This is a genomic window from Sulfurimonas crateris (assembly GCF_005217605.1).
In the GTDB taxonomy this organism is placed as follows: Bacteria; Campylobacterota; Campylobacteria; order Campylobacterales; family Sulfurimonadaceae; genus Sulfurimonas; species Sulfurimonas crateris.
The window spans coordinates 228,690-285,800 of sequence record NZ_SZPX01000001.1 but is presented as its reverse complement, the minus strand read 5'-3'; the positions used below and the strand labels follow the sequence as shown (position 1 = coordinate 285,800).

64 protein-coding genes, 5 tRNA genes and 1 other RNA gene (2 of these 70 running past the window's edge) are annotated in these 57,111 nt (G+C 37.7%); 34 read left to right on the top strand and 36 right to left on the bottom strand.

Translation table 11 applies throughout. The features are described from left to right. Both FCU45_RS01485 and FCU45_RS01480 read left to right on the top strand, forming a co-directional pair. Positions 1 to 325, top strand: the end of a protein-coding gene (locus FCU45_RS01485) for an ATP-binding protein (RefSeq protein ID WP_137011556.1). 740 nt of this gene lie to the left of the window's left edge; 325 of the gene's 1,065 nt are visible here — the last part of the coding sequence; the start codon falls outside the window, past its left edge; its stop codon occupies positions 323 to 325. 40 nt (positions 326 to 365) lie between these two features. Next, positions 366 to 914 carry a ribonuclease HII gene (locus tag FCU45_RS01480; protein WP_137011554.1) on the top strand — a complete coding sequence of 183 codons (549 nt, stop codon included), beginning with the start codon at positions 366 to 368 and terminating at the stop codon, positions 912 to 914. 4 nt (positions 915 to 918) lie between these two features. Here FCU45_RS01480 and FCU45_RS11785 read toward each other — a convergent pair whose 3' ends face one another. The 17 genes from FCU45_RS11785 to FCU45_RS01395 form a co-directional block, all read right to left on the bottom strand. Next, the gene (locus FCU45_RS11785; RefSeq protein WP_137011552.1) at positions 919 to 2,910 is read right to left on the bottom strand and encodes a methyl-accepting chemotaxis protein; all 1,992 of its coding nucleotides are present in this window, start codon (positions 2,908 to 2,910) and stop codon (positions 919 to 921) included. A 57-nt stretch (positions 2,911 to 2,967) separates the two neighbouring features. After that, positions 2,968 to 3,870 carry a DUF302 domain-containing protein gene (locus FCU45_RS01470; RefSeq protein ID WP_137011550.1) on the bottom strand — a complete coding sequence of 301 codons (903 nt, stop codon included), beginning with the start codon at positions 3,868 to 3,870 and terminating at the stop codon, positions 2,968 to 2,970. A 23-nt stretch (positions 3,871 to 3,893) separates the two neighbouring features. Continuing rightward, positions 3,894 to 4,328 (bottom strand): DsrE family protein, encoded by a 435-nt coding sequence (locus FCU45_RS01465; RefSeq protein WP_137011548.1) that lies wholly within the window; start codon positions 4,326 to 4,328, stop codon positions 3,894 to 3,896. Positions 4,329 to 4,416: 88 nt separating this feature from the next. Next, positions 4,417 to 4,800 carry a thioredoxin family protein gene (locus FCU45_RS01460; protein ID WP_137011546.1) on the bottom strand — a complete coding sequence of 128 codons (384 nt, stop codon included), beginning with the start codon at positions 4,798 to 4,800 and terminating at the stop codon, positions 4,417 to 4,419. 90 nt (positions 4,801 to 4,890) lie between these two features. After that, entirely contained in the window at positions 4,891 to 6,375 is a 1,485-nt protein-coding gene (locus FCU45_RS01455; protein ID WP_137012010.1) for an OprD family outer membrane porin, read from the bottom strand. A 42-nt stretch (positions 6,376 to 6,417) separates the two neighbouring features. Then, entirely contained in the window at positions 6,418 to 8,181 is a 1,764-nt protein-coding gene (gene soxB, locus FCU45_RS01450; RefSeq protein WP_137011544.1) for a thiosulfohydrolase SoxB, read from the bottom strand. Between the two features lie 9 nt (positions 8,182 to 8,190). After that, positions 8,191 to 8,961 (bottom strand): sulfur oxidation c-type cytochrome SoxA, encoded by a 771-nt coding sequence (gene soxA, locus FCU45_RS01445; RefSeq protein ID WP_137011543.1) that lies wholly within the window; start codon positions 8,959 to 8,961, stop codon positions 8,191 to 8,193. A gap of 3 nt (positions 8,962 to 8,964) precedes the next feature. After that, positions 8,965 to 9,300 carry a thiosulfate oxidation carrier complex protein SoxZ gene (gene soxZ / locus FCU45_RS01440; RefSeq protein ID WP_137011542.1) on the bottom strand — a complete coding sequence of 112 codons (336 nt, stop codon included), beginning with the start codon at positions 9,298 to 9,300 and terminating at the stop codon, positions 8,965 to 8,967. Between the two features lie 118 nt (positions 9,301 to 9,418). After that, entirely contained in the window at positions 9,419 to 9,889 is a 471-nt protein-coding gene (gene soxY / locus FCU45_RS01435) for a thiosulfate oxidation carrier protein SoxY (protein WP_137011540.1), read from the bottom strand. Between the two features lie 17 nt (positions 9,890 to 9,906). Beyond that, on the bottom strand, positions 9,907 to 10,431 hold the full coding sequence (soxX, locus tag FCU45_RS01430; RefSeq protein WP_137011538.1) for a sulfur oxidation c-type cytochrome SoxX: 525 nt from the start codon (positions 10,429 to 10,431) through the stop codon (positions 9,907 to 9,909). Positions 10,432 to 10,503: 72 nt separating this feature from the next. Further along, a complete protein-coding gene (locus FCU45_RS01425) occupies positions 10,504 to 11,688 on the bottom strand; it encodes a sensor histidine kinase (protein ID WP_137011536.1) in 1,185 nt (394 codons plus the stop codon). Further along, positions 11,678 to 12,331, bottom strand: a complete 654-nt coding sequence (locus FCU45_RS01420) for a response regulator transcription factor (RefSeq protein WP_137011535.1) — start codon at positions 12,329 to 12,331, stop codon at positions 11,678 to 11,680. The genes FCU45_RS01425 and FCU45_RS01420 overlap by 11 nt, the downstream gene beginning before the upstream one ends. Beyond that, positions 12,328 to 13,422 carry a cache domain-containing protein gene (locus FCU45_RS01415; protein ID WP_137011533.1) on the bottom strand — a complete coding sequence of 365 codons (1,095 nt, stop codon included), beginning with the start codon at positions 13,420 to 13,422 and terminating at the stop codon, positions 12,328 to 12,330. Before FCU45_RS01415 ends, FCU45_RS01420 begins: the two co-directional genes overlap by 4 nt. A 19-nt stretch (positions 13,423 to 13,441) precedes the next feature. Beyond that, complete coding sequence (locus FCU45_RS01410) at positions 13,442 to 13,906, bottom strand: DsrE family protein (RefSeq protein WP_137011531.1); 465 nt, start codon at positions 13,904 to 13,906, stop codon at positions 13,442 to 13,444. 78 nt (positions 13,907 to 13,984) lie between these two features. Then, positions 13,985 to 15,196: a molybdopterin molybdotransferase MoeA gene (locus FCU45_RS01405; protein WP_137011529.1), complete on the bottom strand. Its 1,212-nt coding sequence runs from the start codon at positions 15,194 to 15,196 to the stop codon at positions 13,985 to 13,987. Then, entirely contained in the window at positions 15,193 to 15,630 is a 438-nt protein-coding gene (locus tag FCU45_RS01400) for a molybdopterin synthase catalytic subunit (RefSeq protein ID WP_137011527.1), read from the bottom strand. The genes FCU45_RS01405 and FCU45_RS01400 overlap by 4 nt, the downstream gene beginning before the upstream one ends. A 3-nt stretch (positions 15,631 to 15,633) precedes the next feature. Further along, complete coding sequence (locus tag FCU45_RS01395; protein WP_137011525.1) at positions 15,634 to 15,855, bottom strand: MoaD/ThiS family protein; 222 nt, start codon at positions 15,853 to 15,855, stop codon at positions 15,634 to 15,636. Between the two features lie 105 nt (positions 15,856 to 15,960). Between FCU45_RS01395 and FCU45_RS01390 the strand changes: the two genes are divergently transcribed. Then, positions 15,961 to 16,629 carry an MqnA/MqnD/SBP family protein gene (locus FCU45_RS01390; RefSeq protein WP_137011523.1) on the top strand — a complete coding sequence of 223 codons (669 nt, stop codon included), beginning with the start codon at positions 15,961 to 15,963 and terminating at the stop codon, positions 16,627 to 16,629. Positions 16,630 to 16,698: 69 nt separating this feature from the next. Here the strand turns inward: FCU45_RS01390 and FCU45_RS01385 are convergent, their stop codons facing one another. Continuing rightward, positions 16,699 to 17,217, bottom strand: coding sequence for a GNAT family N-acetyltransferase (locus FCU45_RS01385; protein ID WP_137011521.1), 519 nt, complete (start codon positions 17,215 to 17,217; stop codon positions 16,699 to 16,701). A gap of 393 nt (positions 17,218 to 17,610) precedes the next feature. Here FCU45_RS01385 and FCU45_RS01380 point away from each other — a divergent pair, with 393 nt between their 5' ends. The 4 genes from FCU45_RS01380 (at position 17,611) to FCU45_RS01365 (ending at position 19,856) form a co-directional block, all read left to right on the top strand. Further along, positions 17,611 to 17,871 (top strand): hypothetical protein, encoded by a 261-nt coding sequence (locus FCU45_RS01380; RefSeq protein WP_137011519.1) that lies wholly within the window; start codon positions 17,611 to 17,613, stop codon positions 17,869 to 17,871. After that, positions 17,872 to 18,159 (top strand): type II toxin-antitoxin system RelE/ParE family toxin, encoded by a 288-nt coding sequence (locus FCU45_RS01375; RefSeq protein WP_246032208.1) that lies wholly within the window; start codon positions 17,872 to 17,874, stop codon positions 18,157 to 18,159. Between the two features lie 3 nt (positions 18,160 to 18,162). Beyond that, entirely contained in the window at positions 18,163 to 19,347 is a 1,185-nt protein-coding gene (locus FCU45_RS01370; RefSeq protein ID WP_137011517.1) for a tyrosine-type recombinase/integrase, read from the top strand. 299 nt (positions 19,348 to 19,646) lie between these two features. After that, positions 19,647 to 19,856: an SHOCT domain-containing protein gene (locus FCU45_RS01365; RefSeq protein WP_137011515.1), complete on the top strand. Its 210-nt coding sequence runs from the start codon at positions 19,647 to 19,649 to the stop codon at positions 19,854 to 19,856. An 81-nt stretch (positions 19,857 to 19,937) separates the two neighbouring features. Here FCU45_RS01365 and FCU45_RS01360 read toward each other — a convergent pair whose 3' ends face one another. From FCU45_RS01360 to FCU45_RS01335, 7 genes are all read right to left on the bottom strand, one after another. Beyond that, complete coding sequence (locus FCU45_RS01360) at positions 19,938 to 20,387, bottom strand: hypothetical protein (protein WP_137011513.1); 450 nt, start codon at positions 20,385 to 20,387, stop codon at positions 19,938 to 19,940. 375 nt (positions 20,388 to 20,762) lie between these two features. Beyond that, positions 20,763 to 20,933 (bottom strand): hypothetical protein, encoded by a 171-nt coding sequence (locus FCU45_RS11550; protein WP_170175810.1) that lies wholly within the window; start codon positions 20,931 to 20,933, stop codon positions 20,763 to 20,765. A 462-nt stretch (positions 20,934 to 21,395) separates the two neighbouring features. Next, positions 21,396 to 21,480 (bottom strand) — tRNA-Leu (locus FCU45_RS01355). Positions 21,481 to 21,511: 31 nt separating this feature from the next. Then, a tRNA-Arg gene (locus FCU45_RS01350) sits at positions 21,512 to 21,588 on the bottom strand. Between the two features lie 15 nt (positions 21,589 to 21,603). Next, positions 21,604 to 21,680, bottom strand: a tRNA-Arg gene (locus tag FCU45_RS01345). 42 nt (positions 21,681 to 21,722) lie between these two features. Continuing rightward, a tRNA-His gene (locus FCU45_RS01340) sits at positions 21,723 to 21,799 on the bottom strand. Between the two features lie 25 nt (positions 21,800 to 21,824). Next, positions 21,825 to 21,902 (bottom strand) — tRNA-Pro (locus FCU45_RS01335). A 173-nt stretch (positions 21,903 to 22,075) separates the two neighbouring features. Here FCU45_RS01335 and FCU45_RS01330 point away from each other — a divergent pair. Together FCU45_RS01330 and FCU45_RS01325 are read left to right on the top strand one after the other, a co-directional pair. Continuing rightward, positions 22,076 to 23,521 (top strand): alanine/glycine:cation symporter family protein, encoded by a 1,446-nt coding sequence (locus FCU45_RS01330; RefSeq protein ID WP_137011511.1) that lies wholly within the window; start codon positions 22,076 to 22,078, stop codon positions 23,519 to 23,521. Further along, positions 23,518 to 23,796, top strand: a complete 279-nt coding sequence (locus FCU45_RS01325; RefSeq protein ID WP_137011510.1) for a hypothetical protein — start codon at positions 23,518 to 23,520, stop codon at positions 23,794 to 23,796. The genes FCU45_RS01330 and FCU45_RS01325 overlap by 4 nt, the downstream gene beginning before the upstream one ends. Here the strand turns inward: FCU45_RS01325 and FCU45_RS01320 are convergent. Genes FCU45_RS01320 through FCU45_RS01310 form a run of 3 tightly spaced genes read right to left on the bottom strand, consistent with a single transcriptional unit; the run spans position 23,793 to position 26,722 of the window. Further along, on the bottom strand, positions 23,793 to 24,572 hold the full coding sequence (locus FCU45_RS01320) for a thiazole synthase (protein ID WP_137011508.1): 780 nt from the start codon (positions 24,570 to 24,572) through the stop codon (positions 23,793 to 23,795). The genes FCU45_RS01325 and FCU45_RS01320 overlap by 4 nt on opposite strands. 48 nt (positions 24,573 to 24,620) lie before the next feature. Continuing rightward, positions 24,621 to 25,985 carry an NAD(P)H-hydrate dehydratase gene (locus FCU45_RS01315; protein WP_137011506.1) on the bottom strand — a complete coding sequence of 455 codons (1,365 nt, stop codon included), beginning with the start codon at positions 25,983 to 25,985 and terminating at the stop codon, positions 24,621 to 24,623. Positions 25,986 to 25,987: 2 nt separating this feature from the next. Continuing rightward, positions 25,988 to 26,722, bottom strand: a complete 735-nt coding sequence (locus FCU45_RS01310; RefSeq protein WP_137011505.1) for an ATP-binding protein — start codon at positions 26,720 to 26,722, stop codon at positions 25,988 to 25,990. Positions 26,723 to 26,900: 178 nt separating this feature from the next. Between FCU45_RS01310 and FCU45_RS01305 the strand changes: the two genes are divergently transcribed. Genes FCU45_RS01305 through FCU45_RS01275 form a run of 7 tightly spaced genes read left to right on the top strand, consistent with a single transcriptional unit; the run spans position 26,901 to position 34,994 of the window. Further along, positions 26,901 to 27,920, top strand: coding sequence for a cytochrome-c peroxidase (locus FCU45_RS01305; protein WP_137011504.1), 1,020 nt, complete (start codon positions 26,901 to 26,903; stop codon positions 27,918 to 27,920). Positions 27,921 to 27,962: 42 nt separating this feature from the next. Next, the gene (locus FCU45_RS01300) at positions 27,963 to 28,925 is read left to right on the top strand and encodes a KpsF/GutQ family sugar-phosphate isomerase (RefSeq protein ID WP_137011503.1); all 963 of its coding nucleotides are present in this window, start codon (positions 27,963 to 27,965) and stop codon (positions 28,923 to 28,925) included. Continuing rightward, positions 28,919 to 29,803 (top strand): pseudouridine synthase, encoded by an 885-nt coding sequence (locus FCU45_RS01295; RefSeq protein ID WP_137011501.1) that lies wholly within the window; start codon positions 28,919 to 28,921, stop codon positions 29,801 to 29,803. The genes FCU45_RS01300 and FCU45_RS01295 overlap by 7 nt, the downstream gene beginning before the upstream one ends. A gap of 5 nt (positions 29,804 to 29,808) precedes the next feature. Further along, entirely contained in the window at positions 29,809 to 30,990 is a 1,182-nt protein-coding gene (locus FCU45_RS01290) for a replication-associated recombination protein A (RefSeq protein ID WP_137011499.1), read from the top strand. A 59-nt stretch (positions 30,991 to 31,049) separates the two neighbouring features. After that, positions 31,050 to 31,337 (top strand): hypothetical protein, encoded by a 288-nt coding sequence (locus FCU45_RS01285; protein WP_137011497.1) that lies wholly within the window; start codon positions 31,050 to 31,052, stop codon positions 31,335 to 31,337. Position 31,338: 1 nt separating this feature from the next. Beyond that, complete coding sequence (locus FCU45_RS01280; protein ID WP_137011495.1) at positions 31,339 to 33,315, top strand: methyl-accepting chemotaxis protein; 1,977 nt, start codon at positions 31,339 to 31,341, stop codon at positions 33,313 to 33,315. Continuing rightward, complete coding sequence (locus FCU45_RS01275) at positions 33,315 to 34,994, top strand: response regulator (protein ID WP_137011493.1); 1,680 nt, start codon at positions 33,315 to 33,317, stop codon at positions 34,992 to 34,994. Before FCU45_RS01280 ends, FCU45_RS01275 begins: the two co-directional genes overlap by 1 nt. A gap of 31 nt (positions 34,995 to 35,025) precedes the next feature. On the opposite strand, the gene rplT is transcribed toward FCU45_RS01275, so the two are convergent. Then, positions 35,026 to 35,385, bottom strand: coding sequence for a 50S ribosomal protein L20 (rplT, locus tag FCU45_RS01270; RefSeq protein ID WP_137011491.1), 360 nt, complete (start codon positions 35,383 to 35,385; stop codon positions 35,026 to 35,028). 107 nt (positions 35,386 to 35,492) lie between these two features. Beyond that, positions 35,493 to 35,684: a 50S ribosomal protein L35 gene (rpmI, locus tag FCU45_RS01265; protein WP_137011489.1), complete on the bottom strand. Its 192-nt coding sequence runs from the start codon at positions 35,682 to 35,684 to the stop codon at positions 35,493 to 35,495. Positions 35,685 to 35,751: 67 nt separating this feature from the next. Between rpmI and FCU45_RS01260 the strand changes: the two genes are divergently transcribed. Further along, entirely contained in the window at positions 35,752 to 35,982 is a 231-nt protein-coding gene (locus tag FCU45_RS01260) for a hypothetical protein (protein WP_137011487.1), read from the top strand. Positions 35,983 to 36,098: 116 nt separating this feature from the next. On the opposite strand, the gene ffs is transcribed toward FCU45_RS01260, so the two are convergent. Further along, positions 36,099 to 36,196: signal recognition particle sRNA small type (gene ffs, locus FCU45_RS01255), an RNA gene on the bottom strand. 44 nt (positions 36,197 to 36,240) lie between these two features. Further along, positions 36,241 to 36,579, bottom strand: coding sequence for an Hpt domain-containing protein (locus FCU45_RS01250; RefSeq protein WP_137011484.1), 339 nt, complete (start codon positions 36,577 to 36,579; stop codon positions 36,241 to 36,243). Positions 36,580 to 36,647: 68 nt separating this feature from the next. Between FCU45_RS01250 and FCU45_RS01245 the strand changes: the two genes are divergently transcribed. After that, a complete protein-coding gene (locus tag FCU45_RS01245) occupies positions 36,648 to 37,196 on the top strand; it encodes a nucleoside phosphorylase-I family protein (RefSeq protein WP_137011482.1) in 549 nt (182 codons plus the stop codon). Next, on the top strand, positions 37,193 to 37,888 hold the full coding sequence (locus FCU45_RS01240; RefSeq protein WP_137011480.1) for an SDR family NAD(P)-dependent oxidoreductase: 696 nt from the start codon (positions 37,193 to 37,195) through the stop codon (positions 37,886 to 37,888). The genes FCU45_RS01245 and FCU45_RS01240 overlap by 4 nt, the downstream gene beginning before the upstream one ends. On the opposite strand, the gene FCU45_RS01235 is transcribed toward FCU45_RS01240, so the two are convergent. From FCU45_RS01235 to fliD, 3 genes are all read right to left on the bottom strand, one after another. Further along, positions 37,883 to 38,137 (bottom strand): hypothetical protein, encoded by a 255-nt coding sequence (locus FCU45_RS01235; RefSeq protein ID WP_137011478.1) that lies wholly within the window; start codon positions 38,135 to 38,137, stop codon positions 37,883 to 37,885. The genes FCU45_RS01240 and FCU45_RS01235 overlap by 6 nt on opposite strands. Beyond that, positions 38,124 to 38,498 (bottom strand): flagellar export chaperone FliS, encoded by a 375-nt coding sequence (gene fliS / locus FCU45_RS01230; RefSeq protein WP_137012006.1) that lies wholly within the window; start codon positions 38,496 to 38,498, stop codon positions 38,124 to 38,126. The genes FCU45_RS01235 and fliS overlap by 14 nt, the downstream gene beginning before the upstream one ends. Positions 38,499 to 38,595: 97 nt before the next feature. Continuing rightward, on the bottom strand, positions 38,596 to 39,960 hold the full coding sequence (fliD, locus tag FCU45_RS01225) for a flagellar filament capping protein FliD (RefSeq protein WP_137011476.1): 1,365 nt from the start codon (positions 39,958 to 39,960) through the stop codon (positions 38,596 to 38,598). Between the two features lie 138 nt (positions 39,961 to 40,098). Here fliD and pseB point away from each other — a divergent pair, with 138 nt between their 5' ends. The 11 genes from pseB to FCU45_RS01170 are packed head-to-tail and all read left to right on the top strand — an operon-like array spanning position 40,099 to position 51,616. Next, a complete protein-coding gene (pseB, locus tag FCU45_RS01220; protein WP_137011474.1) occupies positions 40,099 to 41,091 on the top strand; it encodes a UDP-N-acetylglucosamine 4,6-dehydratase (inverting) in 993 nt (330 codons plus the stop codon). 3 nt (positions 41,092 to 41,094) lie between these two features. Next, positions 41,095 to 42,222 (top strand): UDP-4-amino-4,6-dideoxy-N-acetyl-beta-L-altrosamine transaminase, encoded by a 1,128-nt coding sequence (gene pseC / locus FCU45_RS01215; RefSeq protein WP_137011472.1) that lies wholly within the window; start codon positions 41,095 to 41,097, stop codon positions 42,220 to 42,222. Beyond that, positions 42,215 to 42,913 (top strand): pseudaminic acid cytidylyltransferase, encoded by a 699-nt coding sequence (pseF, locus tag FCU45_RS01210; RefSeq protein WP_137011470.1) that lies wholly within the window; start codon positions 42,215 to 42,217, stop codon positions 42,911 to 42,913. Before pseC ends, pseF begins: the two co-directional genes overlap by 8 nt. A 3-nt stretch (positions 42,914 to 42,916) precedes the next feature. Next, positions 42,917 to 43,801, top strand: a complete 885-nt coding sequence (locus tag FCU45_RS01205) for an LbetaH domain-containing protein (protein ID WP_137011468.1) — start codon at positions 42,917 to 42,919, stop codon at positions 43,799 to 43,801. Between the two features lie 4 nt (positions 43,802 to 43,805). Continuing rightward, on the top strand, positions 43,806 to 44,744 hold the full coding sequence (locus FCU45_RS01200) for a hypothetical protein (protein WP_137011466.1): 939 nt from the start codon (positions 43,806 to 43,808) through the stop codon (positions 44,742 to 44,744). Further along, entirely contained in the window at positions 44,741 to 45,346 is a 606-nt protein-coding gene (locus FCU45_RS01195) for a hypothetical protein (RefSeq protein ID WP_137011464.1), read from the top strand. Before FCU45_RS01200 ends, FCU45_RS01195 begins: the two co-directional genes overlap by 4 nt. Positions 45,347 to 45,355: 9 nt before the next feature. Next, on the top strand, positions 45,356 to 46,273 hold the full coding sequence (locus FCU45_RS01190; protein ID WP_137011462.1) for a ketoacyl-ACP synthase III: 918 nt from the start codon (positions 45,356 to 45,358) through the stop codon (positions 46,271 to 46,273). A 20-nt stretch (positions 46,274 to 46,293) separates the two neighbouring features. Continuing rightward, positions 46,294 to 46,530 (top strand): acyl carrier protein, encoded by a 237-nt coding sequence (locus FCU45_RS01185; protein ID WP_137011460.1) that lies wholly within the window; start codon positions 46,294 to 46,296, stop codon positions 46,528 to 46,530. Between the two features lie 6 nt (positions 46,531 to 46,536). Next, positions 46,537 to 47,559: a pseudaminic acid synthase gene (gene pseI, locus FCU45_RS01180; protein ID WP_137011458.1), complete on the top strand. Its 1,023-nt coding sequence runs from the start codon at positions 46,537 to 46,539 to the stop codon at positions 47,557 to 47,559. A 22-nt stretch (positions 47,560 to 47,581) separates the two neighbouring features. Then, entirely contained in the window at positions 47,582 to 49,564 is a 1,983-nt protein-coding gene (locus FCU45_RS01175; protein ID WP_137011456.1) for a motility associated factor glycosyltransferase family protein, read from the top strand. 45 nt (positions 49,565 to 49,609) lie between these two features. Continuing rightward, entirely contained in the window at positions 49,610 to 51,616 is a 2,007-nt protein-coding gene (locus FCU45_RS01170) for a motility associated factor glycosyltransferase family protein (RefSeq protein WP_137011454.1), read from the top strand. A 75-nt stretch (positions 51,617 to 51,691) separates the two neighbouring features. On the opposite strand, the gene FCU45_RS01165 is transcribed toward FCU45_RS01170, so the two are convergent. Beyond that, positions 51,692 to 52,510: a flagellin N-terminal helical domain-containing protein gene (locus tag FCU45_RS01165; protein ID WP_137011452.1), complete on the bottom strand. Its 819-nt coding sequence runs from the start codon at positions 52,508 to 52,510 to the stop codon at positions 51,692 to 51,694. A gap of 210 nt (positions 52,511 to 52,720) precedes the next feature. On the opposite strand from FCU45_RS01165, the gene topA reads away from it, so the two are divergent. The 4 genes in view from topA to FCU45_RS01145 are tightly spaced (at most 8 nt apart) and all read left to right on the top strand, a layout consistent with a single transcriptional unit that may run on beyond the window. Continuing rightward, positions 52,721 to 54,943 (top strand): type I DNA topoisomerase, encoded by a 2,223-nt coding sequence (gene topA / locus FCU45_RS01160; protein ID WP_137011450.1) that lies wholly within the window; start codon positions 52,721 to 52,723, stop codon positions 54,941 to 54,943. An 8-nt stretch (positions 54,944 to 54,951) separates the two neighbouring features. Continuing rightward, positions 54,952 to 55,473, top strand: a complete 522-nt coding sequence (locus FCU45_RS01155; RefSeq protein ID WP_137011448.1) for a metallophosphoesterase family protein — start codon at positions 54,952 to 54,954, stop codon at positions 55,471 to 55,473. Then, entirely contained in the window at positions 55,470 to 56,315 is an 846-nt protein-coding gene (locus tag FCU45_RS01150) for a biotin synthase (protein ID WP_137011446.1), read from the top strand. The genes FCU45_RS01155 and FCU45_RS01150 overlap by 4 nt, the downstream gene beginning before the upstream one ends. A gap of 4 nt (positions 56,316 to 56,319) precedes the next feature. Next, positions 56,320 to 57,111, top strand: partial view of a cation:proton antiporter gene (locus FCU45_RS01145; protein WP_137011444.1) — the 5' portion only. Its footprint extends 372 nt past the window's final position; only the first 792 of its 1,164 coding nucleotides appear in the window; the start codon lies at positions 56,320 to 56,322; the stop codon falls past the right edge of the window.

Below are 57,111 nucleotides of genomic sequence, written 5' to 3'. Positions count from 1 at the left end.
TTTAAAGTCTGCGCTCACAATAGACAAACATTTCGGCAGACTTTTTGAAAATATGATATATTTAGAGTTACTAAAATCACAAAGAGAGTGCTTCTACGATGACGGTATAGATTTTTATATTCCAAGCGAAGGTGAGGTCATCTTGGCGACACCGTTTACGGATGAGAGAGCTCTTTTTAAAAAAATAGAGGCTATTGAGTCATTTATTATAAGATATCAAGTTAAAAAGATAACCGCCGTTACAATGAGCAAAGAGGGAAGTGTCAATCACCCATTCTCTCGGATAGAGATGGTTCCGTTTGATATATGGGCATTGGGTGATTAGGTTGCAGTGGTTTGAAAAAAGTATGAATAAGGAAGGTTATATGTTGTGCGGAATAGATGAGGCGGGTCGCGGTCCTATCGCGGGAGATCTGGTTGTTGCGGGGTGTGTCCTAAAATCACCGATAGAGGGGCTGCACGACTCAAAAAAACTGAGTGAGAAAAAGAGAGAGTCTCTTTATGAGACCATAACCCAAAACTCACTCTATCATATAGTTCTATTTTCTGCCAAAGAGATTGACGATCACGGCATCTCAGTATGCATGAAAAGAGCTCTTTTAGAAATTATGAATAGTATTAAATGCAGCGAGTATCTTTTTGACGGAAACTCCACTTTTGGTGTAGGCGGACTTCAAACCATGGTAAAAGCGGATGGAAAAGTGCCCGAAGTTAGTGCCGCTTCAATTCTGGCAAAAGTGACGCATGACAGAAATATAATTCAAGATGCAAAAAAATACCCGCAATATGAGTTTGAAAAACATAAAGGGTATGGAACCGCAAGGCACGTAGAGCTGATAAAAAAATATGGCTACTGCGAGATTCACAGAAGAAGCTACAGACTAAAAGCGCTTGAAAAAACGCTTTTTGACTAAAGACTTAAAACTTTTTAGAGTTGACCTCTTTGAGTGTTTTTTGCGACATCTCATCAAGTTCTATAGCAATCGCCTCTATCTCATTTACATAACGCGCATTGCTTGAGGTGGTCTTATCTATCTCGACAATTGCATCAGTTGCATCATTAATATCACTCACTCTTGCTTGCATATCTTCACCAATCTCAAGAACTGATTGAGAGAGCGTCTCTATGCTGACATTGATCTCATGAAGACTTTTTTGAGTGTTTTCAGCAAGTTTTCTCACCTCGTCGGCAACAACGGCAAAACCTCTTCCATGCTCACCTGCGCGCGCCGCTTCTATGGCAGCATTAAGAGCAAGGAGATTAGTCTGATCTGCGATATCGGATATGACGCTTACAACGTGCTTAATATCAGAAGATTGCGCTGCAACCTGCTTTGTCTTCTCTGAGACCACAATAATGGCACCGTTTGTTGTCTCCATCACATTTGTTAACTCTTGAAGTCTTTTTGCCTGTTTTTCAGATTCACTGTTTAAAAACTGCATTTTATCTTTAAGCACCAATGACTTCTCAGAGAGTTCGTTTGCATTTGCGCTTGATTCACGCAGCATATGCGTAATGGTATCGCCAACGCTATTGAGCGCTTGTGCCACTTTTCCACTATCACCTAGTAATCTTGCGGTAAAATCGGATTTCTCATACATGCTCATAGTAGCAACAAGCTCATTTAAATCTCTACAAATATTTTGCTGAAGTGAGAGAAGCATTCTGTTTATGTTTGCCTTTAGCTCTTCAAGCGCTTCATTATTTGTATTGCACGCAACATTTTGGTTCAGCTCCCCTTTGTCTATGGCGACGACAACTCGCTTAACTCCATTGATCATTATCTTATCACTCTCAATATTCTGCTGGGTTTTAAGAATATTTTCATCGACAACTTTTGCCATTTTTGCAATCTCATCGTCACCTGTGATATCAATAGGTTTCGCATGAGAACTCTCTTTGTTGAGATATTTGAAAAATTCTAAAAGTCCCTTTTCAAACTGCTCAAGAGGAGAGAGGATCACTTTTTTAATTGCCGTTAAAATAGCGACATTAAGAACGACTATCAAAAGGACTATAAGAGCCAGCGCGGTATTGATCATACTGCTTGCTTGATTAATGGTTGCATCCACATTGCTTCTGTTGGCACCCAAAAGGTAGAGTCCTATCGAATTGCCTTGGAAATCCTCTATTTTGTTAAATGTATAAAAATAGTTCTCATCTAACGCATACCCTTTTCTTAAAAACGCTTGCATATCTATCTTTTTTGCGCCTTCAAAGAATTGTTCATCTACGGTTTTTTGGCTTAAAATATAATCAGCAACACTCTTACTCGTATTTGCCAATTTTGCAAGATGCACCAGTTTTTTATCCATCAACACCAAAAGATTTTGACTCTCTTTGTGAAACTGTTTTACAACTGATTCAAATCCCTGCATAAACTCCAGTGAACCCACGTATTCGCCATCTTTTAGTACAGGCGCAACGCCTCTGATGGTAAGCCCAGCTTGCCCTACTTCTATCGCATAGAGCGCCTTTTTATCCGCTTTTACTTTACTGATAGTATGACGAAAACTCTTAAGATCATCTCCATATTTCTCTGGTTTCCAGGCACGAAGAAATGATTTTATATCTCTATCATGAATGTGAATTTTGATATTTTTAAAATTAGTCTCATTTTTATATTTCTGAGCAATGGCATTTACCGAGACAATCGCACTTTGCCTGTCGTTTTTTATAAGTGCATCTGCCACATTTAAGTCATTTGCGATAGCAAGTGCATTTGTAACGCCAACATCAAACTTTGCCCCCATTCTATCTTCTATCTTTGAAGCAAGGCTCTTTTGTATTGTTACATAAGTTTCATCCACAATCTGCGATTTAAAGTAGTTTAAAACAAAAAAACCGCCCAAAAGAAGAATCAAAGATAGCGCGACGATAAGAATCGTTATTTTTTTTCCAACTGTCATTTCCCACCCCTTCTTCTTATTTCGTGCTATGATATTATTTTTTTTCTTAAAAAAAAGCTACTCCACCGTCTCTTCAAGTATGGCTTCAAACTGCTCTTGCGCCTTAAGAAGCACATCTACGCCCTCGTTATTGCTGATGAGCGCACTGCTTATCCAGTTATACACAGAAGGGAACTCTAAAACAATTTTATCTTCATCTTTTTTCTTATATATTGCCAATGTACATGGTGCAAAAGCTGCAGCTTCTGGGTTTGTTAATGCAACAGTATAAATAACCGGCAGTTTGCAGATGGAGTAGCCTTCATAAAAATCATACGGTGAATTATCCATATGTTCATTTAGATCCAACTTGCCTGCTACAACAAAACCATAAAGACTCAGCCCATTATCAAGAGTTAAGAAAAGATTCTCTTTAGCAGTCACCACATCCTCATCAGTCTCCAGCTCATACTTTGTTATAAGCTCTCTATCCTCTTGCAGCGCATTTGGACTAAGTTTATGTTTTGCATTTGGCAAAATCTTTTTAAGCGTTGAGAGAACTTCACCCTCAAGTTTTTTTATGAGCTCATCATCAAATCCCATTATTTTTTTCAGCGAATCCGATGTTAGGACACTTACATGTAAAGTATCCTCTTCTTTGTCTTGATATATTCCGACGCCTAGTGGAGTAAAGATTCCTGCAGCAGGATACTTTTTTACAAGATCAAAAGATATCTTCTCATGGTAGATAGTCATAAGCGTAAATATCTTGAATTTCGTCTCTTTGAACTGAATCGTAAACGGTTTTATCATATCACTGTTTACTGCTATGCCAAACCCGTTTTCAACAAAGCCTTGCTCAATTTTTTGCGGTGTTATTGCACCATCTTTATTTTCAACTTCAAAAAGGTGCAAATCACCATTTGCACTGAGTGCCGTTACCATTAAAACACTCATTATAAAAACATATATTTTCTTCATCTATTATCCTTTATTTTCTTTACTTAGGGAGCTATGTATATCCAGCCCTCTTTTATACGCTCTGTCATCTCAACGATTCCAGCCGTTACAATCTCTACATCATCAACCAGTGCTTCTTCTTTTATATTTTTTGTCCGCATTGTATTGCCGCATGCGACAAACTCCACATCAAGCTGCATAAGCGCACTGATACGCTTTGAAGTCTTTACCTCACTCTTAAGAAGAGATTTAATACCGTGGTAATAAGCGACAATACGCATTTTTACGTTTTCAGGACCATAAAATTTAAGCACATTATTCGCAGCACTCAGCACATGGTTTATCTCTTCATCATCCGCACTTTTAATAGAAAAAACTATCTTTCTAGGCTCTAAAATATTTGGTTTGGGCTCAGCAAAAACAGTCTCTGCATACAAAACATTAGCTATAAGCAAAAACATTACAATAAATTTTGCCATTAGGGCTCCTACAAATAAATCTCATATAATCTGAACAAAGTCCAGATTATATTCAGTCACTAAAGACTTGCCTTCCGGCAAGAAGGAGTCATCTTGACTCCTTAATATTTTTTATCAATGATTTAAAATCATCGATATTCCAAGATCCTGGTATCATTTTGATAATCTTTTGATTTTTGTCAACAAAATAGAAAGAGGGAGTCATTGAAACGCTTATACCTAAGGGTATATCATCCATGTCCAAATTTAATTTTACAGGGATAAAACGCTCCTCAATCCATTGTGACATCTCTTTGTCATCAAAAACATCTCTATGCATATTAACACAGTATCGGCAATCTGTTCTCTCAATGTATATCATGATGATTTTTGAACTTTTTTGCTGTGTTTTTTTTGCCTCTTCGTAACCCTGCCAGTCCACTCCAAAAAGAGAGACAAAGCAGAGCAGCAAAGAGAAGATAATTTTATTCATAAAATATCCGCCTACTCAATCATGGTTGTTTTGGCGCTTATAAAAATAGGAGAGAAAAATAAGCGGCTCAAAACAACTCTTTTTTTTATTTTAGAAGAGGTAATTTAACTCAAAACGGTATTCGTTATAAGAGTCTTTGTCAATACCATCAGCTACTCTCTCATCTGCATCAACAAATGCCATACGAATCTTTGCGTCAAACGTCGGTGTAAACTGTTGACGAAAGTCTATATGCAGGATATTGCTATCTGCTTGAACGCCGCCTGCTTGCTTATCTTCATCAAAATCTTGAATCGCGTAACGTGCAAGTGCGCTAAATCCGTCTAAAATTTTTGCCTTGCCAAAATCGTAGTAAACCTCTGCAGAAGTCGTTTTTGTATCTGCTCTCCAGTTGTACTGCGCCATAGCACGAGTATATCCGCCTGTAGGAAAACCTCTCCATGGTGCGACTATATCCGCCTCATCAGCAACAGCCGAATAACCGACTTGCGCTTTAAAGATCCCATCTGTCAAAACTAAACGTGCCATGGTAAGCGATGTGTCAAGAGTAGATGCATCTTTATATCCACTTTTAGCTCCTGTCAAACCTGCGAGGCTACCGTCTAAACTTGCTCCACCGATTTCACCTGCACCATTATCAAACTGTTGCATATGGCGAACACCCGGAGTTAAAGAGAGTTTGTCACCCAATTTGATTTTGTAGTTAAATTCTCCCGTGAGTGAAGAGAGAAGACCCGGAACTGAGCCGTATGTTACATCTACTACAAGATTGTCGATTGACTTGTTTTTCAAATCTACAACTACAAGTTCGTTCTCCTCCTTACCATGTGCACTGAGGTTTGTATAATTGAGTCCTTTATGAACCGCAGCATCGTCATTGTTGTTCCAGCTCTCACCTGAAGAGTCTTTAAAAGTTAAAACATCATGGAAAGTAGTATGGTCTCTTAGTTTTTGAGAGTTAAAATAGGCTCCGCGGATTCTTGTTTTTGGAATCTCGTTTATTGTAACGGTGTAACCTTCAAAAGTATTTGGAATCATTTTTGTATCATTTGATTTAGTTAAAAATGACTCAAATATCTGACGACCTACTTTAAATGATGTTTTAGAAAGATCATATTGAAGATATGCCTGTGCCAAAACTGCCATCGACCAGTCACCGCTTGTTTTTACATTGTAACGGCTAAATGTATCTTTACCCGCTTTTACGTCACCCACATCTGCATCATCTTCACGAAGAGAAGAGAATGGGTTATTTGCGTAGTAAAGACCTGCTGTTGCGCTTACGCCATGAAGCGGAGCCGTTTTGTAAATCATACTCCCGCCGATACCGAATGCTTTATTGTCATCATTTACTTGGTCATTTTTCCAATCCCAGTTAAACGCGTTCATACGCAGGCGTCCATAAAAGGTACCTTCTGTAAAAGCATCACTAAGATTATCAACACTGCTTGGAAGCGTTTTATACACTTCCATCATGTTATTTTTTAAAACTCTTTTTGGCTCTGTATCATCTGCAAAAGCACTACTTACCAAAAGTGAAACTACTGCAGCAGCTGCTACACTTATCTTTATCATCTTCATGTTAAATCCCTTATGATTTTAAGTTTTAGTTGCAGGCTAATTGCAGCTTGTCTGACCCTTTGGAGGACATCCGCATGCATAATCAACAACTCTTACGTTACCCTCATTACTTACATCTACTACTTTTTTACGCTTGATATAATCTCTTGTAACATCATATACCGCTCTGATCTTATCTTTTTGAAGATTTTCTCCTGCATTTTGCAAGTTCCCACCCCATGAAGAGACAATGTAAGTTTTCTTCAAATCTATCGGCTTGCCGCCAATTTTAAGATTTGATATACGCTTGCCCGTAGAATTGCCCACTGCAATATCATACGTCGCTCCACCAAGCCGACTCATATCTCCGCCTTGCTGATAGAGCGGATTTTCATTAAATACGTTATCGGCAATGTCCTCTAAGAGTTTTGCTATCCTCTCGCCTTTTAACTCAAAAGTGTAGACGTTCGGATAGGTTATACCGCACATTTCATAAACATTATCCATTAAAATCTCTTCTCCCGCCAAAACGGTTGTTCCCCATCTATAACCAGGGGTAAAGGAGATATCACACTTCATCTCATCTATGATAGCATCATTGATAAGCTGATCAAATGTTGAGAAGAATGTATCTCTTTTGTAAAGAATATTTTTTGTTCTCCCAAGCACTTCATTCATCTCAGAAGCATATGGCGCATAAAGCTCATCAACAAGCTTCTCACATTCAGTATCTGCCGGAATTATGTTAGATGCAATAGGAATAAGCTTGTACTCATAGTTATTTACCTTGCCATCTTTCGCATCGATATCTAAACGTCCTATGTATTTTCCATGACTTCCCGCAATGGCTATAACCGTTCCGTTAATGACGATAGGCTTTGGAGATGGATCATGCGTGTGCCCGCTTAAAATAAAGTCTATGCCATGTACTTTACGTGCCACTTCCTGATCTACGCTAAAGCCGTCATGCGAGAGTACAACGACACAATCAACATTATGCTCATCTCTTAACTCATTAACATACTCTTGAAGTGTCTCTAAGCGAAGACCGAAACTCCACCCTTGTGTAAACTCTTTAGGGTTCGCAGTCGACGTAAAAGGAAACGACTGCCCGATGATGCCTATCTTTGCGCCGCCTCTCTCTTCTATAGTATAGGGTTCAAAAATCAACTCTTCAAAATCATCAGCGAAAGAGTCGTTTCCTACAACATTTTGAGAGATAAACTTTCCATCAAGCATCTCAATAAGCTCTCTAACGCGCTCTTTACCGTATGTAAACTCCCAGTGTCCGACCATAACATCTACGCCTATATTGTTTTGTGCCTTGACAATAGCTTCGCCCCTAGTCTTTAGTGCCACACCGGTACCTTGCCATGTATCACCTGAATCCAAAAAGAGAACATTATCGGCTCCTCTTGTTTTTCTTATATGGTCTACTAATGTTTTGATATGTGCCACACCACCCATTTTCCCAAACTTTTTAGCTAGTGTTTCAAAATCAACATGGGTATCAAAGTAAGCATCTAGTGAGCTTGGCTCTAAGCCGTAGTGTTTTGCAAACGACTCGCCGCATAAAAAACCGGGTGTTCCGGTAAGATTTGGCGCAGAGATGAGCGTGGAAGGCTCTCTCCAGTAAAGCGGCTTTAAGTGTGCATGTAAATCGCACATGTGAAGCAGCGTAAAGTTTCCCGTATTTTTAAAAGCGTAAATATCTTTAAGCGATATTTGTGACGCCATTCTTGGTGCGGCAGTTGCAGAAGTTGCAGCGCCGATTCCAAAAATCGCACATATATGCATAAAATCTCTTCTTGAAATCTCCATCTTCTCTCCCTATCTCTTCAAACCGGGCAGAGCGATAGTAGCACCCTTTGCCTCATGAGTAAAATATACTTCAAGCGCCGTCATCTCAGGTGAACCCAGAGGAATAACCGCAAGAAGTGCATTTTGCATACAGCCCTGAAATCTCTTTTGCAACGTTGCAAGATTTGACTTTGTCATTCTATACGCTGGCCATGTTGCCGCTGAAGCATTACCTTTTGCAGAGATATCCGGTAGCGGCTGTGTTCTTAGAATGCCACCTATAACACTTGGATTGTGACAGCTGTGACATGAAAGTCCTCTCCCGCCCCTTCTTGTATTAAAAACTTCTTTGCCAAGAGCATAAGTCTTTTTCATCTGCTCATTTGCATTAATATCAATACTAATAGGCTGCTCATTCGCAATTGACTTCACATAAGAGGACATGTCAAACATATCAGAACTCTTAAGTGTATACGGCTTTTTGCCGCTATCATGCATAAATGCCTGAAGCATCTGATCAATACTTACAACCATTTTAAATTTCTCAATATATCTCGGGAAACCTGCTAAATAAACAGGCAACGCATCTTCAGATAGCCCTAGATATTTAGCCAAAGCAGCCTCTGAGCCCATAGCATCTAAAAGTTCCGAACCATTAGCAAGCATCATATCCGCAGGATTGTTCTCTAAAAGCTCTTCATACATTGCACGATCTGCATCGCTCATGGCAAACTGCTCGCTTGCAAAACTTAAAGATACAGCTAGAGCAGCACAAAGCAATATTTGTAATATTTTTCTCATGGCTTATCCTTTTGGTTTAATTTTTTGACTGCTCTCTTCAACAGTGCCTTCATTGTCGGTAAATGTAACTTTTATAGTTCCCTCACCATCAACCTTCATGTAAGTAGTAAGTACAGGATTTACAGAAAGTGTCTCCCAAACATTCATATTTGTAAACACTTTGCCGTTATATTCAAATTTTACATTTTTAATATATTCAGCAGGTATATATTTACCGGTTTTCTTGTCTTTTCTAAGCCCTGTTTCCATCGGGTGCATAACCATAAAACTAACTTTTACGATATCACCGTTTTTGAACTTATTTGGTTTTACCTTGATTAATGTTTTTCTCTTTGACATTTTATTTCCTTTTTATTTATTTTTCACGCTAAGCACTATGGCACTTTGGTCTTACCCGCACAATGCGGTAAAAAACCTCTTGTTATTTTTCATACAATCTAACAGATTTAAAAAATAATCAACCACATCCACCGATAGTTACTTTAACACTTTGAGAAGCTATCAGAAAAGTTCCGTTGCTTAACTCTACAAGTGCAGCTACCTCTTGTGTTTCACCAAGTTTTACACGTGTAGAGAGCATTGCTTTTCCATTTGCTGGAGACAAGTGTGCATCAACACAGCGTGAGTTACCATTTTTTGTAGCAAATATATGTATTGATTTTACATAATCATCTTCATTCATCGGATGATCAACCTCAACAGTTACGGGAACAACCGCACCGTTTTCTGCAATTTCCGGTACTTTTAATGCTACTTTTTTAGAAACCTCGGGAGTTTTCCCACCTGTTACAGCCGCTAAAGCCTCTTTATATGAAAGCGCATTTGAACCTTGTGGTTTTTCATCTGCTGCAAAACTCACTGAAGGTGACACAACAATAGCACTCGCTGCTGCTGCACTTAATCCTCTTAAAAAATCTCTTCTTTGCATCTCTATATCCTTTTTTTCTATTTTGTTGATAAAATATATGAAGTTATCTCACATATCTCTTTTTCATTAAAGAGTTTTGTTGTTAGATTTACGGTCATATTTGTATGTGGATTGTCAATCCTTGGATCTGCAATCTTCTGATACACATACTCGGTATCTCTAACACCTGTTTTTACGAATATTTCAGTATAGTTCGTTAGGTCAGGTCCTATATTTCCACCACCTATCGCACCTTCTATATTGTGACATGCAACACAGTTTCCGTACTGTTTATCTTTCCCATTAGGCAGCTTTTTACTTAAACCCTCAGGCGCACTCCCTTTTGCATTTCCCCCGTTAAGGTTATGAAACATGTATGAACCTCTAGCAATAGCTTTTAGATCATTCGTCACACATTCTTTAGGCATTTTATTAACACCCAGAGGTGGTAATAAATCTTTTTGAATTATCTTCGATGCATCAGGAACCTCAATCACACTGCTATAATCAGCAGCAAAAATTGTTATTCCCAAAAGCAGCGACAAAGTCAAACTCCTCTTCATTTAAGCTCCTTTTTTTAATTTCGAAGACAAGTTTAACAGTGAAGTATAAAATTTATGTAAAATTTAGTTTTATTATTGAAATGTGGATGAGTTATTCATAAAAACGAGGTTTTTTGGGAACTTGTAGTTAAATGTCGTTCCTTTTTTAAGCTCTGAGTCTACACTTACAGTGATATTTTCTTTTTTGATGATAGAACCGACTATGTTGAGTCCTATTCCAAAACCACCAGCTTGTCTGCTCTCTCTGTAGTACCTTTGAAATATTTTTTCAACATCTTCTATACCTATGCCGTAGTCTTTAAATGAGAGCAGACATTCGCCCTCTTCATTTAGATTCATATTTACTTCTATAATATTTTGTTCATATGAGTACTTTATAGCATTTGATATATTGTTATCAACTACTCTTTGAAACTGTTTTGGGTTCATACTTATCTTTACACCCTCTTGAAGCTCACTTTGTATTGTTATATTTTTCATGCATGCAACTTCACTAAAATACTCTATGCGCTCATCTAAAAACTTCTTTACATCAATATTTTCTCTCTCATACTCTATTTTGTCATATTTGATAAGATACTCCATGTCATTGTAGATGTTTGAGAGCACTTTTGTAGAAGCTTTAATCCTCTGCATGTACTTGTTTGTCCCATGTTTTCTGCTAAAGAGATCGATATTGACATTAATGATAGCAAGGGGTGTATTTATCTCATGAATAGAGTCTTTAATAAACTCATCAAGCTTCTTGTTTACATCTTTGAATGGTTTTGCGAATCTATCCAAAAAGAGTATGCTCAGTAAAAATATAAGCGTTACGATGGAGAGGAGTATTACCAAAGCTTTCTCATAAACTTCATAATAAGAGAGCTCATTCTCCACGACAAGATACTTTGCGCCAAAATATCTATCTTGAGGAAGTGCCATAACATAATAAGCTCTATTATCTTCTACTTGATAACCTTCTATAAAGTATTTAATAGGCTCTTTTATAAGCGAGAAAATCTCTTTTTGTCTGATATCATAAAGACCTGATTTGAATGTTTTAAATCTTGGGTACTCAAAATACTCCTCATCCGAATTATGCTCTTGCATAAGTTTAATGATTAACAGTGCCCTGTTTTTAAGTTCAAACTCATTTTTTATATCATGTACTTTCTTCATGTATGAAGTATAGATAAACAGCGGTGCAAGCAGTATTACAGCGACAAGGGCAGTGTATATGTATGCGTAAATTATCGCATAACTTTTATCTCTCAATGATATATCCTAAACCTCTTCTGTTTTGTATGATTGCGTCTGGAAGTTTTTGTTTTAGGTTGTTTATCTGAACTCGGATTGCTGATGGCTCTACATAGTCGCCCCACACCTCATCTTGAAACATCTGCATGGAGACAACACTGTTTTTGTTCTTAATAAGCACTTCAAGAATATCTTTTTCAATCTTTCTAAGAATAATCTCTTCGCTCCCATGGCTTAGCTTGCCTTTTAACATGTCGTAAAATACATCCTCGCCAAGTGCGATAAGTTCATCGTTTTGAAGATAAAAGCTCTTCACCGCCTGCTTGATTCTAAGCTCCAACTCTAAGAGATCAAAAGGTTTGCGAATATAATCACAGCATCCCTTTTTATACCCCTCATTTAGGTTTTGCACATCGGTCATGGATGTTAAAAAAATGGCAGGGATTTTAATCCCATCTTTGCGTATGCTTTGCAAAAGCTCAAACCCGTCCATTGAAGGAACATTGACATCCAAGAGGAGTAAATCATAAGATTTTGAGTAGATTGCATCATGTGCATCCATTCCATCGGCATAATCATCCACCTCGTACTCCATATCTTCCAAAAACTCTTTTATACTGATTCTGAGTGAAAATTCATCTTCGAGTAACAAAATCTTCATTTTATTTTTCCATCCACTTTTTTTATGATTTTTTGCTCTAAAACAAGCTCTATAAGCTCCTCTTTCGTATATTCGTTTAACTTCTCATACCCAAGTTTTATATATTCGTTTTGCATATTCACGGGTATCTCGTCTTTTATTGTCATAAGTGATTTTATATCCTCAAACTCTTTAACCCTAACATCATTTTGCTCATCTCTTACAACATCATAAAGAGCCTTTTTTGTAAAGTTGATAAAAAATGAGGTTTCATCATTCTCCTCTTTGAAATACTCAAGATACCTCTTTGTTAACACAAACACAAATAGTCCTATTGATTCGGAATTGCCGTTTTTTATATTTTCGCAAAATACATAATCATCATCAAGAGTGATTGCTCTGTTTACTTTAAGTTCTTTAAAATCGATTTTTCTAAGAAGGTCTATGTTGTTATGATTATAGTTTCTATTTGCCATGATATACCTATCAACAGTCTCATTGTTTTGCATAAAAACGGCTATATCGTAATACTTATCATCCATCAATACATAAAGATCAACACCTATTTTTTTAAAAAAGCTTGTTATAGAGTCAAAAAAACTTATAATCTCAACAAAACCCAAAAGAGTCTTGTCTCTATAAACAGGCACTGTAGTCTTAATGCTTAACATTCGTCCTGTCTCAATGGATGTGCGTGGAGTATTGTGAGAGCTAAAATATTGAAGGTCGCTTCTAAAATCTTCAAGCGGCATACCAGTATAGATATCGTCCCAGCTTCTTGCAAAGATATGGTAGTCATGTGTGAGTATCTGAGTTTTAATATCTTTATCAGTGAAGTTTTTTATCTCTTGTGTGATTTCCGAGAGAATCTTATATCCAAGATCCTCATCCTCATTTTCCAAAGTATCAACTAAAGCGCTGTTTTTTGAGAGTGCTATTGCCATCTTGAGCGCATCCATCTTCTCACTTTTTATCTCAGATTCTAACGCTAGGACAAATTTATCTAATATGTAACTGACGTTTTGCTGATCTATCGCATGCCTGAACGAGAAAAGTATATAGACTATTATGGCTATTATTACCAAAAATATAGGGAGGGTTTTTTTTAGCATAATATATTTTAGTATGGCATTAATCTATTGGAATAAAAGCATATCCGTCATTTTGAGCATCAATAAGACCTACCATAGCGCTTGGTATGACCTCTACAAACTCTAAAACATTCTCTTTTTCTATATTTTTGGCTTTCATGCCAACGCCGCACATTAAAAATTTTACGCTGTACGTTTTTACAAGCGATGCAAGTCTCTCATGTATCTCTTTTGCTTTTGCCTGAAGTTTTTTATCCTCTTTGCATTTTGTTTTTGAGATGTCTTTTACAAAAAACTTATATGCGCCTCCATGAACTATAACAATGATATCCAACTCTTTAAAAGTAGTTTGGTAGTGTGAATTGTTAAACGCAACTGCCTTTATCATTCTGTTTTCAAATGTTCTCAAATCAGATGTTGTTAAATCAAAAACTGCTTTTTTAACATCCCCATCAGCCTTTAAGAGTCCTAAAAAAAGGACAAGTACTAGCAATAACTTTTTCATTTTAACCTCATTTTAAAAAATTTCTCAAAACAAAATAACATATCAATGTAAAATAAAAATAAAATCAGCACCGCAAATTTAAAAATTATCTAACAAGATGACATTTACATACGTACCCTGCTCCAGATCTCCATCATCCTCGCCTGTTATCATCAATGCACTTGAGTCTAGCATATTTGTAAGTATTGCCGAGCTTCCGACCTTCTTATCTTTGAAGTTTACAAAATACTCACCATCTTCTACGGCGACATTACATGCAGTAAACTCCGTTAGTCTGCTTCTTTTTCTAAATTTTTCGCCGAGTTTTGCCGCTACCGTTTTATACGCACTTTTGCGTCCGAGCATTTTTGAGATCAGAGGAAGAACATAAAGTATGGCAGTGACAGTTGATGAGTATGCAAAGCCAGGGAGCGCTAAGATAAACTTATCTTCCCTTTGCGCAACCATTATATGTTTGCCCGGCTTTATTGCCACGCCTTTGTATACCACTTCGGCACCTATGCGAGGTACTATATCTTTTACAAAGTCGTAATCCCCTACGCTCACACCGCCTGTACTGACAAGAATATCCGCACTCAATAGAGCATTTTGGAAAGTCTCCATTATCATATCTCTCTCATCACCGATGGTTCCAAGCTGAACGACATCAGCTCCTGCTTGTTCAAAAAGAGCCGCCAGCGTATAGTTGTTCGAACTTCTTATCTGCGAAGGATTTGTGCTGTTTACGCCAAGATCCAAGATCTCGCTTCCAGTTGAGATGACAGCAACACGCGGTCTAATTGCGACTTTTACCATTACACGGTTGAGTGCTGCCATCACACCTATCTCGGCAAAACCGATCTTTGTCCCTTTTTTGATAAGCACGTCTCCTGCTCTATACCCCTCTCCCACCGGACGGACCGCATTTCCTCGCGGGACTGTTTCGTCTACGGTTATTTTGCCGTTATTTACGCTTACATTCTCTATCTGGATGAGCGTATCGGCTCCATGGGGCATCTTTGAACCTGTAAATGTCTTTATACACTCTCCGCTATTTATGGTTCTCTTCTCATCACTTCCTGCGGGATTATCTCCTAAGATAGTGATCTCTTTACTCTCTAGATCACTATGAATAACCGCATAGCCATCCATTGAAGCGGTAGGAAACTGTGGGTCGTTATACTCTGCAACGATATCTTGCGCCAAAACTCTTCCAAGTGATGCGCTAAGTGCCACATTCTCGGTTCGCCCAGAATTAACATGTAGTAAATCGAGCATATTTTGGCTTGTTTCATACGATAGTAAACTCATTTTAAAATTCCGCTCCCTTTAATTGCTGTTGAACGATCAAGTGCATAGACTCTTTTGCCGCCCTTTAGATCATATTTCCAGATGGGAGCAGATGCTTTGAAATCCTCTACGAACTCATCTATAAACTCTAGTGCCACACGTCTTTTTGGAGAGAAAACTGCCGCTATGTATGAAGATTCGTGAAGCATCACGTCACCTCTTGAGTGCGCCATTTTTATAACCGCACCCTTAGCCTCAGCCCTCTTCTGCCACGCCTCGAACCAAGAGTTTAGTATCGGCTCATAGATGTCAAAACTAAGCCCTTCTATGTTATCTTCGCTTCTAACCGTTCCGACAAAAGGGATATAGGCGCCGTAGTTACTATTTGCTTCCTGCTCATACCACTCTTTTAATATCTTAGGAACATCAAGAGCTCCATCATAAAGGTAAAGCATGCCTCATCCTCCGCAAACAGGCGGAAGAAGAACGACTCTGTCACCATCTTTAAGCTCTACATCCCTGCTGTTTACAAGGGTATCGTTCACGGCAACTGCAGAATTCTCAAGCCACTCTTTCATAGAATGATCCTTCTGCAGTATCTTTGCCAACTCGTTTAGGTTTGTTATCTCTAACTCCAGAGGCTCTTTTTGTATTGGGCCCAAAAATTCTACTCGTACCAAAATACTACTCCCAAAACTATTTTTCATTGCTGTGATTATATCTAACTCATCTTTTTTATAAGTTAATAGCTGTATAATTTTGACCATACTATCTTGGAGCAAGTTTTGATTTTTGGAAAAATTGAGTATCTAAATCTTCTGCCTTTTCATGTCTTTATGAAACGTTTTACAAAGAGCTCCCAGCAGAGCATGAGCATGCACTACTACAGAGATGTTCCTGCCAAGACGAACAAAAAATTTATCTCAAAAAAGGTTGACGCGGCATTTATCTCAAGCATACGGGCAAAAAGACAAAAGCACGTAAACCTCGGAATAATTGCAAGAGGCGAGGTACTTAGCGTTTTGGTGATCCCCAGTAAAGAGGATGTGACAGACAAAGAGTCCGAGACATCAAACGTGCTCGCAAAAATTTTAAACGTCCAAGGCGAAGTTCTTATTGGCGACAAAGCTCTAAGATACTACCTGCAAGAGAAGCCTCATACCGATCTTGCAAAAACATGGAATCAAAAACATAATCTCCCTTTCGTTTTTGCACTTCTTTGCTATCACAAAGACAAGACGCTCTATAAAAAAATTGAGAAGAACTTTTTAAAAAGAAGAGTGAAAATTCCAAGATATATTTTGAATGAAGCCTCTAAAAGAACCGATGTTGCTCACGACGATATTTTGAACTACCTAAAACATATCTCATACAATGTAGACAAAAAAGCAAAAAAAGGGCTTGATAAATTTTACAAAGAGGCAAAAAAGGTTAGTGTGAATAACAAAAGATAAGTTTTGCCTAAACAGCTCAGTGATCAAAAATTGCTGCTAGACTTGGAAAACTTCTCTCAATGCTCTCTTTTAACAAAGCTCTTTTTGCATCAACAGAAGTTTTATCTCACCTACTTTGCTCGTCCATAAGGAAGAGTTTGGAAGAGTTGTATATTTTTTTGTATCAACAAACCCTCTTCTTTTATAATACTCTTTGAGCTCGTTACGAATAGAGATAACCTCCACTTCAGCAGAGATGACACTCCACTCTCGCTTTGCATACTCTTGCGCATACTCTATAATCTTTTTGCCAATTCCCATACCCTGCATAGATGCCTTCACAACAATAAGACCAAGTTTGACCTTCTCCTCTTCTTTAGTTAAGCAAATGGATGCAACGATCTCATAACCCTTACAAAGAGTTAGAAGGCAAACATCTCGATTTTTTAAAAGATTCTCTAACATTGCTCTATCAACACGAGCTCCATCCAAAATGTCTGCCTCTGTCGTCCATCCAGCCCTAGAGCTCTCTCCTCTATAACAGCTATTAATAAGCGCCTCCAGCTCTTCTTTATCTTCAAGAGTAGCTATTTTGAATATGTATGACAAGTCGATTCCTTTTTTTACTCTGTTATAATATTTAAAGACGCCAATTCTAAAAATAAGTGCAATTCTCTAATATAGTTTGAATTATATTAAAAAGTAGTAAAAAGTTGTTTTTGAAGTTTTCTTAAAGTGACTGTTAAAAGTCTTGTGAAGCCCTATTTTAAAGGGTGGTGCGGATGAGAGGACTTGAATCTCCACACCTTACGGCACCAGATCCTAAGTCGGATTATTAGTATATATACAGAATTATACAGAGTTATATATATTCGCTATTTACGGGGTTTTCTTCTTTTTTTAATTATATAGTAATATACTGTTTTATATCTAAAACCGTACCCAAACCGTACCCTAGTCTTTTTGTGCTATAATTTTACATATTCATAAAAAGGATCTAATATGCAAGCTTCATATAGTTTAAATTCCAGTGAACTCAATATTAATTTTTTAAACTCTATAAAAGAGATGTTTCAAAATAAGAATATTGAAATTATTATAACAGATCATACCGATAATGAAGTTAATGAGTATAGAAAATCTATCTCCAATAGACTAGAGCAGTACAAAAGCAATCCTGAATCATTTACAGAACTTACGGATGAGTTTTGGGTAGATACTGAAAAAAGATTGATTGAGCGACATCAAAAAAGAGCAGTTTAGTTGAAGATAGAAAAATATCCTGAATTTCAAAAAGAACTTGATGATATGTTGGATTACATCGCATTGGATAGTTTGCAGCGTGCTATTGACTTTAAAAGAGAAATACATAAACAAATATCTAAAATAATTGATATGCCTTATATGCATAGAAAATCTATTCATTTTGATAATGAGCAAGCAAGAGATCTAGTATTTAAAGGTTATACAATCACATATTTTATTTATGAAGACAAAATAGTTATTTTGGGCATTTTAAAATACAAAGAAACTTTTTTAATAAAATCATAATTAATGGCACTCCAAGATCAACTCATAAAAATCAATTTAGATAACCTTGATACCAAAGGTATATATTTAAAAGATAAAAATAGCACCTTTAAAGCAAAAGAGATTAATAAAAACGACCTCAAAAAAATTGACTATGAAAATATAGATATAGTCCTCAAATTCTACTTTAGAAATAAGCAAATAAAAAAAACTATCAACTTCTACAATATCACAGGCTTACACGCTGTTAAAAATGCAGTCGCAAAACGCAATCTGCTAAAAGATGAGCTGCTTGAGACGGGAGTTATAAAGAAAAAAGATTTTAAAACATTAAACGATATATTTAAGGTTTATATGGATCTAAAATCAAGAACTCTCTCAAAAGAGAATATCTACAGTACAGCAAAAACATATGACAAATGGATTAGAGAGAATATCGGACATATCAATATCGATAAAATTACAGTAGCAGATATTCAAATGATTGTAAACGATATGCTAAGACAAGGGTTAGCTCCTAGAACGGCTCAAAGCATAAAGCAGATACTAAGACCTGTTTTTAATTATGCGATTGAAGAGTTAGATATATTAATGAAAAATGCAGCCCTCAAAGTAGCCATACCAAAAGTTCAAAATATTATGAATTTTGAACTATCGGACGAGCAGCGAAAAAGATTATTTTATGAGATATGGAACTATGAAGATTTAAGATATAGAGGCATTATGCTCTTTTTATTCGTAGGTAGAAGATTAAACGAGGCTCTTACCCTAGAGTGGACGGAAATAAATTTAAATGATAATCTAAACACATATATTATTACTGCTGAAAAATCAAAAAATAGAAAGCGACATGAGTATCCTTTATCCGCTCCTTTAGTCGCTTTTTTAAAAGAGTACGGCATAAAAAAAAGAGGTTTTTTATTTGAGGGGGTAAAGACGCCACATGTAACAGATGATACATTTAGATCACACTGGATTAAAGTATATAAAAGAGCCGGTGTTGAAAAAATGAGGATACATGACACGAGACATATTTTAGGCAATACTCTTATAAATAAAGGAGTGACAGAAGACATTATCGCAAAAGTATTAGGACATCAATCGTATAGTATAACTAGCAGATATGCTAAAGTTAGTTTGGATAGCATTAATGAAGCTTTGAAGATTTATTTTGAAGATATTAGTGATATTTGGGAGACAAGGGGATAAACCCCTTGACTATGTTAATTTAACATAGGTGCAAAAAAGCACATAAGCAGTAATGCGATTAACAGCTTATTCATAAAATCTCCCTTGTTAGAATTTAGGAGGGCAAAAAAAAAGGCTAAGAGGTAATTAATCTCTTAGCCTTGCCACTCCATTAATTCTAACAAGTGTTAATCGCAAAAGAATTATATCATAGAAAAGATAAATTAGCAGCAGCAGAGCCACTACCTTTTTTCTTTTTAAAACTATTTTTGATAATTCTTGTGGAAAGAAGCATAAGAAAATTTCGTCGTAAGCATGGGTTGAGTATTTATAAGAACGTCAGGGAAGAGCTTGAGCAGATGGAGATCAACGAGAGAGTTGCAAAAGAGCATAAGGCGTTTGTGGCTAACGGGATTACCGTGGCTGATGGCGGCAAAAAAGATCTTGATTACTGGTTTGGTCTTTTGCAGAAGGGCGCAATTACGCAAGATGAGTACAATGCTAAGAAGAGTGAGCTAATGGCAGTTTAGTCGCTGTGTTTCGTGTAAGATTAGAGAAGAGAAGGCGAAAGCCACCTATGAGGCAAAGAAAAAAAATGATGGAGTGTAGGATTAGATCCTAGCACCCCATCCGCCTGCTTCGGTCCTCATGCTATCGATAGAATTATCAATAGCACTTGTTGAAGCAAGATCGATCGCCTGAAATAGCTCCGTATGAAGGCTTATGATTATTTTGTAAATAATCACGATACTAAATACCGCGATCGCAACTTCAAAAAAGCCGTCTATGAAATAAATTTTCATCTCTGTAAACAAATTCGTAAGGTTAACGCCTGCAACTTGCATATTCCCACCTGTAGCATTCTGAGACAAAGAAGTCTCAAGCATCCCGCCCATGACTGTTTTCCCAAAAACCATACCTGTAGTATGAATTAAAGAGTTTGCTGTGATTGCCAACCAGACCGCCAGCACAAAAATAGGTATCTCAAGCATGGTAGCTAGTATCTTAACCGTAAACTTAGCCATCGCCTCGACGTTTTTTTGCATAAACATAATTGGCATGATAAAAAGACTCAAAAAATGAAAAGCAAAGATTTTTATCAATATGATAGTAAATCTCAAAATCCCGACTATCAAAATACCAACGATTGGTAGAGTCATTAAAAGTATTTTAGCCGCCTGATAACTGAACGTAACGCCTACCGCAGCGTCTACTCCAGGAACTAAGGCGGCCGCACCGCCGCCAAGGAGCCCGCCTATAATTCCTAAAAGCGCGCTCAGCTCTCGATTTTATATATTTTGCAAACATAATACAAAATGCTATAATTCCATCGTTTCGATCGGTCGGTCGTTCCGCCTCTTCGCCTTTTTCACGCTCGGCAAGAGCATACTATCAACTGTCGGTTGTGCTGTACAGTCTGTTCCATGCCAAATATGTTAGAGTTTTTGGTTTAGGTCTAGTATGAGAAGGTGATGAGAGCATAGTATCATCCACAGCGCCACTATCTGCGTGTAGTCGATTCCTCTTTTAGTTTCCCTGTGAGAACCAGCCGCAACTGTATCAATTTCTACTCTTTTTTCAATACTTGGGTACTGCTTTGATTGCATTAACTATGATAGCTCTCAAACAGAGTATCTACTTTACCAGACGCTTGATAATACGCCTATCAATTTTTTTTTGAACTAAAAATATGTTTGAGCGAGGAACAGGTACCAAATGTTCCGGTTGAATTACTCAACGGGAAGCCAAAGCTGACTTCCTTCACTTTGGGAGTGAAAAACACTTGGTACCCCATTGAATAATTTGAACGGGGTAATGATATTAAAATTAGAAACAAAAGACCATAAAGAAAATTGTCATAATTCTAGTGTGTTGGGGGGGGGTTTCATTAATTGTCAATATTTTTCATTTTGTTTCATTTGTCTCAAAATGATCAATAATATACTTAAAATGACGAACTAATATGTAAAATTTATATTTATAGAAGTTTAATGCTTGTAGTAAAAAATTTATTTTGAAGTTTTCTTAAAGTGACTGTTAAAAGTCTTGTGAAGCCCTATTTTAAAGGGTGGTGCGGATGAGAGGACTTGAACCTCCACACCTTACGGCACCAGATCCTAAGTCTGGCGTGTATACCAATTTCACCACATCCGCATATAAGTGTTTTACGTCTCTTCAGACAAGGTGGTACGCCCTACACGATTCGAACGTGTGACCGATGCCTTAGAAGGGCATTGCTCTATCCAGCTGAGCTAAGGACGCATACATTTACAAAAATGGTGCGCCCGATAGGATTCGAACCTATAACCGTCGGATCCGAAGTCCGAAACTCTATCCAGTTGAGCCACGGACGCCACAAAATTTATTGTTATTATTAAGTTTTTATATCTAATTTATGGGGTGAGATACGGGATTCGAACCCGCGACCCCCGGCACCACAAACCAGTGCTCTAACCAGCTGAGCTAATCTCACCATACGTTTTTAAATATAAATTAGGTGGTCGGGGTGAAAGGACTCGAACCTTCGGCCCCTTGGTCCCAAACCAAGTACTCTAACCATACTGAGCTACACCCCGACTCTTTTCATTAAAACAACTCTGCAGCTGATTAATGAGGCGAAATTATAGTTAATTATTTTTAAAAAGTCAATACTATTTTTTGCATATTTAAAAACTTTCAAAATAGTGACACAAAAAGAGATTAAGATTAGTTTGTTACAATACATTATTATGGTTTTAAAGGGTTAGTTTTGGGTGAAGTATTTAGCAGTATCAACTATTTTTTGGAGACGGTTCTATTTTTTGATATTCTTTTTGGCAGCGTAGAGGGGGTAACATTGCCCTTTTTGGTTATCTGGTTAATTTCCGGCGGTATCTATCTTACTATTTTAACAAGATTTATAAATTTAAGGATGTTAAAACACTCTTTTGACATTGTAAGAGGCAGATACAACACTATTGACGATGTCGGGCAGATATCATCTTTTGGTGCTCTTACTACTGCCTTGAGTGCGACTGTAGGGCTCGGAAACATTGCTGGCGTTGCTCTTGCCATCGCGATCGGCGGTCCTGGTGCAACATTTTGGATGATCGTTGCAGGTTTTTTGGGGATGAGCCTAAAGTTTACCGAAGTAACACTTTCGCTGCAATATAGAGAATTTTTAAAAGACGGCACAGTTATGGGCGGTGCCATGGAGTACCTCTCCAAGGGCTTGGCAAAGAAAGGGTATGCAAAATTCGGTAAAGTTTTAGCGGTGATCTTTGCAGTATTTATGATCGGAGGTGCGATAGGCGGGGGAAACACCTTTCAGGTCTCGCAGGCTCTAAGCGCCATCTCACAAGAGATACCGTTTTTTCAAGAGTTCCCTATAGTTTTTGGGATCATTATTGCCTCTTTGGTTGGCTTCGTCATCATCGGCGGTGTTACAAGAATTGCCCGCATCACCGAGACTCTTGTTCCATTTATGGCAATAATATACATCACCGCATCTCTATGGATTTTAGGAGTTCATTTTGAAAAAATAGGTGATGCTTTTAGCATTATATTTACAGAAGCTTTTTCAACGAGTGCAGTTTACGGCGGGATTGTCGGCTCTCTTATACAGGGTTTTCAAAGAGCGGTATTCTCAAGTGAAGCGGGAATAGGTTCATCACCGGTTGCACACGCTCCAGTTAGAACAAAGTACCCTGTCAGACAGGGTTTAGTTGCTCTTTATGAACCTTTTATAGACACCATCGTTATATGTACCATGACGGCGCTTGTTATTGTTATAACAGGCGTATATGCGCATGATGGAGCTTATGTTGCTCTTATTGAAGCAAAACAAGGTGCCGCTCTGACAAGTGCAGCTTACGGGACGGTAATTGAATGGTTTCCTGCGATTCTATCTGTAAGCATTACCCTCTTTGCTTTTTCTACTATGATCTCTTGGTCATACTACGGTGAGAGAGCATGGGTTTATCTTTTTGGCTCTAAATTATCAATAATTTATAAGATCTTTTTTCTATCTCTTACAATTATCGGTACGGTTGTAAGCACCGGCTTGCTTGTAGATTTTAGCTTTATGCTTCTTTTGGCTATGGCACTGCCTAATATACTTGGGCTTTTTATCCTCGGCGGCGAAGTAAAAAAACTGCTTGATATTTATCTTAAAAAGCTTAAAAGCGGTGAACTTGACGATGAGGCTATTAGATGAGTGAAACAAAACAGAGGTGCATAGATTTTTTAGAAGAGCATAATATAAATCTTGACTCGGAAATCGACTTCGATGTAAACGGTGAGGTTCATACACTCTCTTTTAGATATATTACAGATGCTTTTATGATGGCTTCGGAGGAGTCGCAATTGGTTTTTTTAACTGCACTTGAAAAATCTACAAATAGCAAAGACGGTATGGGGATAGAGAGATTTTTTGAGGGGATGGGACAACTTCTGCTGCTTACCCATCTCTCAAAGAATATTGAAGTTTAAAACTGTATCAATCCATCAATCGGAGAAGATGCAGTTGCGTAGGGTTTTTTAGGAATTCTTCCTGCAAGATAACTCATACGACCTGCCATCACGGCGTGCTTCATAGCCTCTGCCATTATCATTGGATTACTTGCCTGAGCTATTGCCGTATTTGTTAAAACTCCCTCTGCACCAAGTTCCATCGCATATGCGGCATCGCTTGCACAGCCTATCCCAGCATCTACGATAACAGGAACGCTTACAGCTTCACGGATAAATACTATATTGTACGGATTTTGGATCCCAAGACCGCTTCCTATCGGTGCGGCAAGAGGCATGATCGCATGCGCGCCTGCATCTTCAAGACGTTTTGCCATAATAGGGTCATCAGAAGTGTATGCCATAATTGTAAAGCCCTCTTTAGAGAGTATTTCACATGCTTTAATGGTCTCTAATACATCCGGATAAAGAGTCTTTTGCGTATCGCCGATAACCTCCAGTTTTATAAGGTCGATCCCCGTAGCCTCACGTGTTAGTCTAAAAGTAGTTATTGCCTCTTCTGCCGTCGTACACCCTGCAGAGTTTGGCAAAAACTTTACATTTGTTCCCGCAAACGTATCACGAAGATTCTCTTTGTCAGGATCGGTTATATTTAGTCTTCGCACGGCAACGGTTATAAGTTCGCTTCCGCTTGCTAACGTCGCCTCTTTTGTAGTTTGAAAATCTTTATACTTTCCACTCCCTACAATAAGACGAGAGCCGAGTTCGTACTTCCCTATCTTTAAAATATTATCCATTATTTTGTTCCCTCTTTTTTAAATTGCTGTTTTATAACATATGCAATCTTATAGTTTGCATATCCCCTCTATCAAATCATCCGGCGTTAGCGAATAATCAGCTCCACTGTAATGAAGCGCCGCTTTCGTATGCGCCAAAGAGCCGTTCATAGCAGCATCTAAAGGGCTGTAGCCCTGAGAGAGAAGTGATGCTATAAGACCGCTAAGCACGTCTCCGCTTCCCCCTTTTGCAAGAGCTTGAGTTCCGTGTGGGTTTACAAAGCACTCACTATCCTTGCCTATGATGACATTAGCACCTTTTAAAAGAAGCGTGACATGCGGATACTTTTTGCAAAACATCTCTACATATTTAAAACGCTCTTTTTGCAGCTCATCAACCGCTATATCCGCAATATTAGCTCTTTTTAAAAGAGAGACAAACTCTTTTGCATGAGGTGTTAAAACCACATCTTCTCTTTTTAAAATATCCAAAACCGCCTGCATATGAAATATATCCGCATCAGCGACAAGAGGCAGAGCGTTATCCAAAAATTTTTCCAGCTCCTGCGCACTAAACTCTGCGCCAAGCCCCATTCCCAAAGCAAGAGCCGTTGTATTTTGGGGAACTTCATGTGAGTACATTAGCGTATGTGGTATCTCAATTTTTTCAAATCCCACAAGCGTTACAAGCCCGCTTCCAAATCTGAGTGCCGAGAGAGCGCTCATGATGCCTGCTCCGCTCATCTGCCCAGATGCAATAGCCAGATGACCGTAAGAGCCTTTGTGCGAATCTTTTTTTGCCCTTGAGGGAAGTCTCAGGTCATCCAGATCAAGCAGCTTGCAGTTGCTATCCCTCTCATATATATCTCTGCTTACTCCAAGGTCTACTACTCTGATATCTCCAAGCGCATCTTTTGAGCCATCCAGAAACATACTCTTTTTAAGCGCACCCATTGTAAGCGTGATATCTGCTAAAAACCTGTATCCGGAAGGTATGTCACAGGCGATCTTAAAAGCATTTAGAGCGTTCATTTCGTCAATTATAGAAGCGATCTCTTTGCTAAACTCTCCGCTAAATCCCGTACCGACTATTGCATCGACCAAAACGTCGCACGACTCAAGCTCTGCAGACTCTCTTACGCCTATGGCAAGAGCCCTTTTTTGCTGCAGAAGCGCCATCTTTGAGGCAGGCTTTTTTGCATAGAACAGATAAACATCATAATCTGCATGAAGAAGCCTTGAGAGCGCGATTCCGTCAGCTCCGTTATTGCCGCTTCCGCAAACTATAACGATTTTTGAATTTTTTTTAAAATTGTTACGAATATACGCAGCTATACCATTAGCGGCATGCTCCATTAAAATATCTTCACTTAAAAAAAACTCGTCATAGCACCTTTTATCTAAAGAGGCTACTTCATCAAAAAGTTTTTGCATAACTACTCTTCGATGACATACTCGTCTATCTCAACTATATTACTTTTTATATCGTTGAACAAAAGCGTATGGTAATCTGTTCTGTACTGATAGAAAAATCTGTTTTTAGGGAGTTTTTTTAGGTTCGCAGTGTTGAAGTACTCAAAATTTGAACATCTTCCAAGATATAAAAATGTAAAGAGAAGTTTTATCTGAGGACTTTCAAAAGTGCTGTGAGGCTGTGCCAAGAATGTAAGACCATACTTTTTAAGGTTTAGAAAGTTAAGCATATAGAGTAAAAAGTCTTCAAATTTTGTATAAAAACCGTTTAAATTTTCAATATCATGGAAAAAATAGTAGTAATTTTCTAGAAGTCCTTTTATCTGAAGCGTATCGGTCAATTTGCTTTTTATATCTCTTTTATTTGAGAAGTAAGCGGGGTCAACTGCCATATAAATATGTTTTTTCTCATCTACAAGCTTATTGAACTCTACTTGAAACTCTTCGCTTTCATCAAATCTTATATAATTAAAATGTTCATCTTTGTATCTAAGCTCTATGTCTTCTATTTCCGAGTTCGAAAAATCAAGATAGAGAGTTGCCACATTGCTGTCAATTATATAGTTTCTTATTCTGCACGCCAGATTTGTTTTGCCGGCACCCTCTTCCGCTAAAATAAGCGTGTTAAAATACAACACTCTCTCTTCGACTTTAAGCGTATTAATGCTGCTTACATATTTTCCTAGTTTATCTCTCATTTTTTTCCCTCTAAAAAATTTTAGATTATTATATCTTATCTCTAATAAATAAAGGCTATTTCCTGACCTATTCACAGTAATATATATACTTTGGATTTATGAAAATAATATAAATTTGTTATACAGTCTTAAGCTGAATAAATGTAAGATTTATGACAAATTTACACAAGGAATCATCATGTACAAAAGAACCGTTTTAACAATAGCATTTGCTGCTTCATCTCTTTTAGCTTCTGGTTTAGCTACAGAGGCTAAAAAAGCAGGTCTAGAGCCTATTCCTACAGATAAGAAAGAGCTTATGAAGCTTATAGACAATCCTAAGAACCCTATCACAGATGAGAAGGTAGAACTTGGTAAAAAGCTCTATTTCGACCCAAGACTCTCTAAGAGCGGTTTTATAAGCTGTAACAGCTGTCACAACCTAAGCGAGGGTGGAGATGACGGAATACCTGCAGCGATCGGTCATAAGTGGACTGCAAATCCGCACCACTTAAACTCGCCGACTGTTTATAACTCTGTCTTTTTCAACTCACAATTCTGGGACGGCCGTGATCCTCACTTAGAAGCTCAGGCTCAAGGTCCGATTCAAGCCGCACCTGAGATGTCTGCAACACCTGAACATGTAGTAGCGACAGTTACTTCTATGCCTGAATATGTTGAAGAGTTTAAAAAAGCTTACGGAAAAGATACAAAAATAACGTTTGAGAAAGTTGCGGACACTATTGCAACTTTTGAGAGAACTCTTGTCACTCCGTCTGCATTTGATGACTACTTAAACGGTAATGAAAAAGCGATGACAAAAGCTCAAAAAGATGGCTTGAAAACATTTATGGACAAAGGGTGTGCTACATGTCATACCGGCATTGCTTTGGGCGGTGCGATGAATGTGTTTAACATCACTGGAACATACAAGTTTCAAGATGTAGGTGATTTCAAGGGTGACAAGAACGGTATGGTAAAAGTGCCTACTCTTAGAAATATCACTCAAACTGCACCATACTTCCATAACGGTCAGATCTGGGAGCTCAAAGATGCGATCAAAGAGATGGGACGTATCCAGCTTGGAGCTGACATCAACGATGCAGAGGCTGCTTCTATCGAAGAGTTCTTAAAAGCGCTTGACGGCAGAAAAGCGGATGTAGTTCTTCCTCAACTGCCTGCTTCTACATCAAAAACTCCAAAGCCTGACATTAACTAAATCTCTCATGCAATTTATACCCAAAAAGGGTATAATTGCATCATGAATTACAAACAAATAGCACAAGAAACCTTACAAATTGAAGCTCAAACACTCCTAGAGAGCGCCAAAAATATAAGCGATGTATTTGATAAAGCCGTCTCCATAATCCTTGCATGCAAAGGCAAGCTTATAGTTACGGGTGTCGGCAAATCAGGGCTTATCGGTGCAAAAATGGCAGCAACATTTGCATCTACCGGAACTCCAAGTTTTTTTCTGCATCCAACCGAAGCACTGCACGGTGATCTTGGAATGATAGGCAAGGATGATGTCGTTTTAGCAATCAGCTACAGTGGAGAGAGCGAAGAGTTAAGTTCAATACTTCCGCATATCAAAAGATTTGACATTCCTCTTATCGGCATGACGAAAAACCATGAGTCTACTCTCGGAAAATATAGCGATATTGTAATAGATGTAGTAGTTGAGAAAGAGGCTTGCCCGCTGAACATCGCACCTACTAGTTCAACCACTCTGACACTCGCACTCGGTGATGCTCTGGCAGTCTGTCTTATGAAGGCAAAAAACTTTCAAAAAAGTGACTTTGCCTCGTTTCACCCTGGCGGAGCTTTGGGAAAGCAGCTATTTGTAAAAGTTAAAGATTTGATGAGAACAGAAGATCTGCCAATCATAACGGCAGACACGAACCTCAAAGATGCCATTGTAAAGATCAGCGAAGGCAGGATTGGAACAGTTTTAATCACCGATGAGTCAGGCAAACTTAGAGCACTTATAAGTGATGGAGACATACGAAGAGCACTTATGAGCGAAGATTTCTCTCTTCAAGAGAACGTCTTAAAGTATGCAACACTTAACCCAAAAACAATTGATGATGAAAATATACTTGCAAGCGAAGCACTTGTAATAATAGAAGATATGAAGATACAGCTTTTAGTTGTAACTGATAAAGAGAAGAGAGTAGTCGGAGTGCTTCACATCCATACTCTTATTGAAAAAGGTATATCGTGAGATTAAACAAATATATTGCTCACCACTCCAGTTACTCAAGAAGAGAAGCTGATAAGGCGATACAAGACGGTTATGTAAGAGTTGACGGAGAGATTCAGACAAACCCTGCAACAGATGTCATAGAGGGCGTAAATATTATCTACGTAAGTGGAAAACAGGTGAGTCCAAGAGACAAATATACTGTAATTGTCTACAACAAACCAAAAGGGGAGCTTGTGACAAAAAGCGACCCAAAGGGCAGAAAAACCATCTATGATAGCTTAAGCAAAGAGTATAAACATTACATTCCGGTAGGTAGGCTTGACTACGCGTCGGAGGGTGTTTTGCTTCTAACCGATGCTTCAAAAGTCGCATCTGCTCTTATGGAGTCTGACTTAGAGAGAATCTACAAGATCAAGATCAAAGGCGAAGTGACTCCGGATATGGAGGACGCGATGCTCAAAGGTATGACACTCGATGATGCATCGGCAGGCGGGCACTCACACTCTAAGGTTATGGCTATGGAGTTTAAACCTTTCATAGGGTATAAGATCCAGAAGAACCAGCCTAACTACTCCATCTTAAAAGTGGCACTCAGCGAAGGAAAAAACCGTGAACTAAGACGCTTTTTTGCCCATTTCGGGGCTGAAGTGGTAGACCTTAAGAGAATCAGTTTTGCAGAGATCGAACTCAATAATCTCCCAGAGGGAAAAGTGAGATTTTTAAGCCGCAGTGAATACTCCGCTCTGGCAAAATTTTTAAAAGATGAGAAGAAATCGGAGCAAAAAGAGTTCAAAGGCAGCGAAAAGAGAAGTTTTAAAAAAGATGAGAGTAAGAACTTTTCCAAAGATAATAAGAAGCCTGCCGTTAAAAGCAAAAAGCCGACAAAAAAGAAGTAGTAAAATTGAATGATTTTACCCACCTTCTGCGTCCACAATCTTTTGACGAACTTATCGGACAGGAGCATCTAAGCTCTAAAGATGCCCCGCTTAGAGTCTTGTGTCAAAAGGGCTCACTTGGACACAGCTTCTTCTTTGGACCATCAGGATGCGGAAAAACATCTATTGCCAGAATCATTGCAAAAGATATGGGACTTCCGTTTTATGAGTTTAATGCTACAAGTATCAAAATTGAGCAGCTAAGAAAGATTTTTGAGCAATACAAAAACACTCTAGAAAAACCACTTATTTTCATAGACGAGGTGCATCGTCTGGCTAAAAACCAGCAGGAAGTCCTGCTTCCTGTTATGGAAAATAACTCTGTATTAGTAATCGGTGCCTCTACTGAAAACCCATTTTTTTCACTTACATCTGCAATCCGTTCACGCTCTATGCTATTTGAACTTCACCATATATCAAACGACGCTCTTAAAAAGCTTCTGCAAAAAGCGATTTCAACTGCTTCTGCTACATGTGACGAGGATGCTGCAGAGTATCTGGTACGAAGCAGCGGCGGAGATGCAAGAGCAATGCTTAAACTGCTTGAGTTTGCCTCAAATATAAATTCCCATATTACTCTTGAGATCTTAAAATCCCTCAGACCAAATGCTCTGAGTGCAGGAAGCAGCGAAGCTGGTGTACATTATGATCTTACAAGTGCGATGATAAAGTCGATAAGAGGCTCTGATATGGACGCTGCTATCTACTACCTTGCCCGCCTTATCGAGGGTGGAGAGAGTGCCGATTTTATTGCAAGAAGGCTTGTTGTTCTAGCCAGCGAAGATGTAGGGAATGCCAACCCGCAGGCACTTACTCTTGCTACCTCAACCTTAACAAGTGTGCTAAAGATCGGTTATCCTGAGGCTAGAATTATATTGGCGCAATGTGTCATCTATCTAGCTTCGTCACCAAAATCAAACTCCGCATATTTGGCCATCAATGAAGCTCAAAGGGCCATAAGAGAGGGCGTTATGCTGGATATTCCAAAAAACATCACTCAAAACAATAGCGGCTATTTGTATCCACACGACTTTGGAGGGTATGTAAAGCAGAAATATCTATCAAAACCTTTGAAGTTTGTTCAGCTCAAAGAGATTGGCTACGAGCGGAAGATTAAGGAGTGGCTAAGCAATCTTTTTAATTTTTAGTTAACTTTAATTGTATTAATAATAAACTGCTGTAAAACAGAAAGAAACAAGGCATTAAAATGGAACTACAAATATCCGCAAACACTCTTGTCTTAACAGGCAACATAAAAAGTATAAGTGACTTTCAAGAGATTAAAAGAACTATTGACAATATGATTGCCGAGCACAAGAGTATCAATCTAAAGATTATAGATTCTCTCTCCATTACATCGTCTGTAATAGGGTACCTTAACAAACTTGTCCTAAAAGACAACATTGACCTCAATGTTATTGTCGGAAATGAGCAGCTTTATCATCTTTTAGATGATCTTAATCTAGTCTCTACATTCAAAGCAAAAAGGGGCTAGTATGACAATAAAATATAAATTAAATCTTATAACCGCAATAGTTGTTTCTTTCGCTCTTATTATTATTGCAACTACGCTCAAAAGTACCCTCACCAACAATGCGATTATCGCCCAAGCGCAAGAGCTAAATATACTCTCTCAAAAGTTAAGCTTGGTTATTCATGAAACTCAAAAAGAGCGCGGTGCGAGTGCAGGCTTTATCGGTTCAAAAGGGAAGCAGTTCGGTGATATTCTGCCTAAGCAAAGAGTAGATACTACAAAAGAGCATGGCGAACTCGAAGCATATATAAAGGGTCTTGATCTTGACTCTTTCCCGCAAGAGCTCAAAAGTGAAATAGCAGCTTTTAGCGCAGATATGAGTAAAATTTCGCAGATACGCTCCGAGGTTGATTCTCTGTCTATCGGTTTGGGCGATGTCGTAGCTTACTATACCGGTATGAACAAAAAGATCCTCAACATAATTTCTCTTACCGCAAAACTTGCAAATACTCAAGAGCTGGTAAAAGCACTTGACTCTTATACAAACTTCTTAAAGTCAAAAGAGCGTGCCGGAATTGAGAGAGCGGTTCTTAGCGGTACTTTTGCCGCCGATAAGTTTGGAGAGGGGGTATTTGCAAAGTGGATAACTCTTGTGGCTGAACAGGACGCCTATTTAGACTCTTACCAATCTATGGCTACTGAGAGTTCAAAAGCTCTCTATGCGCAAAAGATGAACTCTCCTGTCATAGAGCAGGTAAACAAGATGAGAGATATTGCCAGAACAAAGTCGCTTGAGGGCAACTTCGGAGTCAACAGCGTCGAGTGGTTTCAAACTATAACAAAAAAGATAAACCTTCTAAAAGAGGTTGATGACGAACTAGCTAAACAAAACAGCATGCTTTTGGAGAAAGTAAAATCTGAGCAGAATATGCTCGCACTCATAACACTTGCAGGTTATTCAATATTTGCGATAGTTATCTTTGCTATCATATTTATCGTCAGCAGAGGCGTCAACAGAAGTGTTAGAAGCTCTTTGGAGAAGATAGAGTGCGTATCTAGCAACCTAGACCTAACGTGCGATGTCGTGGTAGAGGGCAAAGATGAGATCTCCCAGATATCTAAAGCTCTGCATGTAATGATCGTCGCTTTCAAGCAGAGTGTCTATCAGGCAAAAGACGTATCTGAGACGACATCAAAAGAGAGTAAGAACCTAAACGATATAGTTGATGAACTTACTAAAAATGGTGAGTTTGCGGATGTAAAAATATCAAATATAAATGTATTAGTCAGCGAAGTTGGCGAACGCCTTGACGCTATCGAAGAGGCATCTATAACTGTTACTGAAGATTTGAAAAAGACATTTAGCGTTCTTGACGGTTTTATAGAGAAACTAGATTCTGTAGTTGTAGCGATCGAGGTGGGTAATGAGAATCAGCAAGACCTAGTTCAAAAGGTCTCTTCACTTACGGAACAGGCTAAAAACATTAAGGACGTATTGGCTATCATCTCCGATATCGCAGACCAGACAAATCTGTTAGCACTCAATGCGGCTATCGAAGCGGCACGTGCGGGTGAACATGGAAGAGGGTTCGCGGTTGTTGCGGATGAGGTGAGAAAACTTGCGGAGAGAACACAAAAGAGTCTTAGTGAGATCAGTGCAAATGTCAATCTTATCACTCAAAACGTTGTTGAGATCTCAGAAGAGACAAACAAAACATCAGAGAGTATGGGTAATATTGCAGATTCTGCACAAGACCTTATCGCATCTGCACAAACAACAAAAGAGAACCTCTCTATCACAACCGACAAGTCAAGTGATGTAATGTACCAGAGTACATATATTGCGACAAAGACGAAAGAGCTTATACGCGATATGGATGAAGTGATAGAGATATCGCAGAAAAATACAGAGCATAGAAACTTAGTTGACAATGCCGCTACAAAACTCTCAGACGATGCACGCAGACTACAAGACGAACTTAGTAAATTTAGAATTTAATGAACGGTACTATCGATAGTTCAATCTTAGTCTATCTAAAGTCTTTAACACTTCTTTGTGTTGAAGACAATAAAACCACACAGCTTCTTTATCAATCCATCTTTGAAGACCTTGTAGCGAATATCATCCTTGCTGATAACGGCGAAGATGGGTATGAGAAGTTTCAAAATCAAAAGATCGATCTAATTATCGTTGACTACGATATGCCTGTACTAAACGGCATAGAGATGATCAAAAAAATAAGAGATGGCGATAAAGAGATTCCGATCATTCTAGTCTCCGCCATACAAGATATTGACGTTATAGTTCAAGCTCTCCAGCTAAACGTCAACAACTTTTTAAAAAAACCAATAATCGTATCTGAAGTTATGCAGGCCATAGAGAATGTTTCAAAGCTTATCTTTGCGGGCAACTATCTCAAAGAGCAGAGAGAGAAAAAGATAAGAGAGCTTGAGAGAAAAGAGGAGTATAACTCGTATCAGGAAGATCTGGCTTTCTCAAAAGAGCTAAATATCGTAAGAAACGACTTTTATTACAAAATGCTAGATACAGAACAGACAACACTTGTTGATTTTTTATATAAACCATTAGATATTTTAAGCGGGGATGCTTACAGTGCAAGAAAAATATGTGCAGAGAGAGTATTTTACTTTATTGTCGATGGGATGGGCAAAGGTCTCTCTGCATCGCTCAGTTCAATGCTTCTGACTGCTTATGTAAACCATGCTGTAGATAAAATGGGGGAAGATTTTTCATTAAAAAGATTGATAGAATCGTCTCTGGAGTATATAAAACCGATCATTCTTGATGAAGAGGCTCTCTCAACAGAATTTATAGTAATGGACTATAAAAATTCAACTATGATATATTCAAAATTTGCAATGCCGCCATCACTTACGCAGTCCATTGACAACGAAGTAATAAAAATCAGATCAAACAATCCTCCTATGAGCAAATTTACCGATCAATTCGCGATATCTGAAACAGATATTTCCAAAATCACAAAACTCCTATTTTATAGTGACGGCTTAGTAGAGAATAGTGTTAGAGAAAAAGGTAAACTCTACGCGAACTTTATTGAGAACGATTTTCTGCGCTCTTTTACAAAAGATGAACTAAAAGAGAAGCTTTTATACAAGATAGATGCTCAGGAGGATGATATGACCTTCATATTTATAAACCAGCTTCCTTCGAGCCAAAAAGAGAAACGTATTACAAAAACTTTTGAGAGCACTTTAAATGCAGTTGAAGAGGCTAATGACTGGTATACGGATATCTGGAGCGGTTTTACCACAAACTATAAGCTGGCATATAATGCCGGTGTAGTTTTCTCTGAGCTCTTTATGAACGCTTACGAGCACGGAAATCTTGGTCTTGACGCTAAAACAAAGCATAGGCTGCTAAGTGAAGATATCTATTTTACTACACTTGAAGAGCTCCAAAAGAGTTGCAAAAAAGAGATAACTGTGACCATCGATATCATAGAGGCAAATTCAAGTAGATATATGGCTACACTTATAAAAGATGAGGGTCAAGGTTTTAATACCACTATTTTACGTGAAATTTTTAAAGATAGGGATAATTTTAACGGAAGAGGGATCTATATCTCAAGACAATCTTCGCTTGGACTCTATTATAACTCAGAGGGAACCAGCGTTCTTTTTTTGCATAAAGCGTAGTGCGACCGAAGTCACACCCTGCTTATTGACTCTACTTTGATAATGCTGCTTTTGATGCTGTTGCAACTGCACTAAAGCCTGCTGCATCATTCATCGCCATATCAGCAAGTACTTTACGGTCAAGCTCGATGCCTGCTTTTTTCATACCGTTTATGAATGTTGAATAGTTCATACCGTTAAGACGACATGCAGCGTTGATACGGATGATCCATAGTTTACGGAAATCACGTTTTTTCTGCTTGCGGTCACGGAATGAGTAGTACATTGAGCGCTCTAACTGCTCTTTTGCTTTACGGAAGTGTTTACGACGTCCGCTATAAAAACCTTTTGCAAGTTTTAATATTTTTTTGTGTCTTCTTCTGCGAACAACACCTGTTTTTACTCTTGGCATTCTATTTCCTTTTTTCTTTACCCAGACACTCTCTCGTGTTCAAGGTGCCACATCTTAGGTGGTCTTGCCCAGCACTATTTTGCTGGAGATTTAACAATCAACTAAAATTAGTTGATCATAGCCTTAATGTTTTTTTCATCAACTTTTGCAACGACTTTTGGTCTGTTTTGCTTTGTGCGAGTATCTGAATCTTGTTTTGTCAAGATATGGCTTCTAAACGCTGTACCGCGCTTAACAGTGCCGTTTTTCTTAACTTTAAAACGCTTTACAGCGCCTTTAACCGATTTCATCTTTGGCATCGAAACTCCTTTGTAAATTGAAGCGAAATTATACCCAAATTTTTTTAATTTTTGTTATACTCACACTATGAATTCAATCAAACATATAAATAACGCGCTGCAAGATCTGGATAAAGAGGTAGAGACAATACTTATGGATATGAGTCTGCCGATGAATGAAAAAGACAACCAAATGCTGCCCCTGCTGCAACAAAAAAGAGTTCTTGCACAGACGCTAGAAGATCTGACCTACTTAAAGAACAATCCTCCAAAGCCGAATCAGGCGTGCGGGATCTCAAAACATAGAAACGACAAATGATTTTGTTAAAGTTCGAGGCGAAATTAAGTTAATTTGAGGAGTTTACTTGTGGTAAATGACGAAAATTCACTTAATTTCAACGAAGAAATTTAGCAAAAGCATTGTCTTTAAAGTACTTCCCTCCAGATACCTGCGGCACATAACACTCTAAGGCGTGCTGCTGTATTCCTACCCTGACACAGTACCTCAAAGCACTATTGCACAGGTCTAAAGAGAAGCGACGCAATTATAGCCAAAAAAGTTAAATTAAACAAAGAATCAAAGAGATATTGTACCTACGGCACTTTTTATGGCACCCAAATATAGTTTATAATCAAACTCGCTGTTTTGTTTTGCAGCTGCTTGCTCCATCTCCATTGCCATCTCATATATCTCGTTAAATTTTATATTTCCGGCACTCCCCTTTATGGCATGTGCATTTGATCTTATCTTATCATAATCCTTGCTCTGTATAGATTTCTCAAGAGTCTCTAGAATCGAGTCTGTCTCTTTTAAAAAACTCTCAACTATCATAGGAATATATCTGCTTTTCACCCCTATTAAGAGCGCTAGATTGTCATAGTCCAAATTTGAATAATCAACATTTAAAACAAACATAACCAAATCCTTTCACCCTTTTATTATAAAAGCCTACATAGATAATTCTACCGTAAAAAACGGCATTTTTGATACAATACGCCATGCTATATATTGTAACAGCTCTAAAATCGGAAGCTCAGGCATTTGTTGAGAAATACAGCCTTACTAAAACAAGTTCTGATGGCTACACCATTTTTGAAAATGAGAACTTCAGAGTGATTGTTAGCGGGGTCGGAGTAAAGTCTGCAAAAAAAGCCGCCACATTTCTTTTAAAAAAGTTTTCTCACAGCAGCGAAGATAGGTTTATCAATGTGGGTATCTGCGGAGCGAATAAGAGTCATAAGATAGGTACTCTGCTCAATATCGGCTCAATTATATACAGAGGGGCAAGCCATACTCTCAACAAAAGCTCCCTGCACTCTATAACATGCACTAATGAAGAGATATCCAAAGATCAATACGAGATAGTGGATATGGAGTCGTTTGGCTTTTATGAAGCCCTAAAAGAGAAGCAAAACTGCTTCATCTTCAAGGTTGTAAGCGATCATTTTGAGCCAAATAGAGTTACGAAAGATGGTACTAAAAAATTGATCTTAAATGTAGTTGATGAGATTATTAAAGAGGTTGCAAGATGAGAAAAGTCGTGGTCACAGGAGCAAGCAGCGGTATAGGAAAAGAGATCGCAAGAAGATTGCTACTGCTTGATTATAAGGTTATAGGAGTCAGCAGAGGCGTTAAAAAAGAGGATTTTGACTCCCAAAATTTCACGCCGCTTCAAGCAGACCTCTCAGATGAGAAGTCAACCCTTGCAACTTGCAAAAAACTATCAAACGAAGATATATATATGCTTGTAAACTGCGCCGGGTTCGGCAGGTTTGAACCTCATGAAGAGCTAGACAACAAAACTATCACCGACATGGTGTTTTTAAATCTTACCGCTCCGATGCTTCTTGCGAATGCCCTGCTTCGCAACTTGAAAAAAAACAGCGGCTATCTTATAAACATAAACTCCATAGAAGCGCTTAGGTCAAGTAAATTTGCAGGAGTTTACGGTGCTACAAAAGCGGGGCTTAAAGCCTTTGGAGACTCTCTTTTTGAGGAGACCAGAAAGAGTTCTCTGAGCGTTACGAACATAAATCCGGATATGACGCATAGCAACTTTTACAACGCTCTTAGATTTGAGACAAGCCATCATGAAGATGAGAAGCTTCTCTCATCAGATATTGCCGATGCTCTTGAGCATATTCTTAGTATGAGAAAAGGTGCGGTTGTAAGTGAGTATACTATCAGAAGTCTAAATTTTGGAATATCTAAGAAAAAACTATGACCTTATATCTAGTTTTTTAGATGTGGGAATATCTGTAGAGCGCAGAAAATCAAGATTTTTCTTTATCTGCTTCATAGATGCTTTTGTCTCATCTCGAAGGCTCTCCATCAAAGAGGTCGCCTCTTTTAAAAGATATATCGCCTCTTGGATCTCTTTTGGATCTTGGAGTTGCGGAACATCATCCAAAAGCTTACCCAAAGCATTTGGATTTTTCTCAATAATTGCTATTTTTAGCTTATTTAGCCACATTTGTGGTCTCTCTCCAAGCTTCTAACAACCCCTTGAATACATTGCTGACCTCATCAAGTCTTGACTCGTCTTTTTTAAGATTTGCTTCATTTAAAAGCTGTATCTCATAATTATAAAGCCCCTCGAGATATTGCGCTACACGCCCACCCTTCATATCTAAGACGGCAATAAGCTCAGTAATCACGGCAACAGAGCGGTTTATCCAGTAAACCCTCTTCTCGATATCGCCATCTTTGATCGCCTTTTTTGCCTGAGCGTTAAAACGTAGAACCCCTTCGTACAACATCTCTATTAATTTAGCAGGAGACTCTATCCCAACATTATTTTGTGCGTAAATATTATGAGCTACATTACCATACATATCAAATCCTTTTTCACTTCTTTTATCTTCTTCTTGACTTTCTTTCATATCCAATACATCGGTATTTTAAAGACTTTTTTTAATCTTTCGTAACAAATTAACTGCTATAGTCGTTTGATGTATTTGCCATCTCAGTAAACATGGCCGAAGCGTTATTTAGCTTTGCTATCATAGCATCGTATGCAGCGTACTGCTTTGCTAAAATTTCATACTTTGCATCAAGTCTCTCTGTTGCCGACGTTTTTCTCTCTTCTAGTGCGCCTATCCTATCGTTTATAGAATCTTTAAACTGATCAAGAGTTGCATTATATGTAGTATATTGTCCTACGGTTACTGACATTTCATTAAAAACACCGCTTACCTCGGTTTGAGTTCCATCTGCATTAGTAAACATGCCGCCGGAAAAAAATGCTTCTACATTAGTTGAATTCTCGTCCAGTTTAGCATTTAAAACATCCTTATCTACGCTCATTTTTCCATCTTTATCTACGTCAAAACCAAAATCAGACATAGTTCCGACACCTCCGCCAACCGTACTGAACATATTTTCAATGTCACGCATCATTCTTTTTATAGTACTCTCGCTTGAGAAGATACCGCGTTCATCACTCTCTGTACTGGACTTTGTAACTTTAGACAACTCGGTTATAGCCGCATTGTACTTCTCAACAAAACTATCTATTTTCGTCATAATACCGTCACGATCCTGTGCGACACTGACTGTAGAACTTCCAACCTCTTTTAGCGTTATATCAAGCCCTGTAATCAGATCTGTAATATTATTGCTGGTTCTAGTGATCGGCTGACCGTTAAAGGTAAAGTTTGCATCAACTCCGGTTTGAACAGCCGTTAAGCCTGTTGTTAAACTAGAATCTAAAGTACCCGTGACATCTGATATTGTTATATCTTGTGTTGTTCCCGTATCTACAGAGCTAACAAACAAACTAAATTGCCCACTGCTAATCTGAACAATTGTCGCATCTACTTTCTCCCCTGCAGCATCATTTATAAGGTCTTTTAACTCTGTAAGGGTTGTTGTTGCAGTATAGTCTATTAGAAAATCTTGTCCGTCAATGTTAAGATTTATCTGACCCCCGCTTCCAACAAACTCATCTGCCGAAGCAAAAGTGCCGGACTGCTCTATCTGTTTTGTTGCCAAATTGACAACGTCAAGAGTAAAGTCCTGAATATCACTGTTTGCAGCTGCCGTCACTTCAACCGATGTTCCCGCCACTGAAGTAGTGCGCTCATCATATAAAAGAGGCGTCTTAAGAGCATCGATGCTGTCTATCAAATTTGTCATGTTAGCATCTACAAGCTCAAGCGCTTTCTTCTTATCATTTTCATTTGTAATTGATAAATCTACAGGTCTTATAAACTGCGCCTCATCAGCTTCTCTCAACTGATCTAAAACATCCTGTGTCAAAATACTCGAACCGACACCAAGTGAACTGATAGCCATAATAAATCCTTTTGAAAATAATCTTCAATTATTTATAAATTTTATACACTCTAGATCGACCAAAACTATTATTTCTTTAAATTTATGTGGCACTCTTTTTGCTGTACAATTAAGTAAATGCAAAAGGCGGGCTTGTTCATGTTTAATGGCAAAAATATTCTTATTACCGGTGGAACAGGAAGTTTCGGAAAAAAATACACAGAAATTTTACTGCAAAAATACAAGCCGAATAAAATAATAATATTTAGCAGAGATGAGCTTAAGCAGTATGAAATGGCTCAGGTATTTACAGATAAATGTATGAGATATTTTATAGGCGATGTAAGGGATTTAGATAGGCTTAGCGAAGCGATGTACAATGTTGATTTTGTCATACATGCAGCAGCCCTAAAACATGTACCTGTTGCCGAATACAACCCCATGGAGTGTATCAAGACAAATATTAACGGTGCTGAGAATGTCATAAGAGCAGCTATTAAAAACAGTGTAGAAAAAGTAATAGCACTCTCTACCGATAAAGCTGCAAATCCTATAAACCTTTACGGCGCTACTAAGCTGGCATCGGACAAACTTTTCGTAGCTGCTAACAACATGGTGGGCGATAGAAAAACTAGATTTTCAGTTGTTAGATATGGAAATGTTACGGGTTCAAGGGGCTCCGTAATACCATTTTTCAATAAACTAATCGCTGAAGGTGCTACTGAGCTGCCTATTACGGATGAGAAGATGACAAGATTTTTAATCACGCTGGAAGATGGCGTAAATTTTGTCCTTAAAAACTTTGAGAGAATGTACGGCGGAGAGATATTTATCCCAAAAATCCCATCAATGAAGATGACGGATTTAGCAAAAGCAGTGGCACCTAACATGCCTCATAAAATTATAGGTATCCGCCCAGGTGAGAAACTTCATGAGATTATGTGTCCGGCTGATGATAGTCATTTGACATTAGAATTTCATGATCATTATGTTATCAAGCCAACGATACAATTCGCGCATAAGTGTGATTTTACGACAAACAAAATCGGGGAAAAAGGTATTCCGGTAGCACAAGGGTTTGAGTACAACTCCGGCAACAATACCGAGTGGCTTACCAATGAGCAATTTTTAGAAATGCTTAAAAAAGGTTAATAGTTGAATTTTATTCCCTACGGTAAGCAAAATATTACCCAAGATGATATAGATGTAGTGGTAAAAACTTTAAAATCGGACTATCTTACTACAGGACCAAAAGTAAAAGAGTTTGAAGATGCTATTGCAAAATTCAGTGATGTGAAGTATTGCGTAGCTGTTTCAAACGGAACAACTGCTCTGCACTTAGCCTCTTTAGTGTTATTAAACAAAGGCGATAAAGTATTAACAACTCCAAACTCATTTTTAGCCACTTCTAACTCTATTTTATATGTGGGAGCAAAGCCAATCTTTGTAGATATTACAAAAGACGGAAATATTGATTTGGATCTATGTGAAGAAGAGTTAAAAAAAGATTCAACAATTAAAGCTATATATGCAGTCGCATTTTCAGGCAATCCTCTAAACCAAGGCAGATTAAAACATCTAAGAGAGACATACAAAGTCGCCATACTAGAAGATTGTGCCCACGCCATCGGTGCAGCTTACAATGGGATTAAAGCCGGAAGCTGTGCAAATAGCGATATGTCTATCTTCTCTTTTCATCCAGTAAAACACATTACCACCGCAGAAGGCGGAGCAATCACCACAAACTCTAAAGAGATATATGAAAAACTTTTAATGCTAAGAGCCCATGGTATGGTCAAGACGCCAGATATGAAACCGTGGGAGTATGAGATGAGAGAACTTGGATACAACTATCGTATTACAGATATACAGTGTGCTTTAGGTTTATCTCAGTTAAACAGATTAGAGAGTTTTATAGCAAGACGAAAAGAGATCGCAAAAACTTATGACAGTGCCTTTAAAGGTACAATCGTACAACCGTTATACACATTTGATGGCAACTCTTCATACCATCTCTATGTTGTTCTTGTTGACTTTACAAAGATAAATGTCTCAAAAGAGGAGCTGTTTATTAAACTCAGAGAAAAAGGTATAGGCATTCAACTGCACTATATTCCAATAAATAAACAGCCATATTATAAAAATTTAGGTTATGGGAATGAGCATACGCCGGTAATGGATAAATATTACGAAGAGTGCTTCTCACTTCCAATGTACCCTTCTCTTAGTGATGAGGAACAAGATTATGTTATTAAAACTTTGCTGGAGGTGCTAAATGGCTAGAGCCGTAGCAATTATTCCTGCACGCGGCGGCAGTAAAAGAATTCCAAAAAAAAACATCAAAGATTTCCACGGACTGCCGCTTATTGCATATAGTATAAAAGCAGCTTTAGAATCAAATCTTTTTGAGAAGATTATTGTAACGACTGATGATGAAGAGATAGCAAAAATAGCAAAAGAGTATGGTGCAGAAGTTCCATTTTTGCGACCAAAAGAACTCTCCGATGATTTTACGGGTACGGGTGATGTGGTTAAGCATGCTATTGATTATTTAAAAGAGCATGGTGAAGAGTTTGATTATGTTTGTACTATCTATGCAACCGCACCGCTTTTGCAGGCGAAATATTTAATAGAAGGGTTTGAAGCACTTAAAAACTCAGATGCCATTAACGCTTTTTCTGCAACTTCTATGCCTTTTCCTATCTGGCGTACTTTTAAAATTGATAAAGACGGAAGATGCGAAATGTTCTGGAGAGAAAATTTCAGTAAAAGAAGTCAGGACCTAGAAGAGGCTTATCAAGATGCGGGGCAGTTTTACTGGAAAAACCTAAATAAAAAGAGTGACGATATAATGTTTTCAAAGGATAGTATGCCGATTATACTTCCAAGATATTTAGTTCAAGACATAGATACTTTAGAGGATTGGGAGAGAACCGAGTACATGTATGAAGTAATCTATAAAAAAGGAATTTAACTTATGCAGTTATCAGACTATATGCCATTAGAAAATATACACATAAACGGGATCTTTAATGAGCTTGGTTATTCAGATAGCACGGGTAGACATGTCCTGACATTTTGCGACAATTTAAACTATTTAAATATAGCTCTAAAAAATGATAGCATATCATCAATAATAATAAAAAAAGATTTATTAGAATACACGATAGATAGCAAAAAAGGGATTTGTATCACCGAAGAACCAAGAAACACTTTTTTTGAGATATATAATTTATTAAGAGAAAACAATTTACTAAATATTAACCGCGATTACGGAGTTGGCAGCAATGTGAACATTGCTCCAACTGCTATAGTGTCTGATAAAAGCTACATAGGAAATAACAGCGTAATATCTGATAATGTAATTATTAAGGATAATGTTTTTATAGGTAATGGTTGCTTTATTGATGCCGGGGCTATACTTGGGAATGATGGTGTCCTTTATATGGAAAAAGAAAAAAATAATATATTTATAAGACATGCCGGAGTAGTTACAATAGGTAATAATGTGACAATACTCTCTAACGCTGTTGTTGTTAAATCTGTTTTTCCAAATATGCCCACTAAAATAGGTGATTATTCAATAATCGGAATTTCAACAACAATTGGACATGAGGCTGTAGTTGGTAAAAATTGCAGAGTACTCGGGAATTGTGTTGTAGCTAAAAATGCTCAAGTTGGAGACGGAAGCATTATTGGCACTTCATCTGTAATAAGAGAAAACATTACTCTTGGAAAAAACGTTGATGTTAAAGCAGGCAGTGTTGTAATTAAAGATGTAAAAGATGGTGGAGTTGTTTCAGGAAACTTTGCAATGAACCATAGTTTGAATGTAAAAAACTATTTTAAAGGTCAAAAATAAACTCATGTACGATATAGCCATATGGACGCCGATAAATCCAGAAAGTGGTTTTGGCCATTTCTACAGAATGTTTGGTTTATATGAAAAACTTTTAGAAGAGAAGCAGAGTGTAACTTATTTTACAAATAGTGATTTTATAAAGTTAGAAAAAATAGATATTTTACATATTAAAACAGACTCTATTAATAAAATAATTGAATTTTTACAAAAAAAATTAGTAAAGATGATAATAATAGACAACTACGATGTAAGTCAAAATGAAATAAAAGAGTTAAATAAATATTTTAAAATAGTATATTTTGACTATAAATTTCTAAATCCAACAGTAGATGCCATTGTTAATTTTAACCCATATGCACCAGAAAAATATAAAAACAAGAATGAGCAAACAAGATATTTTTTGGGTCTAGAGAATATGCTTTTTAGAAAAGAGATAAAAGCTGAGAAAAGTATAGATATTAAAAAAAAGAACATTTTCATTAGCATCGGTGGGAGCGATGTAGGGCATATAACCTATAAAATCTTGCCTTTTTTACCTTCTGCTATGCACTACAATATTGTTTTAGGAAATGGGTGTTCTAAAGAGTATTATGAAGAAGTAGATATAAGACTAAAACAGTTATATTTAAACTACTGCTTGTATAGGCAGCCAAAAAATTATTTTGAAATTTTAAGAAGCAGCGAGTTTGTAATCATAAGTTGCAGCACTACTGCTTATGAGGTCATCTATTTTTCAAAACCATTTGTTTGCATAAATGTCGTAGAAAATCAAGATGAGTTAACTAATTATCTAAATAGCAAAAACATAACAACACTAACAAAAGACAATTTAGAAGATATAACAGATATAATTAATAAAAACAGATTCAAAATTTTAGAAGAATCATGGTTTTCTAGTCAAAATAATCTATTATATGATTATATAAAAGAGGGTGCAAGATGAAAAAAGATGATTTAGAGTTTTGTTTTAAAGGCAGTAGAACTTATGTTCAAGGACCAGATATATTTGATGCAGTTGTAGATACTATTAAAAATGATTTTGATGTATCTAAAATGACTGATATAAAATATGCAGCACATGACATGCTTTTAGCAAATGCAAACTTAATAGTAACAAATGACTTTAAAAAAGAAGATTTTGAAACTATTAATTCAATAATTACTTTTAAACAAGATGGTACAAAATACTATGCAGTAGTATCTCAAAGTGACACTAAAATCGAATGTTCAAATGAATATAGTGAAGAAATAGTTCGTACTCAATCAATAATTAAAGATAAGATTATCTCTTTTGAAAATATTTTAGAAGATAGCATAACAGAGATAACTGTTTCTATGAATAAATATTTTTTACAAGAAACAGAAACAAAAGATGGAAAATGGATAGTTACGAAATTTGAATATCCAAAGTTAATCAACTTGGATAAAATAAAAAATAAGACTTTAAAATTAGAACTTACTAATAATTTTAATAACAAACTTACTAAAAGTACAATATTTGTAAATGAAGAAGCAGTAGGTTACCTTTATTTTTCATTGATTTAGGAGAAAAATATGTTAGGGATAAAACAAATAGCAAGTTATCTACCAGATAATAAAATATCTAATTATGATAAAAAAGAGAAGTTTGAGCTTGATGATGATTTCATAGAAAATAAAATAGGTGTAAAGTTCCATGCCTTAAAAGAGAAAGAGGAAAAGGCTTCAGACTTATGTGTAAAAGCATTTACAAACTTGACGCAAAAACTCAGTATCAATAAAGATGAGATTGATTGTTGTGTTGTGGTAACTCAAAATCCAGATTTTAATATACCTCATACATCTGCGATTGTTCACGGTAAACTTGAACTACCTCAGAATTGTGCCTGTTTTGATATATCTTTGGGGTGTAGCGGATATGTGTATGGATTATCAAACATCATCTCGTTTATGAAGAACAATAATTTAAAAAATGGACTTCTTTTTACCGCTGACCCATATTCAGATATAATAGATAACGAAGATAAAAATACTGCACTGCTTTTTGGTGATGGCGCAACAGTAACTTACATAAATGAGGATGGAACCTTTGTTCCAAAAGATTTTAGTTTTGGCACAAATGGAAAAGATTATAGAGAGTTGCTTTGTGAGGAGAAACTTTATATGAATGGCAGGGCAGTATTTAATTTTGCGGCGACGACTATACCTAAACATATAGAAGCACTTCTTCATAAAAATAATCTAGAAAATAGTGACATAGATAAATATGTACTGCATCAAGGAAGCAAATATATAGTAGATACTATAAGAAAAAGACTTAAAGTAGATGAGTCGAAAGTGCCTTTTGATATGCATGAATATGGGAATACCGTCTCTTCTTCTATCCCTATTATTTTAGAAAAAGAGATAATAAAAGAAGAGAACAGAAGGTTTTTGATTTCTGGGTTTGGTGTAGGACTATCTTGGGGTAGTGCTATAATAGAAAAAGTTTAATTTAAAAAAAGGAAAAAAAGATGAAAGCAACAGTAGAAAATGTAAAAGAAGTGATAGCAGAGGCGGAAGTGCTAGGTGATGCAAGTGAAATGAAAAACGATATACCACTGAGAGATCAAGGTATAGATTCTCTTGATGTTGTAAATGTTTATTTATTGCTTGAAGAAAAGTTTGATATTAAAATTCCTGATGAGGATTTAAGTCAAGTACGCACAATCAGTGATATAGTTGAGTACATAAATAAAAAAGTAGATTAAAAAAATATGAAAATTGGTAATTTTGATTTAGATACAGACGGTGTTTATATAATTGCCGAGCTTAGTGCAAATCATAACGGTAGTTTAAAAAATGCACTTGACTCTATAAAAGCTGCAAAAGAGATAGGAGCAAACTGTATAAAACTCCAGACATATACGGCAGATACAATTACGCTCAACCATGATTCAGCAGATTTTATGGCAAATCCAAATGGCTTATGGGCAGGAAGAAAATTGTATGATTTGTATAATGAAGCACACACTCCATGGGAGTGGCACAAAGAACTTTTTGATTATGCCAGAAGTATAAATATTGATATATTCTCTTCCCCTTTTGATAAACGTGCAGTCGATTTTTTAGAAACATTAAATCCGTCTGCTTATAAAATAGCATCGTTTGAGATTACGGACTATGAACTTATAAGATATACGGCTTCAAAGATGAGACCGATGATTATATCAACAGGTATTGCTACGATAGATGAGATACAAGATGCCGTGGATATATGCAGAAGTGTCGGAAACGGTGATATTGTGCTTTTGAAATGTACCAGCTCATATCCAGCACCGCTAGAAGAAGCAAATCTTTTGACAATTCCAAATCTTGCCCAAACATTTGGAGTTATATCCGGTTTTTCAGACCACACTTTAGGCTCTACTGCCCCCATTGTAGCAGCAACTTTAGGTGCAAAGGTTATTGAGAAGCATTTTATACTTGACAAATCTATCGGCGGTCCCGACGCAGACTTCTCTATGGACAAGCAAGAGTTTTTTGAAATGGTCAAAGCCATAAGAGATGCGGAAAAGCTTTTGGGCAAGGTAGACTATAGTTTAAATGAAAAGAAAAAAGCATCTAGACACTCTTCAAGAAGCCTTTATGTAGCTAAAGATATCAAAAAAGGTGAACTCTTTAGTGAAGAAAACATACGAAGTGTAAGACCGGGTTATGGAATGCACCCGAAATATTTGAAAGATGTCTTGGGCAAAAAAGCACAAATGGATTATGAGTTCGGAGAACCTCTAAAGTGAAATATACAAAACAGGATGTTATTTGGAAGATATAAACAGCATAATAACAAAAACCTTTAATGAAAATATCTCGTATATAGAGCAGAATCATCCGCAGCTTTTTTCAAAACTGCTTGCCCTTGACAACGCTGTAAGCCACTCCTATTATCAAGAGAGATATGAACTTGTATATGAAAACGGCTATTTTGATGTTTTTGAAAAAAAGACGAACAGCTATCTCTACTCCAAAGACAGCAAAGTTCACGCATCACTTGCTCAAGAGAGTATAGATTATACTCTAGAAGAAAATCTCTTTGAGGGATTTCATAAGCACGCTATTTCACTGGATGATTTAAAGCGATATGAAAAGGAGAAACCATTTGTACACCATATGAGCGGTTTTGCGCCTATTATCTACTACACGAACAGCAAATCACCAAAACAAAAAGAGCTAAAAAAGATAAATAAGTTCATATTTTTTGGTACGGGCCTCGGCTTGCATATAACTTCAATTCATAAAAAGATCAAGTCCGATATGTATCTTATCATAGAGGATGATCTGGAGCTTTTTAGACTCTCTCTTTTCGTTACTAACTACAAGGAGATAGCACTGGATGCAATACTCTTCTTTTGTGTATTTGAAGATGACAACCAATTTTTTACAACTTCTACAAACTTTTTAAAAACAAAACATTACTACAATCACTACATAAAATATTTTCATATATTAAGCCATAGCGAAGAGAAGATAGAGCAGTTTCACGTAGCGGTAACATCGCAGGCTCATCTGCTATTTTTCTACCATCATCTTTTAAGGCAGTATCTAACACCGCTTGAGTATATTTTCGATGATTATCGCTTTTTAAACATTTCGCTAAGTCTATCGGATAAACTAACTGATGAAAAGCCTTTTCTACTACTGGCTGCCGGACCGTCGCTGCAAAAAAACATGGAGTGGCTCAAACAAAACCGTGACCACTTTGTGGTCGTTGCCCTATCTGCAACCCTCTCCATTTTGGAAAAGGAAGATATAAAACCGGACATTATCACCCACCTGGATGCTTTTGACGCGGCAAAAGCCCATTTTGACAGGCTAAATTCTCTAGAGTTTATCAAAGATTCCATATGTATGTTCACCGCAAGAACCCCAAAAGAAGTCGTTTCTATGTTTGACAAAGAGAGACTTTTCTTTTTTGAGACAGGCACGCAGTATAAAAAACTATCTTTAAAACCATCGGCACCCTGCGTAGGTTCCCTAACATATCAACTACTGCTAAGACTCAATGTTAAAAACCTCTATCTTCTCGGATTGGATTTGGCAATAGACAGCAAAACCGGAAAAACACACGCTGATGGACACGAGTATGTACAAACCCTTAAAATGCCTGAGAGTTCGGCTCAAAAAGATAAGATGTCGTTCAAAGACACTCTTTTTTATGTAGATGGAAACTTTACCGACAAAGTACAGACAACACCAAATTTTAAAATCTCAATCGACGCCATAAACCAAGCTACAAAGATCTTAAAAAAAGAGTCTCAATCCGTCTTTAACTTAAGCGATGGAGCAAAATTTATAGGTACGCTAAGCAAAAAACCAAGCGATATAACACTTAAATCAACTCAAGATATGAGAGCCCATATATACAACTTATGCCTTAAAAACTTCTCTTCAAAACTGGATGAGAATGAGATAAAAAATTTGTACAACAAACTCTCTCATGCAAGAGAAATGCAAAATATCATTATGAACCATAGTAAAAATGAGAGATCAGATGCAAAAGAGTACTTAGAGGGGCTTGAAAAACTTTGCCTTTCCATAAGCAGCAGAGAAAATATAAGCAATTATGAACTTGCCCGTGTTTTAGACACATACAACCAATATATTCTAACTTACATCTTTGATTTTTTTAACACGGCTGGATTAGAAAATGAAAAAGAGCATATTGAAAAAATAGACGATTTTCTCGTCTCACATATGCTTAAAATTATAGATTTTTACCGAAATGCTTTGGACTCAAGATTGTAATAAAAAACAAATGGTAAAATCAGCATATAAATGAAAGAGGTTATAATGGAATCTATAGAGACAAAAGCGATCCAAACATATGAAAAAAATTTAGAGTATTTTGCCCATAACCATAAAGATTTGATGGATAAACTGCAAAGATTTAATTTGGCCCTGGAAAACGGTAGCTATGCGCCGAGATATGATTTAGAGTATATAAAAGGTTATTTTGATGTCAAGGAGTTAAAAAGCGGTCGATACCTTTACGATGGTGACAGCAATAAGATCTCAAAAGAGCTATGCAAACAGGTAGATTTTTATAAAAGCTCATTCAGTTTTGAAGGCTTTCCTTTGTACAAATTTTCGGAAGAAAAACTGGCAAATTTAGATGATAAAAGCAGTGGTTTTGAAGGCATTTTCCCTGTAATGAACTATTACATTGACAACACAGACGAGCGTGATGAGATGAGCAAAATTGAGAAGTTCATCTTTATCGGTGTCGGTTTAGGAGTTCATGCATCTCTTATCGATGAAAAAATCAAAGCAACCGAATATTTGATTATCGAGGATGATATTGAACTTTTTAGACTATCCCTTTTTGTAACTCCATACTTTGAGATAGCTCAAAATTCCAAGCTCTACTTCTCCATAGGAGATGATGAGAATATTTTTCTCATTAAGATAAATAGGTTTTTGCAAAACACCTTTTTTTATAACAGATATCTAAAGTACTCCTACTTTCCAGCACACTCAAACAACAAAATAAAGCAGATTCAAAATGCCCTCACATCACAATCATTTACTGTATTTCCATACAAAACACAACTCAAAAAAATATTACGTCCTCTAGAGTATATAAATGACGGGTACAGAGTACTAAATCTATCAAGACACTTTGAGAACTCTATATTTTCAAAAAAACCTGTACTCCTGATCACCGCCGGACCATCACTTAAAAAAAACATTGATTGGCTGAAGGTAAATCATAAAAAGTTCATAGTTATTACTGTAACTGCAACGCTTAAAACTCTATATGATAACGGGATTGTTCCTGATATTGTTACACATATTGATGGATTTGAAACCTCACTCCCCCACTTAGAAAACTTTCCCGTTAAAGAGTTTTTAAAAAACAGCATTATTATACTGGGATCTTTTTCACCAGCAAAAATGAGAGATATCTTCTCAAAAGAGCAGATCTATTATTATGAAGACCAAGTAAATTATTTTCAAAATTTTGGACAATTTTCTGGAGGAAGATGTGTAGGCTCCTCAACTCTCTTGCTTTCACTTATACTTAATACCAAAGAGCTCTATCTGCTTGGACAAGACTTGGCAGTTGATCAAGAGAGCGGCTCTACCCACTCTGAGGATCATATATACAGCTCAAAAAAAGATATGTTGACAAAAGACAACCTAGAGAATGTTATGTCACTTAGAAAAAATCTCTTCCCTATAAAAGGAAATTTTACGGATACTGTATATACTACATCGCTGTTTCATGGATCTATACAATCTCTATACGCCGGCATACCGAGATTAAAACTTCAAGATCAAAGCATCTATAATCTTAATGACGGTGCATACATACATCTAGCCATACCAAAACAGATACAAGATATAAACGTAGACTCATTTGAAACAGTTGACAAACAAGCGCTAGCCATCTCAATAAACAAACTTCTAGATAGCTACTCTACTAAAGAGCTAAGCAGTGATGATGTAGATCTAATAAAAAAACGACTTGTCTATTCAAAAGAGATCAAAAATATAATTCTCGACCATCAAAACAGAGTCTCAAAAACAAATAAAGACAAATATCTTTACGATCTGCTGGGTGTAACCTCTCAATTACTCTCAAGGCATGACAATGTTAGCAACAGCTTAACTGTAATATACCACAGCTTCTTTAGCTATGTTCTGCCTATAATCATGGATTTTTTCAATACCAAAGGGCTGAAAAACAGCAAAAAGCATATAAAAGTATTTAACAGTTTTATAGAAAAAGAGCTTCTTGATATAGAAGATATTTACGAAAAGAGTCTTGAAGATTTTATAGAAAAGCGGTGTTAAAGAAAATGGTGAAGTCTTAACCTCACCATTTCTGAAGAAACGTATCCGCAGCTTACGCTGCTTCAACGATTGTCACTACTGTAACAATCTTAATACGTTTTGCTGAACAGCATTAGCCTGACTCATAGCATACGAACCAGATTGAGCCAAGATATTGTGTTTTGCAAAGTTTGCAGACTCAGCCGCAAAGTCAACATCACGAATCTGAGACTCAGCCGCTTTAACGTTCACTTGAGTTACAGATATATTTCTAACGGTTGACTCTAGTCTGTTTTGAGCAGCACCAAGGGTAGCACGAAGATCATCAACCGCTATGATAGCAGCATCCATACTTGAAATCGCTATCTCTGCATTAGTTTGTGTATTTACTGTGTATGTACCAGCAACAATCGCTGTAACTTGTGCATCCCCAATCGTTACAGATTGCGTCTCATTTGCATATGCTCCTGTATGAAATGTAAATGAAGCTTTACTTCCATCTAAAAGATTAATACCATTAAATGCAGTTGTAGTAGCAATGTCATCCGCCTGTGCCATAAGAGCCGTGATTTCTCCAGAGATGTAACTACGAGAAGTAGTACTCTGCGTGTCGTTGGCTGCTTGAACTGCAAGCTTTCTAACTCTGTTTAGGATATTTCCATACTCTTCAAGAGCACCGTCCGCTGTTTGGATAAGACCGATACCGTCATTAGCATTTCTTATTGCTTGACCAAGACCGTTTGACTGAGCTGAAAGCTGGTTTGCAATAGCAAGACCCGCAGAGTCATCCGCTGCTCTGTTGATTCTTAAACCTGAAGAAAGAGAGTTAAGACTTTTGTCAAGTCCAACGTTGTTTTGTGTAGCACTTCTGTGTGCGTTCATCGCACCAATGTTTGTATTAATTCTAAATCCCATAATAAATCCTTTTCGGGTAGAGCCTTACGCTCCAGTTAAATTTTTATCTCGGCTTCCTTGCTTTGATATTAACTAGATCGACAGCAAAAAAAATAACTTTAATTAATTTGCAAATATTTTTAAAATATTTTCTTGTTTTTGCTATTTCTACTTTTTTTGCTACACTTCCAAACTTAAAACAACTATACTATATATATATAGGAAAACTATTTGAACCTAATTATCGTCGAATCACCCGCTAAAGCAAAGACCATAAAAAACTTTCTCGGCAAGGATTATGAGGTCATCGCATCCAAAGGTCACATACGCGACCTCCCAAAATCACGCTTTGGAATTTCCATTGATGAAGAGAACCATCTAGTTCCTGCATACAGCGTTGCAAAAGAGAACGCCGCAACGGTTAAAGAGATAAACGCTTTGGCAAAAAAGTGCGACACGATATATATCGCGACCGATGAGGACCGTGAGGGTGAAGCTATCGGATGGCACATAGCACACGCTATCAAAAAAGACCCGCAAGAGCTTCCTAGAATAGTTTTTCATGAGATAACAAAAACCGCTATAAACCACGCATTGGAGAATGCCCGCAAAATAGATATGGATATGGTAAATGCTCAGCAGGCACGCCGCATACTCGACCGTGTCGTGGGCTACAAACTCTCGCCGCTTCTTAGTTCAAAGATACAAAAAGGACTCTCAGCAGGTCGTGTTCAATCCTCTACGCTCAAGCTTGTAGTAGACCGCGAGAGAGAGATAAAAGCGTTTGTACCCGAGGAGTACTGGACAATAGACACTCTCTTTAAAAAAGATATAGAAGCTACGCTTACACAACATAAACAAAATAAACTATCAAAACTCTCTATAACAAACAAAGAAGAAGCAGATGCGATAGTTGGTAGTGTAAAAGCCGACTCGTTCGTCATCTCAAAGATAGAGACAAAAGAGAGAAAGAGTGCAACTCCTCCGCCGTTCATGACATCAACGCTTCAGCAGACCGCTTCAAGCAAACTGGGATTTACCCCAAAAAAAACAATGATGGTCGCGCAAGCGCTCTATGAGGGCGTTAAGACTCCAAGCGGAACAAGCGGTGTCATCACCTATATGAGAACCGATTCACTCAATCTTGCACAAGAGGCGGTTAGCGCTGTTCGCGGTGTAATTGAGAGCAGATTCGGAGAAAAATATCTTCCAAAAGAGCCTAAGGTCTATACTAAAAAGGCAAAAGGCGCACAAGAGGCTCACGAAGCTATACGCCCAACTATGCTTCAATTTACTCCAGAGGTCGCGGCATCATTCCTAAAACCTGATGAAATAAAACTCTACCGTCTTATATATGAGAGATTTATGGCATGCCAGATGAACGACGCGCTATTTGAGCAGCAGAGCATCATCTTTAGCGGCAAAGAGAATGAGTACAGAGCAAGTGGAAGAAAGCTTATTTTTGACGGATTTTACGCACTGACTGGGGCGGAAGATAAAGACAAACTTCTACCTGCGCTTAAGGAGGGTGAGAAGGCTGAGATACAAAAAGTAAAACAGGAGCAGCACTTTACGGAACCACCTGCGCGCTACTCAGAAGCGGCACTTATCAAAAAGCTTGAGAGCGAGGGAATCGGTCGTCCTTCAACTTACGCTCCAACTATTGCAACTCTTAGCAACAGAACTTATGTGACCATTGAAAAGAAGCAGATCATCCCTACAGATATGGCATTTACGGTAACAGAGATACTTGAAAAACATTTCCCAAATATTGTGGATGTATCTTTTACTGCAAATATGGAAGAGAAGCTCGATGAAGTAGCAGACGGGCATAATGACTGGCAGAAACTACTGAGTGACTTCTACTTTGAGTTTGACGAGAAGGTTAAAGAGGGCAAAGAGAAGATAGTCTCACTAAAAGTAGCAAAACCCCTAGGCCGCGCTTGTCCAAAATGCGGTGAAGAGCTGCTTCTTCGTTCAGGAAGATTTGGAGAGTTTATCGCGTGCAGCGGTTTTCCAAAGTGTAAATATACAGAACAGGTTGAGGGCGAAAAAGAGGATGGAGAGAAATTAAACTCCGAGTCAAGCAACGAGATATGCGATAAGTGCGGCAAAGAGATGGTTGTCAAAACGGGCAGAAACGGTCCATTTTTGGCATGCAGCGGATATCCTGATTGTAAGAACACGAAAAGCATAAACGTAGAGGAGAAAGTAAGCGAGACCCCGTGTCCTGAATGCGGCGGAAAAATAAGCCTTAAAAACTCCAGACGCGGTCCATTCTGGGGATGTGAGAACTACCCTAAATGTACCTTTATCTCCAAGTTCGAGCCTACAACCATAAAATGTAAAGAAAAAGGGTGCAACGGCGCTTTGGCAAGAAGAACATACAGAGGCAAAGAGGTTTACGAGTGTATAAAGTGTAAAACCAGAACACCGATAGAAGATATAGAGTAGAGAAGAGCATGAAAATAGGTATCATTGCAGACACGCACACGAAGGTTAAAAAAGCCAAAAGAGCGATCGATACCCTCATAGCAGACGGTGCCGAGTTTATGCTGCATGCCGGCGATATTGTAGATGTAGAGGTTCTTAACCTCCTCAAACAGAGCGGTTTGAGATACGAAGCGGTCTACGGAAACAATGATGCGCATCTCTTCCAGTTTCACAATCAGTTCAATCTCGTTCAAGAGCCGTACTACTTTAAACTCTCAAACACAACATTCAAACTTATGCATCTCCCTTTTTATATGACTCCTGATACGGATGTTGTAATATTTGCACATACACATGAGTTCTCCATAGAGTTTACGGGCAATACCCTCTTTTTAAATTCGGGCGAGGTCTGTGCCAGAAACAAGCCTCTCTCGGAGTGGGCGATGCTAGAGATAAAAGATGACGAATTTGTGGTGACAAGATATACAAGAGCAAACAAGAGTGATGAGATAAAAAAAGAAGAGTTTAACTATATAAGAGAAAAACAATGAACAAAGAGATATTTTTATGCTCCATCTGCAACATCAACAGCGGTACCTGCAATGAAGATTGCAAATTTTGCTCTCAAAGCGTGCGCTATAAAGCTGACATAGATAGATACAAACAAAAAGATATAGAGCTTATTTTAAAAGAGGCAAGCGCGGCGCAGCAAAACGGCGCTTTGGGCTTTTGTCTCGTAACGGCAGATAAAGGGCTCAATGAAAAAACTCTCTCTTTTGTCTGCTCGATCGCCGAAGTTTTAACTAAAGAGGTGCCCCAGCTCAGACTTATTGCATGCAACGGCACGGCAACGCTTGAGCAGCTTCTTACACTCAAAAAAGCTGGTATAAAAGCCTATAACCATAACTTAGAGACCTCAAAAGAGTTCTATCCTCAAATTTGTACGACCCACTCTTGGGATGAGAGATATGAGACTTGCAAAAATGTAAATGAGGCGGGTTTGGTTCTTATCAGCGGAGGGATTTTCGGACTTGGAGAGAGCCAAGAAGATAGAGTCTCGATGCTTGAGTCTTTAAAATCACTGAACCCGACATCAGTACCTATAAACTTCTACCACCACAACGAAGCGTTGGAGCTCAGTCCCAATCCGCTAAATGTGGATGAAGCGCTCTCTTTGGTAAAACTCACAAGAGAGATGCTCTCTGATGCCGAGCGTATCATGATTGCCGGAGGCAGAGAGCTTATGTTTGGAAAGAGACAAAACGAGATCTTTTCACACGGGGCGAACTCCATAGTAATAGGCAACTACCTTACAACAAACGGACGCGAGATGAGCAAAGATCTCGATATGCTAAGATCGCTTGGTCTTAAAATTGCAAAAGCTGTGAGATAACATAATGCATGAAAATGTAATTCTTATAGTAACTATCTCTCTTATAATCATCTTTTCACCATTCTTTGCGAAGCTTTTAAAGATTCCGCTTACTCCCGTTGAGATAATATTTGGCGCTATTTTTGGATACGCTGGCTTTTTACATGAAGAGCACCTCTTTGATCTGGTTGCAGAGTTTGGATTTTTATATCTTATATTTATAGCCGGAACTGAGATCAATCTAAAAAACACGCTTAAGACACCAAGAGAACTGGTCAATAAGATTGTTATCTATCTTGTTATCTTATACGCATTCTCAATCGCCCTTTCTCTCTATTTAGATCTTGGAAAGATATTTATGGTGCTTATGCCGCTTATCTCTGTCGGGCTTATTGCCACTCTCTCAAAAGAGTACGGTAAGACTCCTTGGCTCTCGCTCTCCATGACGGCTGGAGCAATAGGCGAGATAGTAAGTATAGGCTTTTTAACACTTACATCCGCGGCACTCCAATCGGGTATAGGAGAGGGTCTGATAAAAACAGTTCTAGCACTTATACTATTTTTGCTATTTATGTTTTTGCTATTTCGCGCTATGGAGCTTCTCTTTTGGTGGTTTCCCGAGGTCTCCACATCCCTTATGCCGCATAATGACAACAAAGAGCAGGATATAAGGCTCTCTATGGGGATATTTTTCATTCTTGTAGGTGCAATGCTCTATCTTGATCTTGAGCTTGCCTTTGGGGCATTTTTAGCAGGGATGTTTATTCCTACCTTTTTTGAACACAAGCATGAACTTCCCGAAAAACTCGCCTCTTTC

Bases quoted from the DNA above. Each gene is read 5' to 3' on its own strand.
- FCU45_RS01460 (WP_137011546.1), bottom strand. From the start codon at position 4,800: ATGAATAAAATTATCTTCTCTTTGCTGCTCTGCTTTGTCTCTCTTTTT.
- FCU45_RS01235 (WP_137011478.1), bottom strand. From the start codon at position 38,137: ATGTGGCTAAATAAGCTAAAAATAGCAATTATTGAGAAAAATCCAAAT.
- FCU45_RS01370 (WP_137011517.1), top strand. From the start codon at position 18,163: ATGGCACTCCAAGATCAACTCATAAAAATCAATTTAGATAACCTTGAT.
- FCU45_RS01480 (WP_137011554.1), top strand. From the start codon at position 366: ATGTTGTGCGGAATAGATGAGGCGGGTCGCGGTCCTATCGCGGGAGAT.
- FCU45_RS01400 (WP_137011527.1), bottom strand. From the start codon at position 15,630: ATGCTTTACCTTTATGATGGAGCTCTTGATGTTCCTAAGATATTAAAA.
- FCU45_RS01380 (WP_137011519.1), top strand. From the start codon at position 17,611: ATGCAAGCTTCATATAGTTTAAATTCCAGTGAACTCAATATTAATTTT.
- FCU45_RS01150 (WP_137011446.1), top strand. From the start codon at position 55,470: ATGAACAAAGAGATATTTTTATGCTCCATCTGCAACATCAACAGCGGT.
- FCU45_RS01190 (WP_137011462.1), top strand. From the start codon at position 45,356: ATGTTAGGGATAAAACAAATAGCAAGTTATCTACCAGATAATAAAATA.
- FCU45_RS01165 (WP_137011452.1), bottom strand. From the start codon at position 52,510: ATGGGATTTAGAATTAATACAAACATTGGTGCGATGAACGCACACAGA.
- fliD (WP_137011476.1), bottom strand. From the start codon at position 39,960: ATGGCTATCAGTTCACTTGGTGTCGGTTCGAGTATTTTGACACAGGAT.
- pseB (WP_137011474.1), top strand. From the start codon at position 40,099: ATGTTTAATGGCAAAAATATTCTTATTACCGGTGGAACAGGAAGTTTC.
- FCU45_RS01280 (WP_137011495.1), top strand. From the start codon at position 31,339: ATGACAATAAAATATAAATTAAATCTTATAACCGCAATAGTTGTTTCT.
- FCU45_RS01205 (WP_137011468.1), top strand. From the start codon at position 42,917: ATGCAGTTATCAGACTATATGCCATTAGAAAATATACACATAAACGGG.
- FCU45_RS01465 (WP_137011548.1), bottom strand. From the start codon at position 4,328: ATGGCAAAATTTATTGTAATGTTTTTGCTTATAGCTAATGTTTTGTAT.
- FCU45_RS01305 (WP_137011504.1), top strand. From the start codon at position 26,901: ATGTACAAAAGAACCGTTTTAACAATAGCATTTGCTGCTTCATCTCTT.
- soxX (WP_137011538.1), bottom strand. From the start codon at position 10,431: ATGAAGAGGAGTTTGACTTTGTCGCTGCTTTTGGGAATAACAATTTTT.
- FCU45_RS01320 (WP_137011508.1), bottom strand. From the start codon at position 24,572: ATGGATAATATTTTAAAGATAGGGAAGTACGAACTCGGCTCTCGTCTT.
- FCU45_RS01195 (WP_137011464.1), top strand. From the start codon at position 44,741: ATGAAAAAAGATGATTTAGAGTTTTGTTTTAAAGGCAGTAGAACTTAT.
- FCU45_RS01315 (WP_137011506.1), bottom strand. From the start codon at position 25,985: ATGCAAAAACTTTTTGATGAAGTAGCCTCTTTAGATAAAAGGTGCTAT.
- fliS (WP_137012006.1), bottom strand. From the start codon at position 38,498: ATGTATGGTAATGTAGCTCATAATATTTACGCACAAAATAATGTTGGG.
- FCU45_RS01275 (WP_137011493.1), top strand. From the start codon at position 33,315: ATGAACGGTACTATCGATAGTTCAATCTTAGTCTATCTAAAGTCTTTA.
- FCU45_RS11785 (WP_137011552.1), bottom strand. From the start codon at position 2,910: ATGACAGTTGGAAAAAAAATAACGATTCTTATCGTCGCGCTATCTTTG.
- FCU45_RS01285 (WP_137011497.1), top strand. From the start codon at position 31,050: ATGGAACTACAAATATCCGCAAACACTCTTGTCTTAACAGGCAACATA.
- FCU45_RS01360 (WP_137011513.1), bottom strand. From the start codon at position 20,387: ATGCCAATTATGTTTATGCAAAAAAACGTCGAGGCGATGGCTAAGTTT.
- FCU45_RS01310 (WP_137011505.1), bottom strand. From the start codon at position 26,722: ATGAGAGATAAACTAGGAAAATATGTAAGCAGCATTAATACGCTTAAA.
- FCU45_RS01185 (WP_137011460.1), top strand. From the start codon at position 46,294: ATGAAAGCAACAGTAGAAAATGTAAAAGAAGTGATAGCAGAGGCGGAA.
- FCU45_RS01155 (WP_137011448.1), top strand. From the start codon at position 54,952: ATGAAAATAGGTATCATTGCAGACACGCACACGAAGGTTAAAAAAGCC.
- FCU45_RS01415 (WP_137011533.1), bottom strand. From the start codon at position 13,422: ATGCTAAAAAAAACCCTCCCTATATTTTTGGTAATAATAGCCATAATA.
- FCU45_RS01470 (WP_137011550.1), bottom strand. From the start codon at position 3,870: ATGAAGAAAATATATGTTTTTATAATGAGTGTTTTAATGGTAACGGCA.
- rpmI (WP_137011489.1), bottom strand. From the start codon at position 35,684: ATGCCAAAGATGAAATCGGTTAAAGGCGCTGTAAAGCGTTTTAAAGTT.
- soxY (WP_137011540.1), bottom strand. From the start codon at position 9,889: ATGCAAAGAAGAGATTTTTTAAGAGGATTAAGTGCAGCAGCAGCGAGT.
- soxB (WP_137011544.1), bottom strand. From the start codon at position 8,181: ATGGAGATTTCAAGAAGAGATTTTATGCATATATGTGCGATTTTTGGA.
- soxA (WP_137011543.1), bottom strand. From the start codon at position 8,961: ATGAGAAAAATATTACAAATATTGCTTTGTGCTGCTCTAGCTGTATCT.
- FCU45_RS01260 (WP_137011487.1), top strand. From the start codon at position 35,752: ATGAATTCAATCAAACATATAAATAACGCGCTGCAAGATCTGGATAAA.
- pseI (WP_137011458.1), top strand. From the start codon at position 46,537: ATGAAAATTGGTAATTTTGATTTAGATACAGACGGTGTTTATATAATT.
- FCU45_RS01405 (WP_137011529.1), bottom strand. From the start codon at position 15,196: ATGAGTTTACTATCGTATGAAACAAGCCAAAATATGCTCGATTTACTA.
- FCU45_RS01170 (WP_137011454.1), top strand. From the start codon at position 49,610: ATGGAATCTATAGAGACAAAAGCGATCCAAACATATGAAAAAAATTTA.
- FCU45_RS01240 (WP_137011480.1), top strand. From the start codon at position 37,193: ATGAGAAAAGTCGTGGTCACAGGAGCAAGCAGCGGTATAGGAAAAGAG.
- FCU45_RS01200 (WP_137011466.1), top strand. From the start codon at position 43,806: ATGTACGATATAGCCATATGGACGCCGATAAATCCAGAAAGTGGTTTT.
- FCU45_RS11550 (WP_170175810.1), bottom strand. From the start codon at position 20,933: ATGCAATCAAAGCAGTACCCAAGTATTGAAAAAAGAGTAGAAATTGAT.
- FCU45_RS01410 (WP_137011531.1), bottom strand. From the start codon at position 13,906: ATGAAAAAGTTATTGCTAGTACTTGTCCTTTTTTTAGGACTCTTAAAG.
- FCU45_RS01325 (WP_137011510.1), top strand. From the start codon at position 23,518: ATGAGTGAAACAAAACAGAGGTGCATAGATTTTTTAGAAGAGCATAAT.
- FCU45_RS01300 (WP_137011503.1), top strand. From the start codon at position 27,963: ATGAATTACAAACAAATAGCACAAGAAACCTTACAAATTGAAGCTCAA.
- FCU45_RS01420 (WP_137011535.1), bottom strand. From the start codon at position 12,331: ATGAAGATTTTGTTACTCGAAGATGAATTTTCACTCAGAATCAGTATA.
- FCU45_RS01250 (WP_137011484.1), bottom strand. From the start codon at position 36,579: ATGTTTGTTTTAAATGTTGATTATTCAAATTTGGACTATGACAATCTA.
- soxZ (WP_137011542.1), bottom strand. From the start codon at position 9,300: ATGTCAAAGAGAAAAACATTAATCAAGGTAAAACCAAATAAGTTCAAA.
- FCU45_RS01455 (WP_137012010.1), bottom strand. From the start codon at position 6,375: ATGATAAAGATAAGTGTAGCAGCTGCTGCAGTAGTTTCACTTTTGGTA.
- pseF (WP_137011470.1), top strand. From the start codon at position 42,215: ATGGCTAGAGCCGTAGCAATTATTCCTGCACGCGGCGGCAGTAAAAGA.
- rplT (WP_137011491.1), bottom strand. From the start codon at position 35,385: ATGCCAAGAGTAAAAACAGGTGTTGTTCGCAGAAGAAGACACAAAAAA.